52 protein-coding genes, 2 tRNA genes and 1 riboswitch (2 of these 55 running past the window's edge) are annotated in these 57,671 nt (G+C 41.4%); of the genes, 14 read left to right on the forward strand and 40 right to left on the reverse strand.

Annotated features, from left to right (window positions below; all coding sequences use genetic code 11):
• Positions 1–192 carry the final stretch of a PTS sugar transporter subunit IIC gene (locus A4G13_RS04875; protein ID WP_090654923.1) on the forward strand. 828 nt of this gene lie to the left of the window's left edge, so the window shows 192 of its 1,020 coding nt (coding positions 829–1,020); the start codon falls outside the window, past its left edge; the stop codon is at positions 190–192.
• Positions 193–315: 123 nt separating this feature from the next.
• Here the strand turns inward: A4G13_RS04875 and argG are convergent, their stop codons facing one another.
• The 20 genes from argG to tviB form a co-directional block, all read right to left on the reverse strand.
• Complete coding sequence (argG, locus tag A4G13_RS04880) at positions 316–1,650, reverse strand: argininosuccinate synthase (RefSeq protein ID WP_011200652.1); 1,335 nt, start codon at positions 1,648–1,650, stop codon at positions 316–318.
• A 117-nt stretch (positions 1,651–1,767) separates the two neighbouring features.
• A complete protein-coding gene (locus tag A4G13_RS04885; RefSeq protein ID WP_090654920.1) occupies positions 1,768–2,589 on the reverse strand; it encodes an SDR family oxidoreductase in 822 nt (273 codons plus the stop codon).
• A gap of 63 nt (positions 2,590–2,652) precedes the next feature.
• A complete protein-coding gene (locus A4G13_RS04890) occupies positions 2,653–3,513 on the reverse strand; it encodes a phosphoribosylaminoimidazolesuccinocarboxamide synthase (RefSeq protein ID WP_090654917.1) in 861 nt (286 codons plus the stop codon).
• 220 nt (positions 3,514–3,733) lie between these two features.
• Complete coding sequence (locus A4G13_RS04895) at positions 3,734–4,630, reverse strand: hypothetical protein (RefSeq protein ID WP_090654914.1); 897 nt, start codon at positions 4,628–4,630, stop codon at positions 3,734–3,736.
• Positions 4,631–4,878: 248 nt separating this feature from the next.
• Positions 4,879–6,990 (reverse strand): polysaccharide biosynthesis tyrosine autokinase, encoded by a 2,112-nt coding sequence (locus A4G13_RS04900; protein WP_090654912.1) that lies wholly within the window; start codon positions 6,988–6,990, stop codon positions 4,879–4,881.
• A 168-nt stretch (positions 6,991–7,158) separates the two neighbouring features.
• Positions 7,159–8,325: a polysaccharide export protein gene (locus A4G13_RS04905; RefSeq protein ID WP_090655044.1), complete on the reverse strand. Its 1,167-nt coding sequence runs from the start codon at positions 8,323–8,325 to the stop codon at positions 7,159–7,161.
• Between the two features lie 19 nt (positions 8,326–8,344).
• Positions 8,345–10,270, reverse strand: coding sequence for a polysaccharide biosynthesis protein (locus A4G13_RS04910; RefSeq protein ID WP_011200661.1), 1,926 nt, complete (start codon positions 10,268–10,270; stop codon positions 8,345–8,347).
• Positions 10,271–10,284: 14 nt separating this feature from the next.
• Positions 10,285–11,466 (reverse strand): DegT/DnrJ/EryC1/StrS family aminotransferase, encoded by a 1,182-nt coding sequence (locus tag A4G13_RS04915; protein ID WP_090654910.1) that lies wholly within the window; start codon positions 11,464–11,466, stop codon positions 10,285–10,287.
• A gap of 23 nt (positions 11,467–11,489) precedes the next feature.
• The gene (locus A4G13_RS04920) at positions 11,490–12,134 is read right to left on the reverse strand and encodes an HAD family hydrolase (protein ID WP_041639849.1); all 645 of its coding nucleotides are present in this window, start codon (positions 12,132–12,134) and stop codon (positions 11,490–11,492) included.
• On the reverse strand, positions 12,124–13,089 hold the full coding sequence (locus tag A4G13_RS04925; RefSeq protein WP_090654907.1) for an ATP-grasp domain-containing protein: 966 nt from the start codon (positions 13,087–13,089) through the stop codon (positions 12,124–12,126). The genes A4G13_RS04920 and A4G13_RS04925 overlap by 11 nt, the downstream gene beginning before the upstream one ends.
• Positions 13,086–13,685: a sugar transferase gene (locus A4G13_RS04930; RefSeq protein ID WP_090654904.1), complete on the reverse strand. Its 600-nt coding sequence runs from the start codon at positions 13,683–13,685 to the stop codon at positions 13,086–13,088. The genes A4G13_RS04925 and A4G13_RS04930 overlap by 4 nt, the downstream gene beginning before the upstream one ends.
• Entirely contained in the window at positions 13,682–14,608 is a 927-nt protein-coding gene (locus tag A4G13_RS04935; RefSeq protein ID WP_243739747.1) for an O-antigen ligase family protein, read from the reverse strand. The genes A4G13_RS04930 and A4G13_RS04935 overlap by 4 nt, the downstream gene beginning before the upstream one ends.
• Positions 14,609–14,969: 361 nt before the next feature.
• Complete coding sequence (locus A4G13_RS04940; protein WP_090654899.1) at positions 14,970–16,151, reverse strand: glycosyltransferase; 1,182 nt, start codon at positions 16,149–16,151, stop codon at positions 14,970–14,972.
• Entirely contained in the window at positions 16,141–17,448 is a 1,308-nt protein-coding gene (locus A4G13_RS04945) for an oligosaccharide flippase family protein (RefSeq protein ID WP_090654896.1), read from the reverse strand. Before A4G13_RS04945 ends, A4G13_RS04940 begins: the two co-directional genes overlap by 11 nt.
• A gap of 4 nt (positions 17,449–17,452) precedes the next feature.
• On the reverse strand, positions 17,453–18,610 hold the full coding sequence (locus tag A4G13_RS04950) for a glycosyltransferase (RefSeq protein WP_090654894.1): 1,158 nt from the start codon (positions 18,608–18,610) through the stop codon (positions 17,453–17,455).
• On the reverse strand, positions 18,610–19,713 hold the full coding sequence (locus tag A4G13_RS04955; RefSeq protein ID WP_090654891.1) for a glycosyltransferase: 1,104 nt from the start codon (positions 19,711–19,713) through the stop codon (positions 18,610–18,612). Before A4G13_RS04955 ends, A4G13_RS04950 begins: the two co-directional genes overlap by 1 nt.
• Before the next feature lie 13 nt (positions 19,714–19,726).
• Positions 19,727–20,803 (reverse strand): DegT/DnrJ/EryC1/StrS family aminotransferase, encoded by a 1,077-nt coding sequence (locus A4G13_RS04960; RefSeq protein ID WP_090654888.1) that lies wholly within the window; start codon positions 20,801–20,803, stop codon positions 19,727–19,729.
• Between the two features lie 13 nt (positions 20,804–20,816).
• Positions 20,817–21,392: an acyltransferase gene (locus A4G13_RS04965; RefSeq protein WP_090654885.1), complete on the reverse strand. Its 576-nt coding sequence runs from the start codon at positions 21,390–21,392 to the stop codon at positions 20,817–20,819.
• A gap of 191 nt (positions 21,393–21,583) precedes the next feature.
• Positions 21,584–22,534 (reverse strand): Gfo/Idh/MocA family oxidoreductase, encoded by a 951-nt coding sequence (locus A4G13_RS04970; RefSeq protein ID WP_011200673.1) that lies wholly within the window; start codon positions 22,532–22,534, stop codon positions 21,584–21,586.
• Positions 22,535–22,553: 19 nt separating this feature from the next.
• Positions 22,554–23,849, reverse strand: coding sequence for a Vi polysaccharide biosynthesis UDP-N-acetylglucosamine C-6 dehydrogenase TviB (gene tviB, locus A4G13_RS04975; RefSeq protein WP_090654882.1), 1,296 nt, complete (start codon positions 23,847–23,849; stop codon positions 22,554–22,556).
• Positions 23,850–24,435: 586 nt separating this feature from the next.
• On the opposite strand from tviB, the gene prfC reads away from it, so the two are divergent.
• Both prfC and arcA read left to right on the forward strand, forming a co-directional pair.
• Complete coding sequence (gene prfC / locus A4G13_RS04980) at positions 24,436–26,025, forward strand: peptide chain release factor 3 (RefSeq protein ID WP_090654880.1); 1,590 nt, start codon at positions 24,436–24,438, stop codon at positions 26,023–26,025.
• Between the two features lie 248 nt (positions 26,026–26,273).
• Positions 26,274–26,984 carry a two-component system response regulator ArcA gene (gene arcA / locus A4G13_RS04985; protein ID WP_011200677.1) on the forward strand — a complete coding sequence of 237 codons (711 nt, stop codon included), beginning with the start codon at positions 26,274–26,276 and terminating at the stop codon, positions 26,982–26,984.
• An 84-nt stretch (positions 26,985–27,068) separates the two neighbouring features.
• Here the strand turns inward: arcA and smpB are convergent, their stop codons facing one another.
• The 7 genes from smpB to rsgA form a co-directional block, all read right to left on the reverse strand.
• Positions 27,069–27,551 (reverse strand): SsrA-binding protein SmpB, encoded by a 483-nt coding sequence (gene smpB, locus A4G13_RS04990; protein WP_041639856.1) that lies wholly within the window; start codon positions 27,549–27,551, stop codon positions 27,069–27,071.
• A 121-nt stretch (positions 27,552–27,672) separates the two neighbouring features.
• Positions 27,673–28,275, reverse strand: a complete 603-nt coding sequence (recR, locus tag A4G13_RS04995) for a recombination mediator RecR (protein WP_011200679.1) — start codon at positions 28,273–28,275, stop codon at positions 27,673–27,675.
• A 68-nt stretch (positions 28,276–28,343) separates the two neighbouring features.
• Positions 28,344–28,673, reverse strand: a complete 330-nt coding sequence (locus tag A4G13_RS05000; protein WP_090654877.1) for a YbaB/EbfC family nucleoid-associated protein — start codon at positions 28,671–28,673, stop codon at positions 28,344–28,346.
• A gap of 106 nt (positions 28,674–28,779) precedes the next feature.
• On the reverse strand, positions 28,780–29,280 hold the full coding sequence (crr, locus tag A4G13_RS05005) for a PTS glucose transporter subunit IIA (RefSeq protein ID WP_011200681.1): 501 nt from the start codon (positions 29,278–29,280) through the stop codon (positions 28,780–28,782).
• A gap of 59 nt (positions 29,281–29,339) precedes the next feature.
• Entirely contained in the window at positions 29,340–31,067 is a 1,728-nt protein-coding gene (gene ptsI / locus A4G13_RS05010) for a phosphoenolpyruvate-protein phosphotransferase PtsI (protein ID WP_090654874.1), read from the reverse strand.
• Between the two features lie 116 nt (positions 31,068–31,183).
• Complete coding sequence (ptsH, locus tag A4G13_RS05015) at positions 31,184–31,441, reverse strand: phosphocarrier protein Hpr (protein WP_011200683.1); 258 nt, start codon at positions 31,439–31,441, stop codon at positions 31,184–31,186.
• 280 nt (positions 31,442–31,721) lie between these two features.
• Positions 31,722–32,780: a small ribosomal subunit biogenesis GTPase RsgA gene (gene rsgA, locus A4G13_RS05020; protein WP_090654871.1), complete on the reverse strand. Its 1,059-nt coding sequence runs from the start codon at positions 32,778–32,780 to the stop codon at positions 31,722–31,724.
• Between the two features lie 91 nt (positions 32,781–32,871).
• Between rsgA and orn the strand changes: the two genes are divergently transcribed.
• From orn to mutL, 6 genes are all read left to right on the forward strand, one after another.
• Positions 32,872–33,432, forward strand: coding sequence for an oligoribonuclease (gene orn / locus A4G13_RS05025; protein ID WP_011200685.1), 561 nt, complete (start codon positions 32,872–32,874; stop codon positions 33,430–33,432).
• Positions 33,433–33,567: 135 nt separating this feature from the next.
• Positions 33,568–33,643, forward strand: a tRNA-Gly gene (locus tag A4G13_RS05030).
• Between the two features lie 111 nt (positions 33,644–33,754).
• A tRNA-Gly gene (locus tag A4G13_RS05035) sits at positions 33,755–33,830 on the forward strand.
• 211 nt (positions 33,831–34,041) lie between these two features.
• A complete protein-coding gene (gene tsaE, locus A4G13_RS05040) occupies positions 34,042–34,530 on the forward strand; it encodes a tRNA (adenosine(37)-N6)-threonylcarbamoyltransferase complex ATPase subunit type 1 TsaE (RefSeq protein ID WP_090654869.1) in 489 nt (162 codons plus the stop codon).
• A gap of 17 nt (positions 34,531–34,547) precedes the next feature.
• The gene (locus tag A4G13_RS05045) at positions 34,548–36,392 is read left to right on the forward strand and encodes a LysM peptidoglycan-binding domain-containing protein (protein ID WP_090654866.1); all 1,845 of its coding nucleotides are present in this window, start codon (positions 34,548–34,550) and stop codon (positions 36,390–36,392) included.
• 32 nt (positions 36,393–36,424) lie between these two features.
• Positions 36,425–38,320, forward strand: a complete 1,896-nt coding sequence (gene mutL / locus A4G13_RS05050; protein WP_090654863.1) for a DNA mismatch repair endonuclease MutL — start codon at positions 36,425–36,427, stop codon at positions 38,318–38,320.
• A 55-nt stretch (positions 38,321–38,375) separates the two neighbouring features.
• On the opposite strand, the gene A4G13_RS10550 is transcribed toward mutL, so the two are convergent.
• On the reverse strand, positions 38,376–40,574 hold the full coding sequence (locus A4G13_RS10550) for a YadA family autotransporter adhesin (protein WP_090654860.1): 2,199 nt from the start codon (positions 40,572–40,574) through the stop codon (positions 38,376–38,378).
• Positions 40,575–40,828: 254 nt separating this feature from the next.
• On the opposite strand from A4G13_RS10550, the gene miaA reads away from it, so the two are divergent.
• From miaA to hflX, 3 genes are all read left to right on the forward strand, one after another.
• Entirely contained in the window at positions 40,829–41,773 is a 945-nt protein-coding gene (miaA, locus tag A4G13_RS05060; protein ID WP_090654856.1) for a tRNA (adenosine(37)-N6)-dimethylallyltransferase MiaA, read from the forward strand.
• Positions 41,774–41,853: 80 nt separating this feature from the next.
• Positions 41,854–42,144 (forward strand): RNA chaperone Hfq, encoded by a 291-nt coding sequence (gene hfq, locus A4G13_RS05065; RefSeq protein WP_090654853.1) that lies wholly within the window; start codon positions 41,854–41,856, stop codon positions 42,142–42,144.
• Positions 42,145–42,146: 2 nt separating this feature from the next.
• Positions 42,147–43,493, forward strand: coding sequence for a ribosome rescue GTPase HflX (hflX, locus tag A4G13_RS05070; protein ID WP_090654850.1), 1,347 nt, complete (start codon positions 42,147–42,149; stop codon positions 43,491–43,493).
• A gap of 73 nt (positions 43,494–43,566) precedes the next feature.
• Here hflX and metC read toward each other — a convergent pair whose 3' ends face one another.
• The gene (gene metC / locus A4G13_RS05075; protein WP_011200693.1) at positions 43,567–44,757 is read right to left on the reverse strand and encodes a cystathionine beta-lyase; all 1,191 of its coding nucleotides are present in this window, start codon (positions 44,755–44,757) and stop codon (positions 43,567–43,569) included.
• Positions 44,758–44,920: 163 nt separating this feature from the next.
• On the opposite strand from metC, the gene A4G13_RS05080 reads away from it, so the two are divergent.
• A complete protein-coding gene (locus A4G13_RS05080; protein ID WP_011200694.1) occupies positions 44,921–45,523 on the forward strand; it encodes a peroxiredoxin C in 603 nt (200 codons plus the stop codon).
• A gap of 588 nt (positions 45,524–46,111) precedes the next feature.
• Here the strand turns inward: A4G13_RS05080 and A4G13_RS05085 are convergent.
• The 11 genes from A4G13_RS05085 to A4G13_RS05135 all read right to left on the reverse strand — a co-directional run bounded on the left by A4G13_RS05085 (position 46,112) and on the right by A4G13_RS05135 (position 57,551).
• A complete protein-coding gene (locus A4G13_RS05085) occupies positions 46,112–46,480 on the reverse strand; it encodes a DUF488 domain-containing protein (protein WP_090654846.1) in 369 nt (122 codons plus the stop codon).
• 21 nt (positions 46,481–46,501) lie between these two features.
• The gene (gene bioB, locus A4G13_RS05090; RefSeq protein WP_090654842.1) at positions 46,502–47,512 is read right to left on the reverse strand and encodes a biotin synthase BioB; all 1,011 of its coding nucleotides are present in this window, start codon (positions 47,510–47,512) and stop codon (positions 46,502–46,504) included.
• Positions 47,513–47,598: 86 nt separating this feature from the next.
• The gene (gene thiQ, locus A4G13_RS05095) at positions 47,599–48,246 is read right to left on the reverse strand and encodes a thiamine ABC transporter ATP-binding protein (RefSeq protein WP_090654838.1); all 648 of its coding nucleotides are present in this window, start codon (positions 48,244–48,246) and stop codon (positions 47,599–47,601) included.
• Positions 48,233–49,867 carry a thiamine/thiamine pyrophosphate ABC transporter permease ThiP gene (gene thiP / locus A4G13_RS05100; RefSeq protein WP_090654835.1) on the reverse strand — a complete coding sequence of 545 codons (1,635 nt, stop codon included), beginning with the start codon at positions 49,865–49,867 and terminating at the stop codon, positions 48,233–48,235. Before thiP ends, thiQ begins: the two co-directional genes overlap by 14 nt.
• Positions 49,868–49,871: 4 nt before the next feature.
• Positions 49,872–50,873 (reverse strand): thiamine ABC transporter substrate binding subunit, encoded by a 1,002-nt coding sequence (thiB, locus tag A4G13_RS05105; protein ID WP_165898022.1) that lies wholly within the window; start codon positions 50,871–50,873, stop codon positions 49,872–49,874.
• 59 nt (positions 50,874–50,932) lie between these two features.
• Positions 50,933–51,026, reverse strand: a riboswitch (TPP riboswitch).
• Between the two features lie 238 nt (positions 51,027–51,264).
• Positions 51,265–52,179 (reverse strand): N-acetylglucosamine kinase, encoded by a 915-nt coding sequence (gene nagK, locus A4G13_RS05110; RefSeq protein ID WP_011200700.1) that lies wholly within the window; start codon positions 52,177–52,179, stop codon positions 51,265–51,267.
• A 75-nt stretch (positions 52,180–52,254) separates the two neighbouring features.
• A complete protein-coding gene (locus A4G13_RS05115; RefSeq protein ID WP_090654828.1) occupies positions 52,255–53,406 on the reverse strand; it encodes a Gfo/Idh/MocA family protein in 1,152 nt (383 codons plus the stop codon).
• Positions 53,407–53,417: 11 nt separating this feature from the next.
• Positions 53,418–54,473, reverse strand: a complete 1,056-nt coding sequence (locus A4G13_RS05120; protein WP_090654825.1) for a sugar phosphate isomerase/epimerase family protein — start codon at positions 54,471–54,473, stop codon at positions 53,418–53,420.
• A 1-nt stretch (position 54,474) separates the two neighbouring features.
• Positions 54,475–55,698 (reverse strand): MFS transporter, encoded by a 1,224-nt coding sequence (locus tag A4G13_RS05125; protein ID WP_011200703.1) that lies wholly within the window; start codon positions 55,696–55,698, stop codon positions 54,475–54,477.
• A 109-nt stretch (positions 55,699–55,807) separates the two neighbouring features.
• Positions 55,808–56,791 carry a LacI family DNA-binding transcriptional regulator gene (locus A4G13_RS05130; RefSeq protein WP_090654822.1) on the reverse strand — a complete coding sequence of 328 codons (984 nt, stop codon included), beginning with the start codon at positions 56,789–56,791 and terminating at the stop codon, positions 55,808–55,810.
• Positions 56,792–56,825: 34 nt separating this feature from the next.
• Positions 56,826–57,551, reverse strand: a complete 726-nt coding sequence (locus tag A4G13_RS05135; protein WP_041639864.1) for a phosphatase PAP2 family protein — start codon at positions 57,549–57,551, stop codon at positions 56,826–56,828.
• Positions 57,552–57,635: 84 nt separating this feature from the next.
• Here A4G13_RS05135 and ribA point away from each other — a divergent pair, with 84 nt between their 5' ends.
• Positions 57,636–57,671 carry the 5' end (the start) of a GTP cyclohydrolase II gene (gene ribA, locus A4G13_RS05140; RefSeq protein ID WP_011200706.1) on the forward strand. It continues 624 nt past the right edge of the window, so the window shows 36 of its 660 coding nt (coding positions 1–36); it begins with the start codon at positions 57,636–57,638; its stop codon lies off the right edge, out of view.

Here is a 57,671-nt window from a genome sequence, read left to right on the forward strand (position 1 = left end):
GGCGCCGGTATGGGAACAAGCGGTTTAGTGGGACAAATCGGAACGATAAATGCAATGGGTAACTCGCCTTATATTTGGCTTGTCATTTTAGTGTTACATTTTATTCTTCCGGCAATTTTAAGCCTGCTTATAGCCTATCTAATGCGCAGAAAAGGCTGGATTAAACCCGGTGATTTAAAACTTGCCGTTTAAAAAATGCAAAAAAATGACCGCACTTTTATTCATTTGATATCGTCAAATTTATATTTATTTGATAAATACTCGAAAAAATAGCCACACAAAATGTATGGCTATTTATTTTAATTAATTAGCAAACTATTTACTACCTAATTGCGGTACGACGGCATCTTTACCGGCGGTGAGAAGGCCTGCTTCCGAATAGATACCGAGCTTATTACGCGTATCCGTAACGTCTAAGTTACGCATAGTTAACTGACCGATACGGTCGATCGGGTCAAACGGCGCATCTTCCACTTTCTCCATACTTAGGCGTTCCGCCTCGTAAGTTAAGTTCGGCGATACGGTATCTAAAATGGAATAGTCGTTACCGCGGCGCAATTCAAGTTTCACTTCGCCGGTAATCGCTTTGGCTACCCAGCGTTGCGAACTTTCGCGCAACATTAACGCTTGCGGGTCAAACCAACGGCCTTGGTATAATAAGCGGCCTAAACGCAAACCGTTGATACGGTATTGTTCGATGGTATCTTCGTTGTGAATACCGGTAACCAAACGTTCGTAAGCGATATGGAACAATGCCATTCCCGGCGCTTCATAGATACCGCGGGATTTTGCTTCGATAATACGGTTTTCAATTTGGTCTGACATTCCTAAACCGTGACGACCGCCGATTCGGTTGGCTTCCATAAACAACTCGACCACATCGTCAAAACGTTTACCGTTTAATTCTACCGGCACGCCTTCTTCGAAACGGACAGTAACCACTTCAGGTTTGATTTCAACGCTTTCGTCCCAGAACGCAACGCCCATAATAGGTTTGACGATTTTAATGCCGGTGCTTAAATCTTCCAAGTCTTTCGCTTCGTGTGTTGCACCCAACATATTGGAGTCTGTCGAATAGGCTTTTTCCACCGACATTTTGTAGTCGAAACCGTTGGCAATTAAGAATTGCGACATTTCGAAACGGCCGCCCAATTCATCAATAAATTGATCGTCTAACCAAGGTTTGTAGATTTTAAGATTCGGGTTGGTCAATAAACCGTAACGATAGAAACGCTCGATATCGTTACCTTTGAATGTTGAACCGTCACCCCAGATATTTACGTCATCTTCTTTCATGGCGGCAACCAGCATGGTACCGGTTACGGCACGGCCAAGCGGGGTAGTATTAAAATAAGTAACGCCGCCGGTTGAAATATGGAATGCACCGCATTGGATGGCCGCGATACCTTCTTGCGCCAATTGTTTACGGCAATCGATTAAACGGGCGTTTTCCGCACCGTAAGCCATGGCTTTTTTAGGAATGGCATTATAATCGTCTTCGTCCGGTTGGCCTAAGTTAGCCGTATAAGCATAAGGCACCGCACCTTTTTGACGCATCCATAATAAGGCTGCAGAGGTATCCAAACCGCCGGAGAATGCGATCCCCACTTTTTGACCTAGAGGTAGGTTTTGTAGAATTGTGTTTGACATAGTTATTCCTACTTATTGACGTTTATGTAATCCTGTGTTCCGATATAAAATCGGTCTATTATCAGTGAAAATTATGAATTTTTCAACCGCACTTTTAACAGTTCCGAGTCATTCACTTTAGATAAATTCATCCGGATCCGGGTATTGATAAACAAAATCCAACTCTCGGCAAATCTTATCCGCTTTAATAATGCGTTGAGGGTCTTTTTCGTCACACAAAAACTGCGGTGGATTTAGCCCTAATTTTGTCGCCATTTTTGTGTAATACTCCACTTTTGAGGGATGCTTTGGCGCCGCCAAATGATATAGCCGCTGATAGCCCGGCATTTCCAGCAATAATTGAATAGCTCTGGCGCAATCATCAAAATGAACTAAGTTAATCGGCGTATTACCACCTGAAATTGCGCTTTCTTTACGCGCCAAACTATATACCGGGTGACGATCATAACCGACCAATCCTGCAAAACGGATAATATCCACATCAATATCTTTTAATTCAAACAAACGTTGTTCGACTTCCAATAAGGCGCGGCCGATTTCGGAATCCGGCTGTGGTACGGATTCCTCATCAAAATTAGCGGAAACATTGGGAAATACCGATGTGGAACTGATAAAAACGATATGCGATATATTGCATAATAAGGCTTCATTAACTAAATTTTCGATTCCTTCCACATATAATTTAGGATCAAAAAAATATTCGCTTGGAGGAATATTGATAATTAATGTATCGACAGACAATAAATTGGTGAGATCATCCGGATCCGCATTGATTTCCGGCGTAAGTTCCAGGAAATACGTTTCAAAACGCATTAAACGCATTTGCTCTACACCTTCGTGAGTGCGCTTGCTGCCTTTAACATCCCAGCCTAAGTTTTTCAAATGTCTTGCCAGCGATAATCCCAACCAGCCCAAACCGACGATAGAAACCGACCTCATAATTATCCTATTTTAATAATAAAATTGCGGTCAATTTTATACCAATTTTGACCGCACTTCTCATTATTTAGTTAATAAATCCAATGCTTCTTGATATTTATCAACAGTTTTTTGGATCACATCAGCGGGCACTTTCGGGGCTGGCGGTTGTTTGTTCCAACCGTTTTGTTCCAACCAATCGCGCACAAACTGCTTATCAAACGACGGCGGATTTGTACCTTCCCGATAGGTATCCACCGACCAGAAACGGCTGGAGTCCGGCGTTAATACTTCGTCCATTAAGGTTAAAGTGCCGTTTTCATCCAAGCCGAATTCAAATTTTGTATCGCAAATAATAATGCCTTTGGTCAAAGCATAAGCCGCTGCTTCCTTGTAAAGGGCAATGGCGGCATCACGCACTTGTGCCGCCAGTTCTTTGCCGATTTGACGTTCACATTCCGCATAACTGATATTAATATCGTGGTCACCTACTTCTTCTTTGCTTGACGGCGTAAAAATAGGTTCCGGTAATTTACTGGCCTCCACTAAACCTTGAGGTAATTGCAAACCGCAGATAGTGCCGGTTTGCTTGTAATCTTTTAAGCCTGAACCCGTGAGATAACCGCGCACAATAGATTCGATCTTGATTGGTTTCAGACGTTTTACCACTACCGCCCGGTTTTTAACTAAATCCGCCTCTTCTCTTGGTAATACATCATACACCGTATCGCCGGTAAAATGGTTAGGCATAATATGCGCTAATTTTTTGAACCAGAAATTTGAAATTTGGGTTAAAATTTCTCCTTTGCGAGGAATCGGGTCCTCTAAAATCACATCAAATGCCGATAAGCGGTCACTTGCTACCATGAGCATACGTTTATCGTCAATTTCGTAAAGATCACGCACTTTACCCGAATAGATTTTTTTTAGACTTAATTCTGCCATTGTGTTTGCCCTTTTAATAAGTGGAAAATGTTGTTTCGCAAATTATAGCTCAATATGCAAACGTTTGCATATTGATTTTTGTCCGCATTTTTTCAGTAAATTCACAGCAGATAAAAGTGCGGTCGAATTTTGTGTATTTTTATCGTGTTGCATAAAAAAACAGTCGTTTCTGTTATTGTAAGACAATAAAAAACGACTGTTTTATACTTGCCGGCAGACATTATTTTTTCTTTTTGCCTTCGACTTTAATATCTTTATCATGAGCCCGGATAAAGGCTTTGGTTTCCGCCATTATCGCCTGCACGCGTGGGTCTTCCCAGCGTACGATCTTATCGTTTTCATCCCGTTTATCCGACCAAATCATCACACCGTCCGTATATTTATAGGTAATTTCCAACATTTCACGCCAGGTTTTCGGATCGATAAATTGCTTGAAATATCCGCTTTTTTTAGCCGAATAATATTGCGGCCAAATATAACCGATAATTTTTTTATTCGGATAGCGTTTTTTAATTTCCTGTACGGTGTGGATAACGTCTTTTTCCCAAGTCGCTATGTCCGGATTCACAATATACAGTACGGGATTGGCATAATCCGCAATCGCGCCGGATTTGTTACGACGTTTATTGAACTCCTTCCATTTATCAAGGGAAACCTGATAAGGCACATCGCCGCGATAGAATCGGATAACGCTCAAAGTTTCCGTCGGCAAACCGTAATTGCTGATAATGGCGTTAGGATTCTCATTTTTAAAAATATTGAACATCAGCTCAAAATCACGCTTTAATTCTTCCGGCGACAATAATTGGCCGCCTTTATTACCAAACCAGGATTCAATATCCGTAGAAATGACGGTATATCCTTCCCGATGTGAACGACGGGCCAATTCTATAACTTTTTCCAGATTTAATACGCCGTGTTTTCGTTTGCCGGTCGGATCAGGCTTCACCAATTCGGATTCATAAATCAACATGGCTCGCGAAATTTTATCCGCTGTCAGATCCTGCGGTTTGCCCACGTAATCCATCATGTCATAAATAGCAAAATCTTTTGCCGACAGGGTAAACGTCGCCGACATTATGCTCAATGCTACAACCCATTTTACTAATTTTTGCATAAAATTTTCCTTTTTTCTTTTTGCCTTAAATAGTCCCGCATTTATTTGTCTGAGTTTAAAGCGAAAATCCGGATGTACTGATTTAACGGTATGTAAACGGAATAAAAACTATAATGAATAATCCTAATAAAACTGTTAAAAAGTGCGGTCGAAAATTCAAAATTTTCTAAGCGCTCAGCAAACAGGTTAAATTCTCACTTATCATGTGATAAAAATGCCGTTTGAAAAAATTCAAACGGCATTCAAAATTAAGCGTATTCGTTCTGGAAATAATCGCCCTTGTTTACGGCTCGAGGTTTGACACCGTTTAACACAAACCCTTTAATCTCCACACCGGCATTATCGAAACGTTCCCGGCTGGCTTCGATTTCACTCACCGACGTTTGCTCGAAACGTCCGATTAACAAGGTAATGTCCGCATGCTGCCCCACAATCGCGGCATCCGTAACACTGAGAATCGGCGGCGCCGTAACAAGTACCGTATCGTAATGTTGTGCCGCCCAGTCCAGTAACTGTTTACAACGCGATACGGATAATAATTCCGAAGGCGCATCGGATCGGCTTCCGCAAGTAATCAAATCAAAACGGCTATCCAAATGCCGTACACCTTGCTCAAAAGGTATATTTTGTGCCAGCAGCTCGGATAAACCCATATTATTTTCTACTCCCAGTATATGGTGTAAATGGCTATTGCGCAGATCAGCATCAATTAATAATACTTTTTTATCCGCTTTAGCCAGTAAATCGGCAAGATTGGCTGTGATGAAATGTCTGCCGACGCCGGTTGAAACGCCGGAAAGCAGCACGATCCGTTTATTAGATTCGGCTAACATAAAGTTTAGCCCGGTTCTCAAACTTCTCAGGCTTTCCAGTGAGAAATCATCGGCATAGCGATCCGACAATAACCCCTCGCCTATCCGGTTTCCGCCTTTGCTGCGGGATAAAGCCGATTGTTTCTTGGAAAACGGTACGCTTGCATAAGTCACTAATCCGGTTTCCGAAACTTCGGATACGGTGAGAATTCCGTTTTGCAAGATCGATTTCAAAATTACACCGCCGCTTCCCAGAAGAAAACCGACAATTGCCGTCAGCACCAGAATAATCAGCTTACGCGGAGCCACCGGTTTAGGCAAGGTTTGCGCTTCATCCAAAATACGCACGTTTCCGACCGCACCCGCCTTGACCACATCCAGTTCCTGAATTTTGTTGGATAATTGCGTGTAGATTTGTTGGTCAACCTCAAAATTACGGGTCAAACGAACCGTATCTTTTTGCGTTTCAGGTAAAGATTCAAGTTGTTTGGTTAAACGCGCTTTCTCATCCAGCAACACCTGACGTTGTTCCAATAAGGCCACATAATTAGGGTGACGTTTGGTGAAACGCTGGGATATTTCGCTTTCTCTGATGGTTAATGCGTTTAAATTTGAATCTAATTGCACCAACGTATCCAATACGGATTTAGCTTCCAGCTCTAAATCAACGGACGCTTTCTTTTGGCGGTATTCGTTTAACTCATTCTCGGATTTGGTTAATCTGTCACGCACTTCCGGCAGGCGTTTTTGTAAGAAAGACAAACTATTACTTGCTTCCGCCGAGTTACGCGCCGTACTGTGTTCTAAATAACTTTGCGTGATACTGTGCAAAACCTTTTGAATATATTCAGGATCTTCGCCTTTGAAAGTTAATTCAATAACACCGGTTTGTTTGCCTTTCTCATCCGCTGTAACGGCTTTTTGCAAAGCCTCCACCAATTCAAGTACATCGGATTTTTCCATTTTTTTCAGACTGAAACGTTTTTCGGATGAGCCTTTCAGTTGGCTAACAAGGATTTCAATATCCTGGTTATCATATTTTTCGCCGACTACGCCGTTTAACACGAGCTGTTTCTGCTCATCCAAAACGGAATATTCATTTTCATTGGAACCGATAACTAAAGTGTACTCTTGTGCATCTTCCCGTTTTGGCACAAAGCGGGCAACCGTAATTTCCGGTTTGTCGCCCATCAGTTTTTCCACCGCCTTACTGAAAAAAGGAATAGGATAAACCGGTGAAACTTCCGTTGTCAGATTCAAATCCTCTACGGCTTTTGACACAATCGCTCTGGATTTAATCACAGCGATCTCGGTACCCGCGGTAGATTCCTGTTCGAAAATACTGGAGAGTCCTTGTAAAGCACCACCTGTGTATTTTTCTTCTACCTGAACGGACGATGTCGCCATATAAATTGAAGGTGCCAACAATGAATAAACCAGTCCCAGCCCCGCACACAGTAAAGTAGAAAGAAGAATGATTCGTTTCTGATCCCAAAATAAACCTAACAGTTTCGTCAGGTCGATGACATCATTTTGTTTTTTACTCATTATAATAAAACCCTCAGTTCAGCTTTTAGCACTTAAAATTTGCAATACCTGAAGAAAAACCTTCATCGGATAAATAGTTTTCAATGAAGGTTCTCCCAGGAGGAGAACCTCAGATATTTTCCTTTATGACAAATAAACTTCATCAATATTTATATATTTACTTTTTTATTAAGGCCATGTTCTGATTCGTAATACGCCTTCGGTTAAATCGTTAAATCCGCTGATAGTCGGTACCACTTGTGAGATCACGCGGTTCCAGCGGGAAACCGGTGCTGTCGTAACATATACGACGTCATGCGGTTGCAAGTAGAATTCCGTACCTAAAATATATGCCGTCGGATTCGTTACGTCTAACTGATAGATATTGGCGACTTTTTCAATTTTCTCACCATTATTATCCTGAACAAACTCTTGTTTTCCGCGTTGACCGCGAATTACGAAAATACCCGTCGCATCGGATGACAATTTGTCGATACCGCCGCTGGCACTCAAGGCTTCCGTTAAGGTCATACCGTTACGCCCGATAGTAAGAAGCTGCGATTGGACCACTTCGCCCACCACAAAAATCTTCATGGTATCGTTGCGCGGTATATGCACAATATCACCGCTTTTCAGCAGTCGGTTTTGAGTCAAGTCACCGCGTTGGATTAGCGCTTCCACCGAAATCACTTCATCCCGTCCGTTTCTGGTCAGCGTCACATTATGCCAGTTAGCATTATCCGCTAATCCGCCCGCCTTATTAATTGCATCTAACAATGTCAAAGGCACATTTGTGATAAATTGTTGACCCGGCGATTTTACCTCACCCGTTACATAAGCTTTTTGTGATTGGAACGATGCTACATTTACTTCAACCTGCGGCTCCGCAATATAACTGGATAACGCTTTAGTTAAACGACCGCGGATCTGATCTACGGTTAGTCCCGCGACTTTGATATTGCCGGCATAAGGATAGAACATTGTACCGTTCGCATGAACCTGGTTCCCCGCTTCCGCCGACGAACGATAAGAACCTGCCGGTGTAGTTAATTCCGGATGATCCCATACGGTAACATTCAAAACGTCACCGACACCGACACGGTACTGATAATTTTTCAGTTCGTTATCCAAACTTAAATTAGACTGTGCCGATGCATTAACCGGAGTTAAGGTTTTTAATAATTGAGGTGTGATGAGATAAGCATCGATAGCCTTGGCTAAATCAACATTTTTCCCTACAACCTGCGCAGGTCTCTGCGAGATAGGCGATTTATGACTATCCGGCAAAAACACGGAACAGGATGATAGAGACAATCCCAGTCCGGTTAATAATAAAGATTTAATTAATTTATTCATATTTAATCTGTAATAAAAGTTAATCATCCGAATGCTGTTTAGTCCAAACAACATCCGCAAGCTCACTGACAGGGTGATAACCTGTCGGTGCATTTAATAATAAACGGCGAACCTGTTCGCAATCATTATTATCACAAGCTTCTTCAAGTTGTCTTATCAACTCTCTCAGTTTATCCGGCGGTAAGTAATCTTCTTTCGCCGTCATAATCCGTTCGTGGTATGTCTGTTCAACGTTATCATCGCCGATTAATAACTCTTCATAAAGTTTTTCTCCGGGTCTTAAGCCGGTAAAACGAATCTCAATATCACCGTTCGGATTGTCTCCGTCTTTTATGGTTAATCCCGAAAGTTTGATCAGATTTCTAGCCAAATCAACGATTTTAACGGGTTCGCCCATATCAAGAATGAACACGTCACCGCCTTTAGCCATAGCGCCCGCCTGTATCACCAGCTGAGCCGCTTCGGGTATCGTCATAAAGTAACGAATAATTCTCTTATCCGTTACGGTTATCGGTCCGCCCTGCGCAATTTGTTTTTTGAACAACGGAATAACCGAACCCGACGATCCCAATACATTACCAAAACGCACCATAGAAAATAAAGTATGATGCGCACTTCCCTGTTCTTGGGCAAGCGCTTGCAGACAAAGTTCAGCAATACGCTTGGTGGTTCCCATCACATTGGTCGGTCTTACCGCCTTATCGGTAGAAATTAAAACAAAGGAATCCACATTAGCTTCGATCGCGGCTTTCGCCGTATTGTAAGTACCGAATATATTATTCTGCACCCCTTCAACTACATTATATTCAACCATTGGTACATGCTTGTAAGCCGCCGCATGATATAACGTCTCAACATTGAACGCTTTCATGATTTCAACCAAACGCTGCTTGTTTTGTACATTACCAAGCAATGGCAGAATTTCCATTTCGACCAGAGATTCTTTACGAATAATACCTCTCAAATCCTGTTCTATGGCATAAAGCGCATATTCCGAAATTTCAAACAATAACAGAGTTTTAGGCTGGTTACGGATAATTTGTCGGCACAATTCGGAACCGATGGAACCGCCCGCGCCAGTGACCATTACAACTTTGCCCTGAATATTCTTGCTGAACAATTCCGGCACCGGATCTACAGGTTCGCGCCCCAGTAAATCCACAATATCCACTTCTTTAATATCCGAAATATTGATTTGCCCGTCTACCAGTTTAGTAAGACTCGGCAATTCCATAATCCGGCGATGAGATTGAGACAAAAATTCCACAATTTCATTTTTTCTGGCTCGGCTAATGGAAGGTAACGCAATTAAAATCTCGTCGATTTCATAACGTTCAAGAGCATCTAATGCCGCCTTTGCAGAATAGATTTTTAAGCCGCCGACCCGTCTGTTTCTCAGATTTTTATCGTCATCAATAAAAAATAACGGTAAATGTTCGTCAGATCTCAGCAAGGTTTGAACCACTTGTTGCCCGCCGATACCCGCACCATAAATAGCAATGCGTTTGCTGGTCACCCGAGGATTTAAAATATATCTTACGGTTAAGCGAATCGCACTACGGCTGAGCCAAATCCATAAAAACATCATAAACCCGAACATGATGGCAACTGATGCGGGGACAAATATATCTGTAAAATGTCCTAACAATAATAATCCAATCACCGTCATGACCGATGCAATTAATAATCTGACAATCAGCGTTTCATTAAATGTCCGGATAACAAAATGGTACACACTGCACACAAAAAGACAGGCTACCGCAAATAATGAAATCCAAAACTCACCTAAATAGAAGTTTGGCACTATTTCGGCAGAAAGATCTAATAACCGCAAGGCATAACACATCCATAACAAGACCGGAAAAACAAAGAAATCCAGCAACATAAGGCCGCAGAGTTTTATCCATCTTGATGCAATTACCAGACTTGCAATAAAAGACTTCATAATAATTCACTATCCTATTTGTTTTCCGATAAAGCATGAATAACCTGAGTTATCGCCGCACAGGTTTTAACCAGGCTGTCCTCGCTAAGGGTCGGATGAACTAAAAACATTAAACTGGTTTCACCCAGCGATTTTGCATTTTGTAACGGTTTTGCCGGACGCCAAGGCGTATTATCAAAAGCTTTTTCCAAGTAAACTTCAGAACAGGAACCGCTGTAACAAGGCACACCTTGCTCATTAATAACCTGCATAATACGGTCTCTCGACCAACCTTCTGGCAATGCCTGCGGGTTAACCTGTACATAGCATTTATATGCCGCATGTACGTAATCCTGATTTGGTCTGTACACAGAAAAATACGGGCTGCCATCAAAAGCATTCAGAATACGTTCCATATTGTTAATACGTTTTGCAGTCCAATCCGCCATGCGGGTTAACTGAATTCGTCCGATTACCGCCTGAACCTCCATCATCCGCCAGTTAGTGCCGAATGAATTATGCAGCCAGCGGAAACCCGGCGGATGTTGTTTGTTGTATACTGTGTCAAAATCTTTGCCATGGTCTTTATAGGACCACATTTTATTCCACAAATCTTTATCGTTTGTAGTGACCATGCCGCCTTCACCGCCTGTCGTCATAATCTTATCCTGACAGAATGACCAGGCCGCAATATGCCCGATGGAACCAGCCGATTTACCTTTATACATTGCGCCGTGCGCTTGTGCACAATCTTCAATCACATAGATACCTTTTTCTTTTGCTAAATCCATAATCGGATCCATATCACACATCCAACCGGCTAAATGCACACAGATAATCGCTTTGGTATTCGGCGTTAATACGGCTTCAATGGTTCGACGGGAAATTACCTGAGAATCCAATTCCACATCCGCAAATACCGGATTAGCACCGGCGGTAACTATTGAACTGGCGGATGCCAAAAAGGTGCGTGAGGTTACAATCACGTCGTCACCGGCACCGATATTTAATGCGTTTAAGGCAAGATCCAGCGCCACCGTGCCGTTGGTTAATGAAACGGCATATTTTGTCCCCACATAAGCGGCAAATTCTTTTTCGAATTCGCGGCATTCGGTCCCCGTCCAATAATTAACCCGATTTGATAAAATCACGCGGGAAACCGCATCGGCCTCTTCCTGCGTGAACGACGGCCAAGGTTCGAAAGCAGTATTTAACATAATAAACCTCTTAATATATAAAGTTAAAAATCTAAAAACGTCGGTAATTCCGACCAATCCGACATATAAAAGTGCGGTCGAAATTCTTCAAGAATTTCAAAATCCTGTCTGTGGATATTGGTGCCGCGATCCTTTAAACAAATAGTCTTCCAGCCTAATTTATTCGGCGTTACAAAATCTTTTTTAGGGTTGTCTCCTATATAAATATAATCCCGGCAGTGAAGCGCATCCTGAACCAGTCGGTAGTTATTTAAACTAGGTTTCTCACTACCTACTTCTTCCGAAATCACGATAAAATCCAGCAAGGGCTCAATTCCTAATGCTTTCACTTTATTTCGTTGCGTCACGGAGCGCCCGTCCGTAATTAAAGCAAACCGGAAATCCTCTTTAAGCCGATTCAGCTGATCCGCCACATGGGGAAAAAGCCTAATCTGCGGAACATGAAACCTGTACCAGTCCAGTAAAGTTGACAAATCAACATCATATTGCTCAACCAAGTACTGAAAAGCGTTTTCACCGCGATGATACAATTCGACCAGCCTGTTAAATAACGTTTCACTCCGTTCCGGTGCCAAACGAGACGCAATATGCTTATAGGCGGAATACAAAAAATCAATTTCCGCATAAAGCGTATCATCCAAATCTAAAACCAACGCTTTATTTTTCATAATGATGAGCCAGTACTTCCGCGTCATACCGCAACATTAATAAATCCGCTTCCCAGTCTTCGAACGCCGGAATCGGCTGATTAAACAAATATTCCTGAATCAACCAACGGGGATAATTGGCTCCCGCCAGATAACTCAACGGATAACCGCCGCCGAACCTAGGGTTAATTTCAATACCAAGAATTTCAGCGGTGGATTCCTTATAAAATACTTGGATTGTTAAGCAACCGCGCGCCCCCGGTAAACGGGACAATTTTTCCGATAATTGCGCCACGATGGCATTTTTTCTGGTCACACCTTTGTTAATTTCCCCCGCTCTGACAAAAATTCTCTTTCTCGGTACCGCACTTTTCAGTTCGGAATTTTTATCAAAATAACAATCCACGGTATATTCGTCGTATTCCGCCGGCGAAATATATTGCATAAACATTAATTCGGGATTTTCCAATTGCTCCGGTGAAATATCTTCCGGTTTCTCCGCCACAAAAATTCCTTTACTTAAACTACCGTTGTAAGGCTTCACAAAAACAGGATATTCAAATTGACCTTTTTCAAACTGCTTCGGTACCGCAATATTATGTTCAATAAACAGTTGATTGGTTAATCGTTTGTCGCGACATTTTCTGACAAACTCTGTATCACTAACGGAAATAAAAATACCTTTTTCTTTAAACCGTTGCAGATGTTCGCTTAAAATAAGCAATTCCGTATCAATAGTCGGAATAATCAATTTCACGTTATTTTCTTCACAGATTTTAAGTAAGGTCGGAATATACTCCGCATCAGTGACCCGGGGTACAGGAAAATGTCCGTCGGCCACATAACAAGCCGGCGCCAACTCGGGATTTAAATCTACGGTTAACACTTTTCCGTCACTTACTAACTGCAATAATTCCTTTTTAAACGCCTGAACGAGAGAAACACGTTGTCCGGCCGATGTAACAAGAATATTCATGATTTTTTATTCCCTTCAAATTTAGGCATGGTGGCATCATCTGCCGCATTAATATCGTCTTTTGCGATCACTTTTTGGATGGTCTTTGCGATAATTTTCAAATCCAGCCACAAGGATTGATGTTCAACATACCAGGCATCCAATTCAAATTTCTGCTCCCAACTGATGGCATTGCGACCGTTTACCTGTGCATAACCGGTAATTCCGGGTTTCACTTCATGGCGCTTAGCCTGTCTTTCGTTATACAGCGGCAAATATTCCATCAGTAGAGGACGCGGCCCCACCAGACTCATATCACCTTTTAATACATTCCAAAGTTCCGGCAACTCGTCCAGACTGGTAGCGCGCAACATTTTGCCGAAAGGTGTTAAGCGCTCCGCATCCGGCAAAATATTACCGTTTTCATCTGCGCCGTTTTTCATTGTTCTGAACTTAATCATCTCAAAGGGTTTACCATGCAATCCGGGGCGGGTTTGTTTAAATAACACCGGTGATCCCAAATTTTGTTTTACCTTATAAGCCACAAACAAATACAAGGGCGAAAACAAAATCAATGCTATCAATGCGACAACAATATCGAAAAGGCGTTTTATCATGAAAATCTCCTACGACCGACCAATTTGGGGCTGACAAAAGTGCCGTTTTTCACCAGAACCGTATAAACTAAAACCAGGAAAAGCGGATACCAGACTAACGGCAGTCTTAATATGGAAGACGGCACCCAAACGATCCAACAAAAATTAATAAAAATAAATAAAATAAATATACGTTCTTTCCACGCCAACAATTGGGTATTCATCACATAGATAATTGAATTTAATAAAAAATATATAAATGCCAAAAATGCAAAAATGCCAAATGCCAAATAAAGTTCTATAAAGAAGCTATGCGGATTAGTGTAACCCAAAGGGAAACTTAACTTTATTTGATCGAAATACTGAATGTAGTCCCGCGGTCCATAACCCAACCATAAAATTTTAAAATTATCTAAAAATGTCGTATAAATTTCCGTCCGGTAACCTACGGACTTATCATCGCCCATAGAAAATATTACCAATGAAAAACGTTCAATCGGACGCTCCAGCCAATCAATTTTGGCGAGCAGAATAAACACTTCCTGTAACCAAGAAAGATTAAATATAAATAATGCGATCACGCAGGCGAAAAACAGATATACCGCCTTAAAATAAGTAGATGCGTTTAAAAACAAGATCAGCATCAACATAATCAAATAGCTCAGTAATACCGAACGGGAGGCACTGATCACAATAGCTAACCCCATAATAAAAATAAGGGCATAGCCGATTAACTTAATTTTCCAGTTGTTTTCTCTGATGATGTAAAAAAATCCCACCACCACCGCAAGAGAAATCATAATTACGGACTGGTCATTGGTATTAAAGAAGAACCCCTTAAACGCCTTATCAGTTACGGTTAATTCTTCATTACCCGAGACCAACTGGAACCCCAATAAAGCCTCAATAAAAAAGCCCGCCAGCACAATTAATGATATTCCCAACAAAAGGTGCCTAATCCCTGCTTCTCCATCACCCCGGTTAAACGTCAAAAAAGAATAATGAAATAAAAACATCACAATTCCGAAGAAAAATAAATCAACTAATTTTTCTGTAGAAAACGCATTTAATACCGATAAAAAGCCGAAGAAAAACAACACGTACACCGGAAACTGTAATTTAAAAAAATCAGTTTCCATATCCCTTAAAAAAGGGGTTATTACCGCTAAGAAAAAGAACAAAAAACACAACGCACTATCTAACCTCGGCACTCCTATTTGTGTCGATAGTGCGGGAGAAAGTATCACCAGTCCTAAAGCAAAGAGTAATAGCAACTTAAAAATGCTGATAACATTAATATTCATATCAAATAATATTTTTGATTAATTTCTCAATTTCTTTATAAGAACGCTCACGCAGAAACTTCGCTTTTGCCAGCGATAAATTCACTTGCGACATTTTGTCTAAAACCGTTCTGTCTTCGGCCAATTTATTCAACGTCTCAGCCAACTCCCGATAATCTCCCGCCGTATATTGAATTCCACCGCCTTTCGCCAGTAGTTTTTCCACTTCAGGATGTTTCTGACAGCTTACAATCGGTAATGCGCAACAGATATAATCGGATAATTTATTGGTGATACTGCCTTCCGATGAGGCCTTAATGGCATTTAACGCTACATCGGAATCCGCCAGCATCCGCATTGCCTCACTGTAAGGGTGGACACCTAAGAATTTCACATGCCCGCCTAATTGGCGATTCAACGCCTGCAAAGAAGCCTCATGAGGCCCCGTACCAATAAACCGGATTTCCACATTCTCGCTACATAACGGTGCGGATCTGACTACCGTTTCTAAATCATAACTGCCCGCCATGGTACCTAAATAAGTAGCCGTCAATTTATCGGTAACTTTTTTATCCGTCGATTTAGTAAATAAAAAATCTCCGCCGATATAGACCGCACTTTTTAGCTCATCCGGCAAATGATTCACATCCGCTCGGTTTAAGTAGGTATCCGAAACCGCTACTAAGGCATCCGCATAGCCGTATGTTTTATTGGCGTAGCGGGTGATTGGTTTCATCAACATCTTACCTATTGAGGTAGAAAAAAACGCAATAGGTCCGGAAATCGCTTCCGGCCACACATCCTGCACATCAATAATTAATTTAAAATTCTTACTTTGCTTATACTTACCTAAAATATAATTTGTTTTAATTAAGGGATAAGCGGAATAAACCAAATCAATTTTTCTGCGGTAATTTTTTAAAAAATCTTCAAAATTACGGCAGAACCGATGATGGCTGATTAAGCGTTGAATACTGACATTTTTACGATAACCCGGCTCATCCAGCAAAACCACATTAACATTATCCAGTACCGGCGTCTGTTCGCGGTGTTTCTTTAAGAAATGGCAATATTTACTTGTCAGCAATGTTACATCAAATTCCGCCGATAATAATTTGGCTAGATAAATAAATCGGTTCATGCCCATTTCATCGGGGAAAGTAACATAAGGTGCAACAATCAAAATATGTTTTTTATCTTGCATTTCTTAATCCTTTTATAAAATTAATTACCGTGCCGAAATCCGATATTCTCGGAATAATATGTAAAAAGGCCCGGCTTTGCGTCACCTGATTGAAAGCAATTAAACGCAACACCAAATCCATACTATAAGCAATGGAGGTGGCAACAGAAGCACCGATTAATCCCCATAACGGGACAAGGCATAAACTGAGTGCCGTATTAATCCCAAATACCCAGTAAGAATTCTTCAGGTTTAATTCGGCAAAACCCCGGGCCGCAAGATCGTTGGCTAAAATTCTTGAAGGCGTCCAAGCCAAAATTCCAGGTAGTAACAACAATATTACGTATACCGCTTTATCATATTCCACGCCAAATAAAATTCTGACGACAATAGAAGACAAACAAGCAAATGCGATACCAATAATCAGTGTCACAATGAATGTTAGTCTGGCACTGTCTAGAGTAAGTTTTGCCACTTCTTTCTCATCGCCACCCTCGCCTAATTTATTGGACAAACGGGGAAGCAATACCGTACTTACCGCCTGTGAAGGAAGCCATAATTTTTCCGCCAGTTGCATCCCGACCGAATAAATACCGACAATCACCGGCGTGGTGAAATAACCCAAAATCAATAATGAAGAACGATAATTCAATAAAGTAATAATGTTACTCAAATGAGATTTCAGACCGTAACCGATAAAGTCGGAAAAAAAACGTTTTAAGGAACAAGTTTCTACTTTTATAAGCTTCAATATAATTCCGAGTAAAATAAAAAAACTGATCCAGTGGCTTAAAACATAAGCGGTTAAAATTGAGCTGACATTATCCGATAACAATATCGCCACCATTGAAACCACAAAAATTACCAGCGGTTGGGCGACACAAACGATATTGAACCATTTAAAATTCTGCACCGCCTGAATTAAAGACGGTAATACTGTAAAAAATGTCTGAGGCAATAAAGAAGCCAAGGCTAAATACAATAAATTCACCGGCATTTCATTAAAAAAATACTGCCCGAAATAATAAACCACAACGCCTAATATCAAACTGGTCAATACCGACAAGCCGGATAAAAAAATCAGGTTTGCATATAACGCTTGATTCTCATTAATCATTTTTCGTCCGATTGCATAGATATTAATGCTTTGCAGTCCGAAAGTAATAATTTGAGAAAACAATGTAGGCAGTAATATGGCTAACGTATATTGCCCCATCTGTCCGGTTCCCAAACCTCTGGCAATAACAATTAGAGTAATAACCTGCAGAATACCTACTAAAATCTGTCTGACAAAAACCGTCGATATTAATCTGACCATAATGTTACGTTTTATCTAAAATATCCTGATAAATGGCTGTCAACCTGTTTACAAACGGCTTTTCGGAATAAGTATCAATACATCGGCGCCGAATTTGTTGGTTATCAAATTTTTCCTGATTGGCAAGAAATTCTAAAATACCTTTCGCCAGTTCTTTTTCATCGCCCGTTTTGACAAACAAACCGTCACCTTCCGTTAAAATGGATTCCGGTCCGCCGCATAATGTGGATACTACCGGCGTACCTTGCGATAAAGCTTCGATAACTACCACACCAAACGTCTCAATATAACTGGAAAGCACAAAACACAGACTTTCCTTCATTAATTGACAAACTTCCTGCCGAGAAAGTGCGCCTAATAAACTGACATTATTTTCCAATTTCAGACTTTTAATTAACGCTTCCAGTTTTGCCCGTTCGGGACCGTCACCGCCAATCATGAGTTTTAATTGCGGATATTCCTCAACAACTTTGGCGAAAGCCTTAATTAATACATCAAATCCTTTTTTCGCATATAAAAACGCGACGGCGCATAACTGATATTTCCGTACCGATGAATCCACCGGACTTTCAACAAACAAATCATCCAACAGATTAGGAAAAACCGTCCATTCTTTGCCGTTTAATTTTTGCTTTAACAGATCCGCTAAGCTTTTGCTTACCGCCAATAACTTACTTGCGGAAGCTTCGGACCGTTTTAAATGATCCCATTCCCAGTCTTTAACTAATCCTCGTCCGAAAACAGAGCTATGTTCGGTGACACAATAAGGAATCCGGTATTTTCTATGAATTTCCAGCGCCAAAGGCCCCGCATGCAGCAAACTGTGTACATGCAGAATATCCGGCATACCCTGCTCTTTTACATAACTTTCGAATAATGCCAATCCGGCTTTCACCCAGCGTTTTAAATCCAGGTAAGGAACCTTAGGAAACCAAAACACACCGTGTCGGAAATAGGTATTAATATCGCCGTCCCGCCAAAATTCCTGGTCGTAACGCCCTAAAACCGCGTTTTTTCCCAACCGTAACGATCTGAACTGCGGTGCAATCACACCGACTTTAACGCCTGCGTTGGCAAGTACGTAAGCCTGTTCCCTGAAAAAAGAACCGTTCAAATCATCTTTATGTAAAGGATACCAAGACGGCAAGATTAGAACATGCATTACAATTCCTTATATAACTTCAGTAATTTTTGAGCATACCGTTTAGGATCGCATTCCCGAATGATCAGGTCGTAAGCATTATTTACATAAGATTCGGTTGTCGCTTTATTATCGATGGTCCAACAAACCGCTTCCGCCATTGCCGGAATATTTCGGGGTTCAATCAAATGCCCGGTACTACCGTTTATCACGATCTCTTCGATTCCCGCCGCTCTGAATGCACAAACCGGTACTTTCATGATCATGGCTTCTACGATGGAATTGGATAAGCCCGCACCGCTATCGCCGTCAACCACTAACGGGCTGACAAATACGTCCACCCCATCCATAAAAGTACTCACATCCGACACATTACCTACAAACTTCACCTGTTGATCAATTCCTAAATCCGCTGAGATCTTTTCTAAGGTTGCACGATGCGGACCGTCACCGCCGATAACAAATTGAAATTGACGTTCGGGATATTGGGTCAAGCAATATTTCGCTAAATCCAAAAACAGTTCGACACTGCGACCTTCCCGCAAGGCGGACAAAGTACCAATCACAAACTGCCGTTTATCCAGAGATTTCATCGGTTTAACGGTAGGTGTTAAGCGATAGGCATTGTAAATATATGAAGTTTGCGTTTCCGGATAACCGTAACGAATCAACTTTTGTTGTTCAAGCTTACAATTTCCAAGCCCTCTTACACCCATTTTGGCAAAAAACGGAACAACTTTTTGATAAGTTTCGTGATCCAATCCGCGTGAGGTCCAAAAGATTTTTACCTGCTTATTTTTAAAAAACTTCTTCGCCAACCAGATAAACAATAACGGGCGTGCCATTTGAGCATGAATCACATCAATTTGATTATCATTCACCGTTTTCACCAGTTGGCAAACATAGTTGAGTAATTTCAACGGATTTTTAGTATGACAATCCGCATTAATCTGACGAATGCCTAATTTATTGATGCGATCAAAAAGCGGCCCTGTCTTGCCGAAAACCGTCACGGACTCCGTCAACGGATTTAATTCCGTGGCGGCAATCAATGTGGCGATTTCCGTTCCGCCGATGTGTCCCATATCGCTCACCAACAATACGCGTAACTTAGCCTGACTCATTAATAAAATAATCCTATACTAAACTTTGAACGATTTTTTGCTGTTCTTCCGGCGTAAGATAGGGATGCATAGGCAAACTCATCACGCGTTCGGCAATCAAATCCCCCACCGGTAAATGAATACGGCTATCCGCCACTGCCGGCTGTTTGTTTAACGGGATTGGGTAATGAACTGCGGTCGGAATTCCTAAAGTTTTCAATTTTTCCTGTACATCGGCACGATTATCCACTTGAATGGTGTACTGAGCCCAAGCGCTTTGGTTATGCGCTTCAATAAACGGAGTCGTATTAACGCCCGCCTGATTAAACAGTCGAGTATAGTTTTCAGCTACTCTTTGGCGCGCGGCAATTTCATCATCCAGAATCGCTAATTTCGGTAACAGAATCGCCGCCTGTAAGGTATCCAATCGGCTGTTTACCCCCACCCGAATATGATGATAGCGGCGATCCTGACCGTGTCTCGCCACCTGACGAATCACATTGGCCAACTCATCATCATTAGTAAAAATTGCGCCGCCGTCGCCATAACAACCTAAAGGCTTGCTTGGAAAGAAGCTGGTACAGGAAATAGTGGTTAGATTACAACTTTTACGGTTTTTATAGCTCGCGCCGAAACTTTGCGCGGCATCTTCAATAACCGGTAAATTGTATTTTTTCGCCACGGCGTTTACCGCATCAAAATCCGCACATTGCCCGTATAAACTGACGGGAATAATAGCTTTGGTACGCGGTGTGATTGCGGCCTCTAATTTCTCCGCATCAATATTATAGGTTTTTGGATCCACATCCACATAAACGGGTTTAGCACCTAATAAAGCGACGGTTTCCGCCGTAGCGATATAAGTAAATCCCGGGGTAATCACTTCATCACCGGCACCGATACCCAATGCCATTTGCGCAATTTGCAATGCATCCGTGCCGTTGGCGCAAGTAATGCAATATTTTGCACCGACGTAAGCGGCCAGTTTTTCTTCCAATTCCGCAACTTCCGGCCCTAAAATATATTTGCCGTGTGCCAATACTTTCTGAATACCCGCGTCAATTTGCGCTTTAATTCTTTGCTGTTGAGCCTTTAAATCAATAAATTCCATCTTTCTATCCTGCTTATAATTTCTTCAACTCATGACCTTCCAGTCGGTAAATAGCACCCGTATGCGGACATTTAGTTTCCGCCTGACCGGACAAAGGCAAATCCAATTGTTCGCCGTATTCGCTCATCCAGCCGATTTGTTTGGCGGGGACCCCTACCATTAAGGCGTAATCGGGCACATCACGATTAATCACAGCACCCGCCCCCACAAAAGCATAGGCACCGACGGTAACGCCGCAAACGATAGTGGAATTGGCGCCAAGGGTCGCTCCTTTTTTGACAAGGGTATCTTTATATTCGCTTTTGCGTTCGATTAGCGAACGCGGGTTATACACATTGGTGAAAACCATGCTCGGGCCGCAAAAAACCCCTTCTTCCAGGTATACGTTATCGTACACGGAGACGTTATTCTGAACTTTGCAGTGATCACCGATACGCACTTTATTGCCGACAAACACATTCTGCCCCAAAGACACACCTTTGCCGATTTTTGCGCCGCCGCAAATATGGGCGAAATGCCAAACTCTTGAACCTTCGCCGATTTCGGCGCCTTCATCAATAATTGCCGACGGATGTTGATAATAGGTCATAATGTTGGTTTCCTGCTGTTAAGTAATCGTATGGTTTTTTACTCGATATAAATTTGCTACTAATATGCAATCCTCGAATGGGCTATGTATAAATCATTGGTCAAAAAACAAATAAAAAACTTCGTTTTTTGTGACCGCACTTTTATATAGCCCAAACTCGAATTGCAATTGAGCTTACACTCAATCCTGTTTTATTTATTTAATACTTTGGCTAAAAACGGATGCGGATTTGCCGGATTTTCAATAATCGGTGCATGGCGAATCACTTCCACCGTTTCAATGGCCGTACGGTTTTCTTCCAACCCGTAACCCTTTCCTTCCAGAATGCGTTGATAACTTTGGGTATGTAAATCGGTAAAACCACCGGAGAATTCCAGTTCTTCGTTCTCAATAGTAATACTGCGATAAGTTAATTTTTCGCCTTGTACCGCATTTTCCGGTAAGTTATTGGCATCAATAGACAAGAACCAGCGTACACGTGCGCGTTTGTATTCCAGATAACCGGAAACGGTCTTTTCATCGCGATAATGCACTTCGTTTTTCACTACATCGCCAAAAATGAAATGCAACATGTCATAAAAATGCACACCGATATTAGTAGCCACACCGCCGGATTTTTGATCTACACCCTTCCAGGATTTCAAATACCATTTACCCCGTGAGGTTAAATAAGTTAAATCCACATCAAACACTTTATCCGCAGGTGCCGCTTCCACTTTGTCACGCAATGCAATAATCGACGGATGCAGACGCAACTGTAAAATAGAATTCACCTTGGCGCCGTATTTTTGCTCGTATTCGGACAACATATTCAAATCCGTCGAATTCAGTACTAAAGGTTTTTCACAGATCACATTAATGCCGTTTTTCAAAGCGAATTTCATATGCGGCGCATGCAGATAATTCGGAGAACAGATCGCCACATAATCCAGTTTTTCGCCTTTTAATTTTTGATCTTCCACAAAGGCTTCAAACTGTTCGAACTCGGTAAAAAATTCGGCGTCCGGGAAATGACTGTCCATAATGCCGACGGAATCGTTTACATCCATTGCGACAACCAAAGTATTGCCCGTATCTTTGATTGCTCTCAAATGACGTGGAGCGATGTAGCCGCCCGCTCCGATTAGTGCAAATTTTTTCATAATTTAGTCTCTATTAATTTTATAAACGGAAAACAGTAATGCCTTGTTGAGCTAAAGCATCGCGATCAAACAGACTTTTCACATCAGCCAGTACCGGTTTTGACGTACGCAGATACGAACGCAATGTTTCGGCACTTAAGTCGCGGAATTCCTTATGTCCGACGGCAACAATCAGGGCATCGACAGGATTATTTTCATCAACTGAGGATAAATCCAAGCCATATTCATGTTTCACTTCCTGAGCGTCAGCCCAAGGATCGGCAACCACGACTTCAACGCCCCAGTTCTTCAATTCCGTGACCACATCAACAACCTTGCTGTTACGGATATCCGGGCAGTTTTCTTTAAAGGTCACGCCTAAAATACCGACTTTAGCATGTGCAACATCAATATTATTATTGAGCATAAGCTTAATAGTTTCCTGCGCGACATATTGCGACATATTGTCGTTAATACGACGACCGGCAAGAATAACCTGCGGGTTATAACCCACTTCTTCCGCCTTATGGGTTAAATAATATGGATCCACGCCGATACAGTGCCCGCCGACCAAGCCCGGACGGAACGGTAAAAAGTTCCATTTACTGCCGGCAGCCTCGAGTACGTCCAGCGTATCAATACCGACACGTTCAAAAATAATTGATAGTTCATTCACCAAAGCGATATTTAAATCACGTTGAGTATTCTCAATGACTTTCGCCGCTTCCGCCACTTTAATGCTTGAAGCTTTATGGGTACCAGCTTCAATAATACTAGCGTACATTTGATCAACAATATCCGCCACTTCAGGCGTACTACCGCTGGTGATTTTTTTAATTTTAGTCAAAGTATTGACTTTATCGCCCGGGTTAATCCGCTCCGGGCTGTAACCCGCAAAAAAATCTTGATTGAATTTCAAACCGGAAACTTTTTCCAGAACAGGAATACAGACTTCTTCGGTAGCGCCGGGATAAACCGTGGATTCATATACCACAATATCGCCTTGTTTCAGCACTTTGCCGATAGATTCACTGGCTTTTTGCAGAGGCGTTAAATCCGGACGATTCACATCGTCGATAGGTGTCGGAACGGTGACAATAAAGAAATTACATTGTTTAAGCTGTTCCAGATCAGAAGTGAAAGAAAGATGAGTCGCCGACTTAAGGGCTTCCGACGATACTTCCAAAGTACGGTCTTTGCCCTCTGACAGTTCTTTCACCCTATTCGGGCTGATATCAAAACCGACAGTAAATCGATGTTTACCGAACTCTACCGCAAGCGGTAAACCGACATAGCCAAGACCAATAACGCCAACTTTATAGCTATTTAAATTCATAAAAATATACCCCATATTTTTTTCAAAAATTAAAAAATGGTTTAAATAAAAAAATCAAATAAAAAAATTCAATTTATCAAAAATCAGTACAATCTTAAGACTTACCTCGGTTCAAAATAGTTCATATCTTTACACTTATTTGCCTACATTTGACCGACTTTTTAAATAGTCACCGTCATCAAAATACGCTATCAAGTAAACATAACATATTGATACTAAAGATATATTAAATAAAAGGCCATGAATCCATAGCCTTCCACCCGATTTATATTTAACGAATAACAGTATTTAGCGGGTATAGCAACGCAATTTGAATAACTATTCGATTCTTTACATAATCTGACAGTAAAATACAAAAAAAATGTACGAATAAGGATAATTCTCATTTTGATTTATGATAAAAATTATGCAAAAAAACGCATTTTTTATTGCTCAATATAAAAAATACTCGTCTGATTTTATGGGGACTGATCACTTTTATTCGGACGGGTTGCACAAAACGGATTTACTCTTGCGTCAAGGCTTAAAATAACCGACAATATGCGGTTTAGATTTCAATCTTATAAACAAGCAAAACAAAAGAAATATGTCTTTAAACGATTACCCACAACAAGTTAATAAACGTCGTACTTTCGCGATTATTTCCCACCCCGATGCAGGCAAAACGACCATCACGGAAAAAGTACTTTTATACGGAAATGCCATTCAAACCGCAGGTTCAGTAAAAGGCAAAGGTTCCCAAGCCCATGCCAAATCCGACTGGATGGAAATGGAAAAACAACGCGGTATATCCATCACTACCTCCGTTATGCAATTCCCTTATAACGACTGCTTGGTCAATTTGCTGGATACCCCGGGACATGAAGATTTCTCGGAAGATACTTACCGCACTTTAACCGCCGTTGACAGCTGCTTAATGGTGATCGATGCGGCGAAAGGGGTTGAAGAGCGAACCATTAAATTGATGGAAGTTACCCGCCTGCGCGACACGCCGATTCTGACCTTTATGAACAAACTTGACCGCGATATCCGTGATCCTATGGAATTATTGGATGAAGTGGAAAGCGTGTTAAAAATCCATTGCGCGCCGATCACATGGCCTATCGGTTGCGGAAAATTATTTAAAGGCGTTTACCATCTTTATAAAGACGAAACCTATTTATACCAAACCGGGCAAGGCTCAACCATTCAGGAAGTAAAAATTGTCAAAGGACTGAATAACCCGGAATTAGATAACGCCGTCGGTGACGACTTGGCGCAACAATTACGTGATGAGCTTGAATTAGTGAAGGGTGCGTCTAATGAATTTGATCATGAGCTGTTTATCGGCGGCGAGTTAACACCTGTCTTTTTCGGTACGGCATTGGGTAACTTCGGAGTGGATCATTTCTTAGACGGATTAACCGAATGGGCGCCGAAACCGCAACCGCGTCAGGCGGATACTCGAATCGTAGAAAGTTCGGAAGAAAAACTGACCGGCTTTGTATTCAAAATTCAGGCAAATATGGATCCGAAACACCGTGACCGCGTTGCCTTTATGCGTGTAGTTTCCGGCAAATATGAAAAAGGCATGAGACTTAAACATGTGCGTATCGGTAAAGATGTGGTGATTTCCGACGCCCTAACCTTTATGGCGGGTGACCGAGCTCATGCGGAAGAAGCTTATGCAGGCGATATTATCGGTTTGCATAACCACGGTACGATTCAAATCGGCGATACTTTCACGCAAGGCGAGGAGCTTAAATTCACCGGTATTCCAAACTTCGCACCGGAATTATTCCGCCGTATTCGATTAAAAGATCCGTTGAAACAAAAACAACTGCTAAAAGGCTTGCTACAACTTTCCGAAGAAGGTGCGGTGCAGGTTTTCCGCCCGATGATGAATAACGATCTGATCGTAGGCGCGGTTGGTGTGTTGCAATTTGATGTGGTGGTTTCGCGACTGAAAACCGAATACAACGTAGAAGCCATTTACGAAAACGTAAATGTGGCAACCGCTCGTTGGGTTGAATGCGCCGATTCGAAGAAGTTCGAAGAATTTAAACGCAAAAACGAGCAAAATCTTGCTTTAGACGGTGGTGATAATTTGACTTATATTGCACCGACTATGGTAAATCTGAATCTTGCCCAAGAGCGCTACCCTGATGTCACTTTCTTTAAGACAAGGGAACATTAATTAGGGGTTATAAGATAAAGTGCGGTCAAAATTTTGAAAATTTTGACCGCACTTTGCTTTTATCGGCTATACGGAAATAAATGTGAAGAAAATAATTGATAAACTATTATGATGTAGATCATAAAACACGAATCTATCTATAAAATAAATAAATTTTCTATTGTTGCAAGATTGTTGCAATTATAGAATTAGCACCGATTATTATAAAAAATACAATAACTAATTTTTATTATTTAAGGATATATATTATGCTTTCTCCACAAATTTTAATTGTTGAAGACGAAACGGTGACCAGAAATACCCTAAAAAGTATTTTTGAAGCTGAAGGGTACGAAGTATTTGAGGCTACTGACGGCAATCAAATGCATCAAATTATCGAAACGCAAGAAATCAACCTTGTGGTTATGGACATCAACCTTCCCGGCAAGAACGGTTTAATGCTTGCGCGCGAACTTCGAGAGAAGACCAATACGGCACTCATGTTCTTGACCGGTCGTGATAACGAAGTAGACAAAATTCTGGGTTTAGAAATCGGTGCCGATGACTATATTACTAAACCCTTCAACCCGCGAGAGCTGGCTATTCGTGCCCGCAATCTATTGCATCGCACAATGGCGGAAAATGAAAAAAACAGTAATACGCATGTTGATGCCTACCGTTTTAACGGCTGGACATTGGATATTAACAAAAGAGCGTTAATTGATCCGGAATCCGTTGAATACAAACTTCCGCGCAGCGAATTCCGTGCGATGCTGCATTTCTGCGAAAATCCCGGAAAAATTCAAACCCGCGAGGATTTATTGAAAAAAATGACCGGCCGGGAATTAAAACCGCAAGATCGTACGGTTGACGTCACCATTCGCCGTATCCGTAAACATTTTGAAGATCATCCGGATACACCGGAAATTATCGCCACGATCCATGGTGAGGGCTATCGTTTCTGCGGTGAAATCGAATAATATAGTTTAAGGGCGCCATATTCGGCGCCCTTATTTTTTAGCTAACACATAAGAAAGGAGGATTCATATCTTCCTTGATTAAAACTAGCCACGATTGGCATTTTTCATAATACGTTCTTTTTGCATTTTCCATTCGCGATCTTTAATATCATTACGTTTATCATGTTGTTGCTTACCTTTTGCCAAACCGATTTTAATTTTGGCCCAAGCGTTTTTCCAATAAAGCGATAATGCCACAATAGTATAACCGTCACGATTTGCCTTGCCAAACAACGAAGCCAATTCCCGCTGATTTAACAATAACTTACGAGTACGGGTCGGGTCACAAACAACATGAGTGGACGCCACCGTTAACGGCTGGATAGTGGCACCGAATAAATAAGCTTCACCGTCTCTGAAAATAATATAACTATCGCTGATATTAGCTTTACCCGCCCGCATGGATTTTACTTCCCAACCTTGTAGAGAAAGCCCTGCCTCTAATTCCTCTTCAATAAAATAATCATGTCTTGCGCGTTTATTGAGGGCAATGGTATTGGAACCCGGTTTTACTTTTTTCTTTGTCATATAAATCACTTAATGCTGAAACTAAAAAGATTGTTAAATTCTACCGAAAGTATTATAAAAGTACAAACTCGCCTCATAGCCGTTGCGTTCTCCAGACAAAAATACCGACGGATGAGATACTTTAGCCTATTGTCCGTCGCCCTAAAAAAGAATGCGTTAGCGTGGTACCGTCAACGGTTTCCAACTCGCCGCCAACCGGAATCCCATGGGCAATTCGGCTTACTTTAATATTTTGCTGATTACATAATTCGGCAATATAGTTAGCGGTAGCATCACCTTCAACCGTTGGATTTGTAGCAAGAATCACTTCATTGAATTGTTCTTGTTGTAAACGGCGTTGTAATAAATCTAAGCCGATTTCCCGCGGACCGATACCGTCCAAAGGCGACAAATGCCCCATCAATACGAAATAACGGCCGGAAAACTGCCCGGTCTGTTCTATCGCCTGAATATCCGCCGGCATTTCAACCACACATAACAATCTCGAATTCTGACGGCGCGGATTATCACAAATAGAACAAATATCTTCTTCGGTAAAAGTCCGGCAATGCTCGCAATGTCCTATTTTAGACATAGCTTCCGTAAGCGCACGGGCTAAATTCATACCGCCGCTGCGATCCCGTTGCAAAAGATGATATGCCATACGCTGTGCGGATTTCGGCCCGACACCGGGCAAACAGCGTAAACTTTCGATTAAATTTTCTAATAAAGGACTGGTTTGCATAAGACTCTAAAAATAACAAAAAACAAACCGCACTTTTAAAAGTGCGGTCTTATTTCATAAAATTTTACTTAAAACGGCATTTTAAAACCCGGAGGAATCGGCATACCAGCGGTAACTGACGCCATTTTCTCTTTTTGTAACTCATCCGCGCGGCGAGCGGCATCATTAAATGCGGCAGCGATGAGATCTTCCAACATATCCTTATCTTCTTCCATTAATGAAGGATCAATTTCCACGCGACGGCAATTATGCGCACCGTTAATTGTTACTTTAACTAACCCCGCACCGGACTCACCGGTTACTTCAAGTTGGGCAATTTCCTCCTGCATTTTTTGCATACGCTCTTGCATTTGCTGAGCTTGTTTCATTAAATTGCCTAAGCCACCTTTTCCAAACATAATTCTTCTTCCATTTTGAGCGTATAAAATATACGAATAAATTAAATAAAAAGTCCGCTCTAAACAAAGCGAACTTTCTAACAATTATAATGAGACTAATCAGCTTTTATTTTTTTAGTGATAAAACCACTGAATCGCCGGCAACAACCTGACCTACTTTTTTATCCAACGCACTAATTTCATCCATATTTGAAATTACTACCGGAGTAAGGATAGATTTCGCTTTTTGTTCTAAAAGTGGTAAATCAAACTCAATAATAGTATCACCACGTTTCACAGACTGACCCTCTTGTGCAACACGGGTAAAACCTTCACCTTTAAGTTCAACGGTATCAATACCGAAGTGAACAAATAATTCAATACCTTCTTTTGATTCCATTGAAAATGCATGATTTGTTTCAAAAATCTTGCCAATCACGCCGTCCACCGGTGCAACAATTTTGTCACCGTTCGGACGAATCGCAATACCGTCGCCAACGATTTTTTCAGAAAAAACCACATCCGGTACATCTTCAATATTAACAATTTCACCTGAAAGCGGCGCATAAATGTCCACTTCTACGGTTTTACTATTTTTTGAACCAAATAATTTATCAAATAAGCCCATTTTTTAATCTCCTGAATCGACAATTTTCCGTATTCTACATGAAAAACATGAATTTGTATCTAATTTAATGTTTTTTCAGCTAAAAAATCAGCAACTAATTTTTCAATTTCGGCAGCAGTCGGTAATTGCAGGGCTTTATCTGCTAATGCTTTTGCTTCGGCAAAATTAACACTACGAACCAATTTTTTAATACGAGGAACGGAAATAGCGCTCATGCTGAATTCGTCTAATCCCATACCTAATAATAAAATAGTGGCTTTTTCATCACCGGCTAACTCACCGCACATACCAGTCCATTTACCTTCGGTATGAGAGGCGTCAATAACCTGTTTAATTAAACTTAATACTGAAGGTGACATTGGATTATATAAATGTGAAATCATTTCATTACCACGGTCAACCGCTAAAGTATATTGAGTTAAATCATTAGTACCGATACTGAAGAAGTCCACTTCTTTTGCTAAGAATTTTGCATTTACTGCAGCTGACGGCGTTTCACACATTACACCGATTTGAATATTTTCATCAAAGGCTTTACCTTCGGTGTGTAATTCTTGTTTTAAAGTTTCGATAACGGATTTCAATTCGCGAATTTCTTCAACGGAAATAATCATCGGGAACATTACCGCTAATTTACCGAATGCGGAAGCACGTAATACCGCACGCAATTGAGCATTTAAGATTTCGCGACGATCCAATGCGATACGAACCGCACGCCAGCCTAAGAACGGATTCATTTCTTTTGGCAGATTCATATACGGTAATTCTTTATCACCACCAATATCCATGGTACGTAGTACCACCTGACGACCGTTCATCGCTTCTACCACTTCTTTATAAGCGATAAATTGTTCTTCTTCTGAAGGCAGTTGGTCACGATCCATGAACAGGAACTCGGTACGGTATAAACCGACACCTTCCGCACCGTTACGATCCGCACCCTCACAGTCACGAATCGTACCGATATTCGCCACCACTTCAACACGGTGACCGTCCAATGTTACTGCCGGTAAATCTTTTAATTTAGCTAATTCCGCTTTTTCTTCCGCTAATTTTGCTTGTTGGGCTTTTAAGCCGTCAATCACGTCTTGAGCCGGATTCACATAAACAGCGTTATTGATTGCATCAAGTACTAAATAATCACCGCTGTTAATCATTGCGGTTGCATTATTTGTACCTACAATTGCCGGTAATTCCAGCGAACGGGCCATAATAGAGGTATGTGAAGTACGACCGCCGATATCAGTAATAAAACCTAATACTTTGTCTAAATTCAATTGTGCGGTTTCTGATGGCGTTAAGTCATAAGCAACCAAGATTGACTCTTCGTTGATTTCGCCCAAATCCACAATTTTCATGCCTAAGATATTTTTAATTAAACGGTTACCGATATCGCGAATATCGCCGGCACGTTCTTTTAAGTACTCATCATCAATATCCGCAAGCATAGCAACTTGTTGATCAATGATTTTACTTGCCGCAACTCCCGCATTTACTTTGTTTGAACGCAAATAATCAATGATTTCTTCTTCCAACTCTTCATCTTCAAGAATCATTAAATGACCTTCGAAGATAGCCGCTTTTTCTTCACCGAGAGTTTTCTCTGCACGATCTCTAATGGCGCTTAATTGTTCCACTGCCGCCGTACGGCCTTCATAAAAACGAGCTACTTCAGTTTCAACTTGATCTTCAGCAATTTTTTGCATATCAAGTACAATTTTTTCCTCTTTCAGAACTAACGCTTTACCAAAAACGATACCTGGTGAGGCCGGGATTCCTGAAATCATGTGTAACCTTCCGATAATAATTTAATTAAAAAAATCTAACTATGATAAACGACATAGCCATAAAACTCTTTTATTAACAGTGATAAATCAATAAGAAAGTTTTATGGCCAGACAAATTATTCTAATGTAGGAATTAATGCAACTAAATGGTCAACAGCATTTTGCTCATCTTCGCCTTCAGCTGAAATTGTAATTACAGTTCCTTGAGTTAAGCCTAAAGTTTGTAATTTAAATAAACTTTTCGCACTTGCACTTTTACCGGCAGAAGTCACTGTTACATCAGATGCAAACGCTTTTGCTTCTTTTACAAATTGTGCAGCCGGACGAGTGTGTAAGCCGTTAGGAGCTGTAATTTCAACATCTTTTGAATACATAATTTTACCTCTAATAGTAATGTTTTTTGTTTTTAATGTGGAGCAAACAGGTAACCGGTTAACTTTTGACCTGTCTACTAAAATTTAATTATTCATAAACCACAACGGACACTCTAAACCATTTTGTCTGATAGTTCAAAATAAATCTTATTTAGTATCAAGATTATTCCTAATTAATTCAAGTTAAATCCTATAAAAACTTGAGCTAGTTCATCTTTTTGTCAACCGATAGATTAATTTTTAATAAAAATATAACAAATTAGTAATAAAAATAACCGAATTACCTTATATCCTGCTCCATAAAATGGCGTTGCGATTTATTTTCTTCCCGGCTTGAAATCAAGCGATGGTAATTATCAAATCTGACGGGGTGGATTTTCCCGAGCTCCACAGCTTCCCGTAAGGCGCAGCCCGGGTCGTCAATATGTTTACAGTCCCGGAATTTGCAGGTTCCTAAGAAATATTGGAATTCCCGATAACCGTTGGTGATTTGTGCAGGTTCCAAATGCCATAAACCGAACTCTCGAATGCCCGGCGAATCAATCAGATTTCCGCCCTGCGGTAAATGATATAAACGGGAAGACGTGGTGGTATGCTGTCCCAATCCCGAAGTTTCGCTGATTTCACCGGTTTGCGCATTAACTTCCGGTAAAATATAGTTGATTAAACTGGACTTCCCTACCCCGGATTGCCCGACGAAAATCGACGTACCATCCGCTAAAAGTGCGGTCAGTTTTTCCATATTTTTTCCACTAATCGCCGAAATCATTAATGTTTCATAGCCGATTTTTCGGTAGATTTCCAGTTGTTCTTCCGCTTCCCGCCACTGTTCGTCCGTTAATAAATCAACCTTATTCAACAAGATAACGGCAGGAATATTAGCGTTTTCACAAATAACCAAATAACGATCAATAATATTCAGGGATAACGCCGGTAGCACCGACGAGACAATAATAATGCGATCGATATTCGATGCCATGACTTTCAGTCCGTCATAATAATCCGGGCGGGCAATTTCATTTTCACGCGGTTTAATCGCTTCAATGACCCCGCTAATACCCTGTAGTTTTTCATGCCCTCGGCGCCACACTACATGATCTCCCACCACCACATTGGCTAATGTGCGACGTAAATTACAACGGAAAATCTCGCCTTGACTATTCTCCACATCCGCATGCATAGAATAACGAGTGACGACAACACCGTCTTGCGTATCGCCAAGCATTTCTTCCAGCCAATCAATCTCTTTTTTTGCTCTTCGGTGATGACGATCCAATGCTTTTACATTATTTGAATGAATTCGACGTTTTTGATTTTGAGTTAATTTACGCTTAGTCAAACAGAAGTCCTTAAAGTGCGGTAGATTTTCGTATAATATTACGGGTCAACAAATCAGTTAACATATAAATGCCTATAGGATACTCCAAATTATGCAATTAGATAACCAAAATCTAATCTGGATCGACTTAGAAATGACCGGATTAGACCCTGAAAACGAGCGCATTATTGAAATCGCCACCATTGTTACCGATAAAGATCTGAATATTTTAGCCGAAGGCCCGGTGCTTGCCGTACATCAATCCGACGAATTACTCGCCAAAATGAGTGACTGGTGTATAAAAACCCACAGCGCAAACGGTTTAGTGGATCGCGTTAAAGCCAGCAAATTAACGGAGCGTGCCGCCGAATTGCAAACTATCGATTTCCTAAAAAAATGGGTGCCTAAAGGCGCTTCCCCTATTTGCGGCAATAGTGTGGCGCAGGATAAACGCTTTTTATTTAAATACATGCCCGAACTTGCCGATTACTTCCATTACCGTCATTTAGACGTCAGCACTTTAAAGGAACTGGCTCGTCGCTGGAAGCCCGAGCTGCTGAACGGTTTTGAGAAAAAAAATACTCATCTGGCATTAGACGATATTCGCGAAAGCATTGCCGAACTGGCTTATTATCGCGATCATTTTATTAAATTGGATGGTGACCAAAAATAATTGGCGGCATATTTGTCTGCCAAAATAATAAAATCTGATATTTTTTAGGCAAAAAATCCATTTTTTTCATTTTGGGGTTGCATGGCAAATAAATATTTGTATAATACGAGCCCATCACTTCTAATGCTAGTGAACGCGGGAATAGCTCAGTTGGTAGAGCACGACCTTGCCAAGGTCGGGGTCGCGAGTTCGAGCCTCGTTTCCCGCTCCAAACTACTCTAAAACGATCGTTTTAGATGTTACCAAATCAATTAGATTTGCAATACATACCGAGATCTATATTCTCAAACATTTAGTAAGTATCGCAAATTTAACTGGTGATGCGGGAATAGCTCAGTTGGTAGAGCACGACCTTGCCAAGGTCGGGGTCGCGAGTTCGAGCCTCGTTTCCCGCTCCAATTTTCTCCTAAGTTATTTTTTTCGTAATTTACCTATTTCAGATAGATTATTTACATTTTATTTTTCCTAAAAAATAAAACGGCTGATTTTTCAGCCGTTCTTTTTATCTGTTTTTAGCGAAATTTCATATTGAATTTGACTAATTCCTACTTTATTTAAAAAAAGTGCGGTACAATTTAGCGCTTTTTTATAATTCTCAGTTTTAACGCCATGACAGAATTAACTCACTACAATCAATATATCGCCGACGAAAACGCTATGATTGCTTTTGGTCAACAATTAGTTCAAGCCATTAATAAACTTGATAACAATAAACCTGTTGTTATTTATTTAAACGGCGATTTAGGAGCGGGTAAAACAACGTTAAGTCGAGGTATGATTCAAGGTTTAGGACATCAAGGTAACGTAAAAAGCCCGACTTACACTTTGGTTGAAGAATATCATTTGCAGAATAAGCATATTTATCACTTTGATCTCTATCGCCTAAGCGATCCGGAAGAGCTTGAATTTATGGGAATCCGCGATTATTTTGGCACGGATACCATTTGCCTTATCGAATGGGCGGAAAAAGGTATCGGATTGCTTGCCGAACCGGATCTTATTGTAAATATCCGTTATGCAGATAATGCTCGCGATATTGACCTTATCGCACAAAACGCACAGGGCGAACAAATTATTACATTATTAGCAGCAAAATAATTAGAAGTACTTTCCGCATGAAACGATTTTTTTTACTTTTTTTGACCGCACTTTTCTTCGCTATTAATCCTGCATGGGCGGCAGTTTGGACTATTGCCATCGACCCCGGTCACGGCGGTAAAGACCCTGGTGCCATCAGCCGTAATTTAGGTATATATGAAAAAAATGTCACCCTGTCTATTGCTCAGGAATTAAAAGGAATTTTAGATAGAGACCCGAATTTCCGTGCGGTACTCACCCGCCGCGGTGATTATTATATTTCCGTGCCGCAGCGTTCTGAAATTGCCCGTAAAAACAAAGCGAATTATTTAGTCTCAATCCATGCGGACTCATCCGAAAACCCGGCATTAAAAGGTGCCTCGGTTTGGGTGCTTTCAAACCGTCGGGCAAACGACGAAATGGGCCAATGGCTCGAAGACCACGAAAAGCAATCCGAATTGTTAGGCGGTGCCGGCTCCGTACTGTCTAATCACGGAAGTGAAAAATACCTCAACCAAACCGTATTGGATTTACAATTCGGACACAGCCAACGTACCGGCTATGAACTTGGGCGTAGCATTTTACGCAATTTTGCAAAAATTGCCGACTTAAGCCGTACTTCTCCGCAACATGCAAGTTTAGGCGTTTTACGTTCCCCCGATATTCCGTCGGTATTAGTGGAAACGGGCTATTTATCTAATGCCACGGAAGAAGCGAAGCTCAGCTCACCAAGCTATCGCAAACGTATTGCCTATATTATTTATCAAGGCATTGTCGATTTTCGTAAACGCCATTTGGGCGGAGAAATCAATACATCCTCGAAAATAGCCGGTCAAATGCCGACAGAAAAAACGCAATCGGCTAACACGGCTAAAGCCAAAGACAACTTCAAAGACGATAAAGAAACCGTGCAGGACAGCGGCGTTCGCCATAAAGTGAAATCCGGCGAAACCATTGCGAAAATCGCCGGCAAATATAATGTAACATCCGAAGAAATCATTACATTAAACAAACTCAAACGAAAAGATCTTTATATCGACGAATTGGTGAAAATTCCGGCAGAAAAAACACAATCGGCTAACACGGCTAAAGCTAAAGACAACTTCAAAGACGATAACGAAACCGTGCAGGACAGCGGTGTCCGTCATAAAGTGAAATCCGGTGAGACGATTGCCAAATTAGCCCGTAAATATGACGTAAAATCAGAGGATATTGTTACTTTAAACAAATTTAAACGAAAAGATCTGTATATCGACGAATTGGTGAAAATCCCGGCTTCAGCAAAAAACCGACAAAAAAATGAACCCGTTACAAACACAAAAAACACCGAAAAAGCGGAAAGCAGCGCTAAAACGGCAAAATCAGAATTAGTAAACGGCAGTTATACCGTGAAAAACGGCGATACCCTGTTTAGTATTGCAAACCGTTTCGGGGTCAAACAAGAGGATATAATTGAGCTAAATAAACTGAAAAATGCCAATATTTTCGTCGGCAAAAAATTAAAAATACCGACGGGCGCCAAGTTGAAAGAAGACACAAAACAGCAAACAAAAACCAATAAAACGGCGAAAAAAGAAACCCAGGCAGAACCCAAAACCATTGAGAAAGCCACAGTTTCTTATACGGTTAAATCCGGCGACAGCATTTCCAGATTAGCTAACAAATTTGATGTCAAAGCGGCTGAAATCATCGAATTAAATAATTTGAAAAATAAAGAATTGCATATCGGCGATAAAATTAAATTGCCGGCTAATGCGAAAAATGTTGTCACGGAAAGCAAAAAAACGAGCGTAAATAAAAATACTGCTGTCAAAGGAACAAAATCCTCAACTAAAAATACAACGAATAAAAAAACTGCAAAACAGGATACAAAGAAAAAATAAACATCAACAAAAAATCAAATTAGGAAAAAATTATGCCGATTCATATTTTACCGCCACAACTTGCTAACCAAATTGCCGCCGGCGAAGTGGTTGAACGCCCGGCTTCGGTGGTGAAAGAATTGGTGGAAAACAGTCTGGATGCCGGCGCTTCCCGTATTCAAATCGATATTGAAAACGGCGGTGCTACTCTCATCCGCATTCGGGATAACGGCTTAGGTATTGCAAAAGAAGATTTAAGCCTCGCCCTTGCGCGTCACGCCACCAGTAAAATCAGTTGTTTAGATGATCTTGAGGCGATTTTAAGTTTAGGATTCCGCGGTGAAGCGCTGGCGAGTATCAGCTCCGTTTCCCGTTTAACCCTAACCTCCCGTACGGCGGAACAAAAAGAAGCATGGCAGGTTTATGCGCAGGGTCGGGATATGGAGACCACGATTAAACCCGCTTCCCACCCTGTGGGTACCACGGTTGAAGTGGCTAATTTATTTTTTAACACCCCCGCCCGCCGCAAATTTTTACGCACCGAGAAAACGGAATTCGCCCATATTGATGAAGTCGTTCGCCGTATCGCTCTTGCTAAACCGCAAATTGCTTTCACCCTTACCCATAACGGGAAAATTCTTCGACAATATAAAAGTGCGGTGGAAATCGAGCAAAAATTGAAGCGGGTTTCCGCCATCTGCGGTGAAGATTTCGTACAAAATGCGCTGCAAATTGATTGGAAACACGATAATTTGCATTTATCCGGCTGGGTTGCGGTACCAAATTTTCATCGTCCGCAAAATGATCTGAGTTATAGCTACGTAAACGGCCGCATGATTCGTGACAAAGTGATTAACCATGCTATTCGTCAGGCTTATGGTGATTATTTAACCAACGAGCAATATCCGGCATTCGTATTGTATTTGGATCTTGACCCTAATGAAGTTGATGTAAACGTGCACCCGACAAAACATGAAGTGCGTTTTCATCAGGCACGTTTGATTCATGATTTTATTTGTCAGGGAGTCGGCAATGCCTTGCAGTCCGAGCAGGCTGATTTTGCCCGATATGACACACCGGCATCCGCTGATGAAATCCAAGAACCGGCGGCAAACTGGCATTCTTCTTTGATCAAACCGAACCGCTCTGCAGCCGGCCATAATATATTTGAATCCGCTTCGGATAAAAACATATCGGGTGCAAACACGTATTCTCACGGTTCGGCGAAAATCAACCGATTTTCAACAAAATTTGCCGAAAATATACCGCACTTTTCAACGAAATCCGTCAGCAAAACAGAACAACAATTGTATGGCAACTTGCTGACAACACCGGCTGAAGCGAAAAAAAATACAGCAATTAATGCAGAGTCGGAAAATAGCTTTGAAAAAAACGTCTCAACCCCGCAACAATCAACTCAGCTTTCCGGGCAATTTTTGCACTCATTGGCGCTTGTTAAAAATCAAGCCTTATTGTTGCAACAAGGGCAGGATTTCTATTTATTGCCTTTAGCAAAATTACAAAAATTAAAATTTGAATTAACCTTGCAGCAACCGGATATTGCGCAGCAACCTTTGCTTATTCCGATTCTGTTCCGCTTAAATGAGCGGCAATTAGCGCAATGGCAAAAGCAAAAAAATTTCTTTTTACAAAGCGGATTTGAATTTGATGAAAATCCGGCACAACATCGTATAACTTTAAACAAAGTGCCAAGCTGTTTACGCCAGCAAAACCTGCAAGGTTGCGTTATCCGTTTATTGGAAGAAAATCATGAAAAAATTTCTGATTTTTTGACCGCACTTTGCAACCAACTACAACTTAATGAAATCCATGTATTAGCCGAAGCCCTGACACTTTTAACAGAAGTGGAGCTTTTGTTAAAAACACAAAACAAAATTCAGCTCGCACAATTGCTTATTTCCGTTGATTTTACTCAATATTTGCAATAAAAAAGGCAGGTAAATAAAATTCCTGCCTTAAACACTACCTATCTGCTATCATATATCAATATTGATAACCGACACCGACACCACCTGATACATCACCAACCGTATTGGCTGTCCCAGTTAATTTGATAATTACTTTACCGGTATCGGAAGATCTTGACCAACCTACAGCAAGAGCGGATTCATCTTTATAAGTTCCTACTGCAGCTGCAATCATAGATTTACCCGGAACATAAACCTGCGGTAATGCTACACCAGCTGCCACATTTGCCCCAATACCTCGCATTTCTTTACGGGTATCATGAAGTTTGCCTTCTACATTTCTTACTTTATGATCAACCGTATCTAATTGGCTCTTGTTCACGGCATCGGTCGGATTTACCCCGGCTTTAACATTAGTAATCCGTTGATTACCCGCATTTACACCTGACGAAGTCACACTAGGTCCATTTTTAACAGTCACACCGTTTGAATTGATAATCGTATTGCCGACTTTCACTTTTTCCGTGGCAGTCACGGTTTTGCTTGTTACCGAATTAACATTTACATCTTTTTTAAGTGCAACTTTATATTCTTTGCTATTCGATGAATTTGGTTGACTGGTTACTTCAATATTATCTCCTGCAACAACCGTTTCCTCTTTATTTACTACCGTTGATACGCCGGAACCACCACTAAAACTCAAATTTTGTAATGCACTATATAATTGACTACCGTTAATCGCATCAGTACTGGTAGCAGAAATTAAGCCGGCAGCAACATTTTGAATACGGCGTTCCCTACCCACATCACCAACTGAAACAACACCAACCGGGGAGCCGCCAGCAAATGAAAGGGTTCTAGTTACTGTGCCGATAGTTACAGAATCTGAAACATAAGCTCCCACACCTTTTGTAGAAGCCGACGCAGAAATTGTTTTTGCATTCGAACCTAAAGCAACGGAATTTTCAATATTGGCCTCTGCGTTATGACCAATCATCACCACATCCGCCACTTTGGTTTCCAACTCATTATCACTAGAACCTAAAATGACGTTATTTGAAACTGCAGTCACTTTATGTTTATCACCAATAACAATATTTTTCGTACTGTCCGATATCGTATTTTCCGAACCGATGATCGTCGTATTTTTCACATTCGTCGCCGTATTTTTATAACCGTTAAGCATGGTTTCAACGCTTTCATTCCCTGCTGTTCCCGTTAAAGTATTATTCACACCAAGAAGAGCCGAACGAAGCGTATAATCGGCCATATTACCGCCACCAAACGCCATGGTAGAGCCTGCGCCATTATACTCTTTAATTGTAGTCATTAAGCTGTCTTGAAACGCTTTTGCCGAGTCGCCACTTTCTGTCGGTACACTCCATAAACCAACTATTGAATTGGTAATTTCGTTACCCGCACCATACACCAATGCGCCGTTTGAATTCGCGACTTTATTGGCGATACCCGTTACACTATTGGCTATACCTGCATAATAGCCACCCGTCATTGATTCAATACTATTCAAAGAACCATAAATTGTCGCACCTAAGTTTTTACTCGGATTAGCTAACCACCCTCCATTATAGTCACTAGAAATAATATTATATACGCCCGTTGTTGTTGTAAAAGCACCATTACTATGGCTATTGGTGCCGAGTGTTGTACTATATACATTCAAATTTGTTGTACGAGTAGAATTACTATCTACTGTAGTATCACCTAACTGTCCTGCATAGTTATGAATACCAATCATCGTACTTCCTGTACGTGCAAAAGTATTCTGACCGATTGCAATACTACCTACTGCTTTTGTCGGATCCGCAGGAATTCGAGCAGAAGAAAACCAAGAGCCACTATAAGTTGTTTGGCCAAATGCAAATGATGCTTCACCACCGCCAGCCATATTTTCTATTTGGGCATTACTGCCAACAGCAATACTCCCCCCTTGGCTAGCATAGTTATTTATATTTGCGTCATCACCGACCGCAATATCACCAGTAGCATTACTAGCCCCATTGGAATATTGAATTTTTGCATTTTTACCTACAGCTACATTTTCAGCTTTAGGCGCATTACTTCCCGTACCATAAGCAACACCGCTACCAGCACCTGCTGCAGTATCTGCCGCATTGGCAAAAGTCATTGATAATATCAATGATGTAGCAATTTTTGCTACATCCGCCAAAATTTTTCCGGATTTTTTAATACATTCAGAATAAATCCGAATCTTTCGGCTAACCGGTTGCCCGTTACATTTAAAAATTTTTTTCATATACCCTCGTAATAAATATAATGTAATGCGATAAAAAAACGATAAAAGTTATTTACCTATTAACTTCTATCCAATTGAATTATATACTCAAACAATTTACATTCCACGCAATTAAGCAATGTTTTCTATTCTTTTTAAAAAAAATTTTTGCATAAAAATCACACAAATCCTAATACTAAGAAAACCAAAAAACAGAATGAAAATTTAGATATAATACGGGCTATGAAATATTCACTGAAAATAAACATTTATTTATGAACCAAAAACCAACTGCTATTTTTTTGATGGGGCCTACAGCTTCCGGTAAAACGGATTTAGCCATTCAATTACGCCAGGAACTACCCGTGGAAGTGATTAGTGTGGATTCTGCGCTGATCTACAAAGGCATGGATATCGGTACGGCGAAACCCAGTAAGGAAGAACTTGCTTTAGCGCCTCACCGCTTAATTGATATTATTGATCCTGCTGAAAGTTATTCGGCGGCCAATTTCCGCTCGGATGCCCTGCGGGAAATGGCGGATATCACCGAACAAGGAAGAATCCCCTTATTGGTCGGCGGAACTATGCTGTATTACAAAGCTTTACTTGAAGGGCTTTCGCCGCTTCCGCAAGCGGATGAAAAAGTGCGGTCGAAAATTGAAGAAAAAGCGCAAAAATTCGGTTGGGCGACATTACATAAAGAATTGTCGCTTATTGATCCTGTCTCTGCCGCTCGAATTAATCCCAATGACAGCCAACGAATAAATCGGGCGCTCGAAGTATTTTATATCAGCGGTAAATCCATGACGGAACTGACGGAACAAAAAGGCGAACAATTACCTTACCATATTCTTCAATTCACTATCGCTCCCGAAGATCGCGCTATTTTGCATCGGCGAATTGAAATGCGCTTTCATAAAATGATTGAGTCGGGTTTTAAGCAAGAGGTGGAAAGACTTTATCATCGGGGCGATTTACATATTGATTTACCGTCTATCCGTTGTGTAGGCTATCGCCAAATGTGGGAACATTTACGCGGTGATTATGATCTTGACGAGGCCGTATTCCGCGGCATTTGCGCCACTCGACAACTGGCAAAACGGCAAATTACCTGGCTGCGGGGCTGGAAGTATCCGATTCAATGGCTGGACAGTTTAAAAAATTCAGAAAATAAAGAAATCATAAAACGAGCGTTTGATTTAACTATGCAAAACGGATAAAAATTGATATATTGACGGACGGAGACAATTAAATTCTCAATTCTCTTTTTATCCACTATAAATATAAGAAGGAAAATAAAATGGCAAAAGGACAATCATTACAAGATCCTTATTTAAACGCATTACGACGCGAACGTATTCCCGTTTCTATTTATTTAGTAAACGGAATTAAATTGCAAGGTCAAATCGAATCATTCGACCAATTTGTGATTTTATTAAAAAATACCGTAAATCAGATGGTTTATAAACACGCAATTTCAACTGTTGTTCCGGCTCGTTCGGTTTCTCATCATAACAACCCTCAACAGCAACAACAGCACAGTCAACAGACAGAATCGGCCGCACTTGCCGCCGAACCTCAAGCAGAATAATATTGAATAACGACGTCAATATCTCAAAAAGTGCGGTAAATTTTACCGCACTTTCTTCTATCTCCGCTCCGCGTTCGGATCAATCCGACAACGCAATTGTGGTTCATGTATTTTTCTCGCAAGATAAAAATCCTGAAGATCTCGACGAATTTCAACAACTCGCCCAATCCGCCAACGTCAATATTCTGCAGGTGATTACCGCTGCCCGCTCAACGCCTCAGGCGAAATATTTCGTCGGTCAAGGTAAAGCGGAAGAAATCGCCCAAGCGGTTGAAACGCATAACGCCGATGTAGTATTAGTCAATCACAGCCTGACGCCGGCGCAAGCCCGTAATCTTGAAAGCCTGTGCCAATGTCGCGTTGTGGATCGCACCGGATTAATTCTTGATATTTTTGCTCAAAGAGCCCGCTCTCACGAAGGCAAATTGCAGGTGGAATTAGCTCAGTTGAAACATTTAGCCACCCGTTTAGTACGCCGAAAAACAGGCTTGGATCAACAAAAAGGTGCGGTTGGTCTGCGAGGCCCCGGAGAAACGCAATTGGAAACGGATCGGCGGTTAATCAAAGTACGCATAGCGCAGCTGCAAAACCGCCTGGCTAAGGTGGAAAAACAGCGGAATCAAAACCGCCAAACGCGCCAAAAAGCAGATATTCCGACCATTTCTTTGGTAGGTTACACCAATGCGGGCAAATCAACACTATTTAATCGGATTACCCAAGCCAACGTTTATGCAGCCGATCAGTTATTCGCTACCCTTGATCCGACGCTGCGCCGCTTACAAATTCAAGATGTGGGTACAACCATTTTAGCGGATACCGTCGGCTTTATTCGGGATTTACCGCACGACTTGGTTTCCGCCTTCAAATCCACTTTACAGGAAACCACGGAAGCCGGTTTATTGCTGCATATTATTGATGCGGCAGATCCTCGCAAGCTAGAAAATATCGCGGCGGTAAATGCCGTACTGGAAGAAATTAAGGCGGCGGACTTACCTACGCTTTTGGTCTATAACAAAATTGATACGCTGGAAAACCTTGAACCTCATATCGAATATGATGATCAACACATTCCCGTGGCGGTCTATCTTTCTGCCATCTCAGCCGAAGGCATTGATTTGTTATTCGCTGCAATCCGTGAGAAATTAAAAAACGAAATTCTTCATTTGCAGCTGAATCTTTCGCCTAACGAGGGGAAAATCCGCCATCAACTTTATCTGCTTGATTGCATTCGTCGGGAAGAAATTTCCGATCAGGGCAAATTTTTACTGGAAATTCAAATTGATAAGATACAATGGCTGAAATTAGCGAAAAAATTCCCGCAGTTGGAAAAGTGCGGTAAAAATTTCTAAAATTTTGTGCTTAACAAAAACGGGCACCGCAGCCATACAACGTCTACTTGTATAACTGCGGTATAATTTTAGACTATTTCAAACGTTCAAACCCGGCTTTTAAATCTTCAATTAATTCATTCACATCTTCAAAACCAATATGAATACGGATTAATGTGCCTGTCAGTTTACGCTTAATATTCGGGCGAATAGCGGCTATATCCGCCGGTTGATTATAAAGAATTAACGACTCAAAACCGCCCCATGAATACGCCATGCTGAATAATTTGAAATTATCCATAAAACGTTCAAGTTTTTCGCGACTCAATTGTTCTTTTAATTCAAAGGAGAATAACCCGGCGGAACCGGTGAAATCCCGTTTGAAGAATTCATGTCCCGGGCAACTCGGCAAAGCGGGATGAAAAACCGCCTTAACTTCCGGCTGTTCGGCAAGCCATTGTGCCACCTTAATACTGCTTTCGGTGTGTTGTTTGAAACGTACGGCAAGGGAACGAATACCTCGGGCGGTGGTATAAGCGGTATCCGCATCCACCATTTGCCCCATTAAATAGGAATTTTCCCGTAGTTGATCCCAACAACGGGCGTTAGATACGGCTGTGCCAATCATCACATCGGAGTGTCCTACCAAATATTTAGTACCCGCCTGAATGGAAATGTCGATGTCATGTTCCAGAGCTTTAAATAAAATGCCGCCCGCCCAAGTGTTGTCAATCATAATTACGATTTCAGGATTGATCTTACGCACCGCTTTAACGATATTCGGCACATCAGGCACTTCAAAAGTGAGCGAACTCGGGCTTTCTAAAAATAAGACTTTAGTGTTAGGCTGAACTAGTTCGGCGATTTTCTCGCCGTCCATCGGGTCATAATAGGTAGTGCTCACATTCATTTTACTCAGAATTTTGTTACAAAAATCCTGTGTCGGCTCATAGGCGGCACCCGTCATCAGAATATTATCACCGGATTGGACGAAGGCTAAAATTGCATTGGTCACCGCCGCCGCACCGCAGGGATAAAGATAACAGCCTGCGCCGCCTTCCATTTCGCACATTAAATCCTGCAAGGCAAAATGAGTTAAGGTGCCGCGACGACCGTAAAACAATGCCTGTTTAGCACGGTTAACGGTTGCTTGTCGTTTATCCGCGATACTATCGAAAACCAATGAAGATGCGCGTTGCACCACCGGATTTACACTACCCTGGCTAACGCGTTTGCTACGACCGGCGTGAACCAGCGTCGTTGCAAGTGAATACTTGTTTGACATAATACTTCCTGTTTTTTTAATGTTAGATAACGATAATTAATTTGATAGATAAAATCAACTATTCAAATTGACTTCTTTTTCTTAGAATAGCAATTGTTGATTTTGCGATGATTTACGAAAGTACGCAAAATATTCATTCGATTATTCTATTAGGAGATTAAACATGGTATTAGTTACACGTCAAGCACCGGACTTTACATCAGCAGCCGTTTTAGGCAACGGCGAAATTGTTGATAACTTCAATTTCAAACAACACATTGCTGGTAAACCGGCGGTAATTTTCTTCTATCCGTTAGACTTTACTTTCGTTTGCCCGTCTGAATTAATCGCATTTGATCATCGTTATGAAGAATTCAAAAAACGCGGTGTTGAAGTGGTTGGCGTTTCAATCGACTCTCAATTTACTCACAACGCATGGCGTAATACCGCGGTAGATCAAGGCGGTATCGGTCAAGTTCAATATGCTTTAGCGGCAGACACTAAACACGAAATCGCAAAAGCATACGGCATTGAACATCCGGAAGCCGGCGTGGCATTACGTGCCTCTTTCTTGATCGATGCAAACGGCGTAGTTCGTCACCAAGTTGTGAATGATTTACCGTTAGGCCGTAATATCGACGAAATGTTACGTATGGTTGACGCTTTACAATTCCACGAGCAACACGGTGAAGTTTGCCCTGCTCAATGGGAAAAAGGCAAAGAAGGTATGAAAGACAGCCCGGAAGGCGTTGCAAAATACTTAAAACAAAACGCTGACAAACTATAATTGCAGATTTACTTAGCTGTTTGATTATTATTAGGAACTGTTTAAGCCACACATTTGTGTGGCTTTTTTTATGAAAAATCGGCTAACGCTTTTAATAAAATAGGGATGTAGCTGTGTCGCAGGTCAGATCGGTAGGGTGGGCTTGCCAGCCCACCATTACAATCTTATTGCAAAATCTAAAGTGCGGTGGAAATTTTGAAAAATTTTACCGCACTTTTTGCTTTATAGAAATTCTACAATAGCGGCTAACGCTTTCAATAAGACCGGGACATGACTTGCCGCAGGTCAAATCGGTAGGGTGGGCTTGCCAGCCCACCACTACAATCTAATATTGCAAACAGCTACGCTTATTGCAAAATCTAAAGTGCGGTAAGAATTTTGAAAAATTTTACCGCACTTTTTGCTTTATAGAAATTCTACAATAGCGGCTAACGCTTTCAATAAGACCGGGACATGACTTGCCGCAGGTCAAATCGGTAGGGTGGGCTTGCCAGCCCACCATTACAATCTAATATTGCAAACAGCTAGGCTTATTGCAAAATCTAAAGTGCGGTGGAAATTTTGAAAAATTTTACCGCACTTTTTGCTTTATAGAAATTCTACAATGGCGGCTAACGCTTTCAATAAGACCGGGATATGGCTGTGTCGCACATCTTTAACGGCAGTCAGCAAAATAACCTGCGGATGTTCTTTCTCCAGACGTTTAAGCATCATCAATCCTTTTTGCGGCAATTCGTTACCTAATTCCAGTTGATAACGGAGCACAAATTCTCCATAATTTTCCTGCGGATTTTCATGATAAAACCGGCGTAACTCATGACTCGGGCACACATCCTTTAGCCATAGGCAATGGGCAAATTTTTCTTTATTTACGCCCCGCGGATAAAGCCGATCCACAAATACCGCGCAATCATTTTCCATCGGTTCAAAATCATAAATCCGCTGAACTTTAAACATGTTCTCTCCTATTAACAGGCTTTAACTATTTTGCGAAAGGTAACGGTTTTCAGTGGTTTCCGGTTCTAAATCCAATTTTTCCATTAGCAGTCTATCGCAATCTTCTTCCGCATTGCCGGTAACCAGTAATTTATCGCCATAAAAAATGGAGTTGGCACCCGCCATAAAACACATCGCCTGCATTTCCTCCGACATGCCTTGTCGCCCGGCAGATAAACGCACATAACTTTTTGGCATGGTTATTCTTGCAACCGCAACCGTGCGGACAAATTCGGTCCAATCCAATTCCTGCGCATCCGAAAGCGGCGTGCCTTCGACTTTAACCAATTGATTAATCGGCACGGATTCCGGTTGCGGATCTAAATTAGCCAGGCTTGCAATAAAGCCCGCCCGCTCTTTACGGCTCTCATTCATCCCGATAATACCGCCGCAACACACTTTTAACCCGGCTTTACGTACTTTCCCCAAGGTATTTAAGCGATCGTCAAAACCGCGGGTACCTATTACTTTATTATAATGTTCCGGAGAAGTATCTAAATTATGGTTGTAATAATCTAATCCCGCCTTTTTTAAATCTTCCGCCATACCGTCCGCTAACAAGCCGAAAGTTCCGCAGGTTTCTAACCCCAATGCTTTCACCGCTTTAATAATTTCGGTCATTTTGGCGATGTCTTTCGGTTTAGGTCCCCGCCAAGCGGCCCCCATACAGAAACGGCTTGCACCGCGGGACTTAGCAATTTTAGCTTTTTCAACAATATCTTCGACATTTAATAATTCCTGCTTCTGCACGCCGGTTTGATAGCGAGCGGATTGGGGACAATAACCGCAATCTTCCGGACAACCGCCGGTTTTGATTGACATTAAGGTCGAGAGTTGAATGGCTTGCGGATTAAAATTTTCACGATGAACTAAAGCCGCACGATGCACTAATTCTAAAAACGGCGTTTCGAAAAGCGCCTCCACCTTACAAACAGACCAATATTCCACCTGAGGATGAGGTGTATTCGAATAAAGTTGTAATGTTGTTTTCATCTCAAATCCTTATGTTAGTAACGCATTGCAAGGTATTTTATCTCTTGCTATTTGAAGTTTTCTAATACATAGCTACCGTTTCCGAGCTATTTTAGATCATCATTCTTTGCAAAATGCCCGTTTTCAACGGTCAAAATTCTGTCTATTCGTCCTTGTAGTTCGCTCGGTTGATGAGTGACAATCAGCAAAGTGAGTTTTTTTTCATTACAAAGTTGCGAAAGCAAATCGAGCATTTCCGCTCTTAATGCCGGATCCAATGCGGAAAAAGGTTCGTCCAGCAATAAAATCGGCTTATCGCGTAACAAACAACGCGCTAATGCCACCCGCTGCTTCTGCCCGCCAGAAAGCGCGGTGGGTTTTCTATCTAAAAATCGGCTTAAACCGACCGCACTTGCGGTTTGTCGAACCAGTGATTGTTCGGCGGCGTTAAGTTTTAAATCGGGCTTTAGCCCTAAAGCGATATTTTGTTCAACGGTTAAATGGGTAAACAAGTTATTTTCCTGAAACAACATGGATACGGGGCGTTCATAAGGTTCCGTATAAGTATGGTTTACGCCGTTCAACCAAATTTCGCCGTCATCCGCCCGTTCAAAACCGGCGATAAGATTTAATAATGTGCTTTTCCCCGCTCCGCTGGCACCGATAATCGCTACCCGCTCCTGCGGTTTAATATGAATATTAAAATTCATCGGCATAGTTTTATAATTAAAATATACCCGTTCAAGTTTTATCATTCGCGTTCTCGTTTTTATCTGAATTTTTAGCGCCTTCGACCAGTATAAAGATAAGCAGGCACATTAAAAGTAAAACCAATGCCGTAACGGCGGCTTGATCTCCTCGATAACTGCCCAACTGTTGATAGAGCAAATAAGGCAAAGAAGAAAATTGCTGGCTGCCGAATAGCGCAATCGCCGTAAAATCACCCAAAGATAAGGTACAGGCTAAGGCAAAAGCGTATTTTATCGGCTGGACGAGTTTGTGTTGCTCGATCAGGCGAAAACGTTGCCAGCCCCGAATACCCAGCGATTGACATAATTTTTCGTAATACTGCATATTGTTATTCATGGCGGGTGCAAGAATTCTGATCACAAACGGCATTGCCGAAAAAGCGTTACACATCACCATGACGGCAAATAAATGCGCGGTACCAAATTCCATTTTTTGCAACAGTAAAAATAACCCGACAGCTAAAATTAAACCGGGCACGGCTAATATCAACATACCTAAGTTCATAATAACATTGGCGATTTTCGTTAAATGCAGCCATACCAGGCGACGTGATAGCAACAACAATCCCATTGACATTAACAGCGATAAACAGGCGGAAAGCGGCGCGATGGTGAAAGAAAAGCCCATTGCCCGCCAAAGCTGTGGATCTTGCCAGGCGGAAATAAACTCTTCAGCGCTAAATGCGGCAGCAACAATATTAACCAACGGTAATAAAATAAACAAACCGACAAGAATCAACACCAAAATTTGCCAAATTTTGACCGCACTTGATTGTTTTGCAATCCATAACTCTTTGTAACTTAAATTTGTTTCGGGCGCGGCGCTGAATAACGCACTCAGCCCAAATAAAGCAAAACAAAAAACAAATTGCAATAAGGCGAAAAGCGCCGCCTTAGCTAAATCAAAATCAAAAATGATCGCCTGATAAATCGCTACTTCAAGGGTTGTGTATTTAGGACCGCCGCCCAGAGTTAACACAATTGCAAAGCTCGTAAAGCAAAGGGTAAAAATCAGCATAAAAACAGGGAGTAACTGTTGTCGCAGATAAGGCAGTTCAATTAAACGAATAAACTGCCATCCCCGCAAATTCAATTGTGCGGCAAGCTGGCGCTGCTGATTGGGAATATTGTGCAACCCTTGCAGAAACATTCTGACCGCCAACGGAATATTGAAAAATAAATGGGCGATTAAAATGCCCGATAAACCGTAAATATCAGGCCGCCACTGAATATGGACGGCTTGCAGAAGTTTAACCGCCCAACCTGAAGAACCGTAAATGCCGAGCAATCCGAAAATCGCTACCAAAGAAGGCAATACAAAGGTGAGAGAAAAAATCTTTAAGAGAAAATCCTTGCCTTTAAAGGACTGATAAAAAAAAGCCCGGGCAAAAATACCGCCGATAAAAACCGATAAAAACGCCGAAAGGCTCGCCTGCCCGAAGCTGAATAGCAAAACCCGATGTAAATAATCGTCTTGCCATAAATGCCGCCAAGGGTAAGGCTCTCCCGTATTGAACACCGCTTGCAAAGCGCCGCCGTACACACAAACCAGTAACAATAGAACCGACAATCCTGCGGCATATTGGCTTGGGCGCATAATATGCCGGCGAGGGAACCATTTATTCATAAAATTATTTACTTAACGCCCGCTGCCAGACTTCAATCCAGTGTTTTATTTGCTCTGCGCTAACCGATAAAGTATCAATAGTCTTACCCTGCATTACCGCATTTTTTAAAGCGGCATAATGCGGTTCAAGATCACCCTCTACTACCGGTAGCATAACACCTTTGATAATAATGATATTTTGAATTTCGGGCTTGAGCAAAAAGGCTAAAAATTCATCGGCACATATATTATGTTTGCCGGCAATTTTGCCTGCAAAATCAATTTGTAAGGTCTCACCTTCACTGAATTCCGTCGCCGCATAATTCTCTTTTTGATCGGTTAATAAATGATAGATTGGCGAGGTATTATTACTTAAAACCAAATCACCTTCCCCTTTCAAAAAGGTACCGTAAGTTTCGGACCAGCCCTTACCGACGGTTAAAGTATGCTTTTGTAATTGTTGCCAGGCTTTTTCCACTTGCTCCGGAGGATAAATCTTATTCATCCAAACCAGTAACCCGCGCCCGATACTGCTGGTTCTTGGATCCTGATATATCACCTTTAAATCTTCACGTTCTACCAATTCTTTCAAACTTTCGGGCGGATTTGTTAATTTGCTTTTATCATAAATAAAAGCATATTTAGAAAATTCGTAAGGTACGAATGTAGTGTTTTTCCATTCAACAGGCAAAGACAATCGACTAAAATCCACCTTTGCCGGTGCGAATAAGCCTGTTTTTTCAGCGGCTTCAAGCTGATGATTATCCATTCCCAGCACGATATCGGCTTTTGTGTTTTTCCCTTCTAAACGCAAACGGTTTAACATTGTGGTACGGCTGTCAAAAGATTGAATTGTCACTTGGCATTGAGGATAAGCCCGTTCAAACTGCGCTTTCACTTCGGGCGCCGGCCCCCAATCCGCGGCAAAATATTCTTCCGCATAAATATGAAGAGGTTGAACAGCACTTAATCCGTAATCGGATATAAAAAGTGCGGTCAAAAAAAGAAAAGTTTTCAATTTAGACATAAAAAATCCTTTAATCAAAATTAAAGGAATTTAAGTGCGGTCAAATTCTGCCGAATTTTTATTTAACCTTTCTCAAATCCCTACGCTGTAATTAATCAGATCAGGTTCTACGAGTTTCTCTCAGCCTCCGAAGAAGCACCCCGTTGAGAACAGAATTTAGTTTAATCTTTTACACAAAATAAGCAAGCCGAAATTAGCGGATTTATCGCCCGATGCAAACGCTGTTAAACACAAAAAACGCCCTTGAAAAAACGGGAATTAATAGCGGCATACTCAAATTTAAAATTCGCGAGAATTTTAGAACAAAACCGACCGCAGTTCTAATCATTAAATATAATAATGATTTATCAGGAATTATAATAATAAAGCCCGTATTTACGGGCTTGTTTAATTATTTGGTAAGGAATAAAGCGGCTGCACCACGCACACCGCCGGAATCGCCGTATTTGGCTTTTTTAATTACCGGCACTTTCGCACTGCGCATAAGATGTTTTGGTAACGCCTTCGGCAAGGCTTCATAGAGATAATCAAAATTGGATAATCCGCCACCGAGTACTATTACATGCGGATCCAGCGCCGTAATAATATTACCTAAAGAAATCGCACAAAGCTCAATAAAAAGTCCGACAAAATCTACCGCAGTTTTATCCGCAGCATAGAACCGCTCAATAATTTCTTTGGCAGAAAGCGCTTCACCTTTTAAATCACGGTATAACATTTCGAATCCGCGACCCGATAAATAAGTATCCAAACAGGCGCGATTACCGCAACCGCAATCATAAATCGGCGCTTTATCCCAACCCAGCAATTTCAAGGCGTGGTAGTTTAACTGCAAATGGCCTAACTCCCCCGCCATTCCGATTTGACCGGAATGAACTTTGCCGTTAAAAATAAGCCCACCGCCGAAGCCTGTACCGAGAATTAAACCTAAGACAAACGGATATTGTTGGTTTTCTTCATCCCAGGCTTCGGAAAGCGCAAAACAGTTGGCATCATTTTCGGCGCGAACCTCGCGCCCTAAACGTTCGGATAAATCCTTAATAATAGGTTTATTATCCGCTACACGAATATTGGTAATTTCCGCAATACCGGTTTCATGATTAACGAACCCCGGCAAACCTAATCCGACGGAACCTTTACAAGCAAATTTTTGGTCGGCTTTTTCAACCAAATTTACAATGACATCCAGCCACTGTTCATAGCTGTCTTTCGGTGTTTCAACCCGTTCGGTATATTGTCTTTCAAGCTTATCATTAAATACGGCAAGCTCAATTTTAGTACCGCCAATATCAAATCCGTATAGCATAATCATCCTCAAAAAATAGACTATTTTTCCAAGTTATCCCGTTTTTCACGAGATAATCCGTAATAGTATATTCTTCTATTTAACAGAAATCCATTTTCCTTGTTGTGCACTTTCAATAATTGCATCCACAATATGTACAATTTGGGCGCCGTCTTTAAACATCGCAAATTTTGCCGTATCCTGCTGCGGATCTTTACCTTCAGCAATGAATGCATAAAATGCCAGCATCATGTTTTTAAAAGCATCAGGCCAACCTTCGATATGTCCGCCGGGAAAATGGTTATAAGCCCGTACCGCCGGATTAACCAGACTTGGATCGTCACATAAAATTTGGTTTGCCTGTTGACGGTAACCGATTTTCAGATATTGCGGGGTTTCCTGTTCCCAATGCAATGATTTTTCACTACCGCTTATATCAAAAGTCAAATCGTTTTTATGTCCCGCACTGACCTGAGAAACCGTAAACGACCCTTTTGAACCGTCTTCGAATCGCACTAAAACGGAAGCGTAATCTTCCGTTTCCACCGGTTTTAATTCGTATGACGAATCAGCATTTACCGTAACAAAACTTTCTACTTGCTTGCTGGCCTTACGGGTTGGATAAACGATACTCATATCGGCAAAAACTTCTTTGATTTTTTTGCCGGTGACAAATTGTACCGTATCGCACCAATGAGAACCGATATCCGCCACCGTACGGGATTTACCGCCGACTTTCGGATCCACCCGCCAGTTGTAATCGGTTTCAAGTAACATCCAATCTTGTAAATAATGCCCGTTAACGGCAAATACTCGCCCGATTTGTTGATCACGAACCATATCAGCCGCTTGCTGTACCATGGCAAAATTCCGGTAAACAAATCCCACTGCTGTGGTTACGCCTTGTTGTTCTGCTAATGATGTCAATTCATCCGCTTCCTGTGAAGTCAAACAAAGAGGTTTTTCCGAAAAAACGTGTTTGCCCGCCAGGATGACTTTTTTGTTAATCGCAAAATGAAGATGATTCGGCGTACAGTTGTGCACGACCTGAATATCCGGATTTGCCAATAATTTATCCACGCTGTCATAAGCCAACGGGATATTCAGTTCTTTGGCTTTTTGTTCTGCCAATTGCTGATTGTTTTCCGCCAGCGCAATCACATCCACAAAACCGAGACGGCGAATGGCCTCAATATGAGCCGCACCGATAAATCCGGTTCCGATGATACCTACGTTAATTTTTTTCATTCATCGCTCCCTTATTTTAATCCCAACATAATTTTTGCCTGTTCGCCATCGTCGCCCGTATCGGCGAAATTATCGAAACTCTTTTCCGCAACGGGAATAATATGTTTTTGAATAAATTCCGCGCCTTCTTTGGCACCTACGGCGGAATCTTTCATACAACATTCCCATTCCAAAACCGCCCAGCCCGCATAGTCGTACTGTGTCAGTTTCGAGAAAATAGCTTTAAAATCAATTTGTCCGTCGCCGAGGGAACGGAAATGTCCCGCCCGTTCCAACCAGTTCTGATAACCGCCGTAACAGCCAGATTTGGCGGATTTAACGAATTCCGCGTCTTTCACGTGAAAGGCTTTGATTCGTTCGTGGTAAAAATCAATAAACTGCAAATAATCCATGTTTTGTAACAACATATGGCTCGGATCATAAAGAATATTACAACGAGGATGACGATTAAGTTTGTCTAAAAAGCGTTCGAAGGTCACTCCGTCATGTAAATCTTCCCCCGGATGTAATTCATAACATAGGTCTACGCCTTGTTCGTCAAAATAATCCAAAATCGGTTTCCAACGTTTGGCCAATTCATCAAAGGCTGTTTGAATTAATTGTTCTTTGCGTGGCGGCCAGGGGTAAAAATACGGCCATGCTAACGAGCCGGAAAAAGACGCATGAGCGTTTAATCCCAGGCGTTTGGAGGCGACCGCCGCCTGTTTAATTATATTTACCGCCCACAGCTGCCGCGCTTCACTGTTACCACGCACTTGTTCCGGTGCGAATCCGTCAAAAGCCGTATCATAAGCCGGATGAACCGCAACCAGCTGTCCTTCCAAATGGGTAGATAATTCACTAACGACCAAACCGTATTGCGCTAAAATACCTTTTACTTCATCGCAATAAGTTTGACTTTGCGCCGCTAATTCCACATCAAAAATATGTTTGTGATTGCAGGGAATCTGCAAAGCTTTAAATCCTAACCCGGCAGCCCATTGCGCCAGGCTGTCCAACCGGTTAAAGGGCGCTTTATTATCAATGAACTGAGCCAAAAATAAACCGGGGCCTTTAATAGTTTTCATGTTATGCCTCCCGTTTATCTTCTTTATAGTTAAAGAAAATGAAGAAAATCACGGAAATTACTACCGCACTTATAGCAGGGATCCACCAGAATGTACTCCATGTGGAAACGTCGGTATTATCCGCAAACATATTATTGTATAAACCGCCTGAAATTTGTGAGCCAAGCAACATACCCAAACCGTAAGTGAATAACACCACCAGGCTTTGTGCTTGTCCGCGGATTTTTTCATCCGCAACTTTATCGGTGTACATAAAGCCGACCACAAAGAAGAAGTCGTAACATATACCGTGCAATAAAATACCTAAGTAAACCGCCCAGCGGATTTCTTCGCTTACCCCCAGGGCAAAGAAGGCATAACGCAGGAACCAGGCAAGCATACCTGCCAATAGCATATATTTCACGCCGAGGCGTTTAAAGAAAAACGGAATCAGCAGCATGAAAACAATTTCAGACATTTGTCCCATAGACATTAAACTGCCGATTTTTTCAAACCCTACCGCATCTAAGAACGGCGCGGCATAAGCATAATAAGTACCTAGCGGAATGGAAATTAAAGTTGCACAAATAGCAAAGACTAAGAAATGCGGAATTTTAAATAATGCAATCGCATCAGCGCACATTAAATCCCGCATAGAGAACGGTTTGCCTTTTGCCGGCGGCGGTGTATTCGGCAAAGTAAAGCTGTACAGACCTAAAATTAACGAACAAATTGCGGCTACTTGGAAAATTGCCGGGCTGGCGGAAAGGTCTGCCTGACCGATGAATAAACCGGCAACAATCCAGCCGATGGTACCGAAAACACGAATAACCGGGAAGGATTTTTCACTGTCTGCAAGGCTGTGGAAAGCAATATTATTAGTTAATGCGACGGTAGGCATATAACAAAGCATATAAGCCAATAAAGCAAAAACTAACGTACCGCCCTGTTGACCGGTGATAAATTCAGGGATGAACCATAAAATCGCTGCACCGATTAAATGCAGAACCGCCAGCACTTTTTCTGACGGGAAAAATCTATCCACCAACATACCTAAAATAAACGGTGAAATAATCGAGGCTATCGGTCCCATAGAAAAGGCATCGCCAATCAGGGTCGATAAATCATATTTGGTCATCACAATACCCAAGGTGACCGACCAGGATCCCCAAATAAAAAATTCCATGAACATCATCAAGGATAATCTAGGTACAATTAATGCGGGTTGTTTGGTTTCAGTATTCATATTACCTCCTAAAGTAATCGATTACAAAATACTACAGGCATAAAGTAATCGATTACATTTTAATTTGGAAGAATAAAATACAGAATCTGTGATCCTATTCACAAAATATTTAACTGGATTGCCGTTTTATAAACGTCCAAGGTAATAAGTGATGTACCCTCTTCACAGATGAGGTCGAATCGATTTGTTGCAACAATAAAGAAAACGCCATTTCTCCGATTTCTTTACAGGGCTGCTGAATTGTCGATAAAGAAGGGGTAGTAATTTGGCTAATGTCAATACCATCAAATCCGACTACGGCAATATCTTCGGGAATAGCGACATTTAGCTCGTTTAACCCGTTAATCACACCGGCAGCTAATACATCGGAGATTGCTAAAATAGCATCCGGACGTTGTGCATTCTTAAGTAAAGAAAGTACCGCCTCTTTACCCGAAAGATAGTCTAATTCATCGGCATAAATAATCTCGCAGTAAGCTAAACCATGGCGTTTTAAACCGTTAAGGTAACCCAATTCTCGATGTTGGGCATATTGGTAGGATAAATCATGATTAATTAAAGCAATACGTTTTTTTCCCGTTTTCACTAACTGATCAATAACGAATTCCGTTGCCGAAATATCATCAATACTTACGGAAGAGACGGATGAATCGGGATCATATTCGGCACATTGAACCCAAGGCGCATCCCCTATAATATTCTGCAATTCCGGTAATTCGGAAATAGCATCCATAGTAATAACGCCGTCTACCATCTTACCGGAAAGCAACTGTAAACATGAACGCGAGCGTTCAAGATCGGATTCGGTATTGCACAATAAAATACGATAACCGTTCTTTTCCGCTTCCCGCTCAATACCTTTTACCACTGCTGCGCAGAAAGGGTTGGCTATGTTGGAAACCATAGCTAAAATCATACCTGTTCTTGAAGTACGCAATTGCCGGGCTAACAAATTAGGCTGATAATTTAATGCTTTAATTGCAGCCAATACCTTCTCTTTATTAACAGCTTTCACAGACGGCGAATCGTTTAAAACCCGAGAAACCGTTGCAACGGACACGCCGGCTAATTTCGCTATTTTTTGAACAGACATAATTTTCTCATTTAATTAAGCATTTATTCACAGGCTAATCCCTTGGAAATAAACGTTTTTTCTCTAAAAATACAAATAATGCGCAATGTAATACCCAAGCGATAAGCGTGCTTATTAATAAATCCAACGGATAATGCATACCTAACCTTAAACGGCTAACCAGCATCAAAAAGGCCCAAAGTGCGGTCAAAATTAGCAGAATTTTGGCGCCCGAAGAAGTTTGTCCCAATAATCGGAAAAACCCCGCCGCCAGCAACAGCCAACTCACTGCAAAAATCGTATGTCCGGATGGAAATGAGTAGCTCACTTCGTTTTCACGGTGTTCTACCAGCCAACCTGGGGTTTCCGCTCTGGAGGAATAATAATCCGTAACGATCGATTGACGTTGCTCTTTCGTTTGATCATAGAAATATTCTGTTGAAATGTCTGAGTTTGCGGCTAATTCCACCACATAAGGGCGGGCTTCGGCAAAAACATGTTTTAAACCTGTTTTAAGCCCCTGAGTCACCACCATAGAAACCGCCATAATGGCAACCACTGCTACCCATTGTTTTTTTGTTTTCGCAAAAGGAAAAAATAAAAGGGCGAATACACCGCAGGTAATAATCGCATAAGGCGAACTACCGGTTTCCGTTAACCAATACAAAAAATAATCAAATTGCGTTAGTGCAGCATCACCTTGCCAATGCCAGCCAGAAATCCATACAAAAATCGGGACAAGACAAAGCAACAAAGTATATAATGACAAACGTTTTAACATAATGAAATTTTCCCTAAATATTGAAAGGGTGCATTTTAACATTAGATACATAAAAAGTAGATAGAAGAAATAAGGATTTGTTATATGTCAAAAATTCAACGTGTTGCAGAAGCCAATCTT

This window comes from Basfia succiniciproducens, assembly GCF_011455875.1.
GTDB classification, from domain to species: Bacteria; Pseudomonadota; Gammaproteobacteria; order Enterobacterales; family Pasteurellaceae; genus Basfia; species Basfia succiniciproducens.

Excerpts from the sequence above, each read along its gene's own strand:
- argG (WP_011200652.1), bottom strand. The coding sequence starts at position 1,650 with ATGTCAAACACAATTCTACAAAACCTACCTCTAGGTCAAAAAGTGGGG.
- A4G13_RS04885 (WP_090654920.1), bottom strand. The coding sequence starts at position 2,589 with ATGAGGTCGGTTTCTATCGTCGGTTTGGGCTGGTTGGGATTATCGCTG.
- A4G13_RS04890 (WP_090654917.1), bottom strand. The coding sequence starts at position 3,513 with ATGGCAGAATTAAGTCTAAAAAAAATCTATTCGGGTAAAGTGCGTGAT.
- A4G13_RS04895 (WP_090654914.1), bottom strand. The coding sequence starts at position 4,630 with ATGCAAAAATTAGTAAAATGGGTTGTAGCATTGAGCATAATGTCGGCG.
- A4G13_RS04900 (WP_090654912.1), bottom strand. The coding sequence starts at position 6,990 with ATGAGTAAAAAACAAAATGATGTCATCGACCTGACGAAACTGTTAGGT.
- A4G13_RS04905 (WP_090655044.1), bottom strand. The coding sequence starts at position 8,325 with ATGAATAAATTAATTAAATCTTTATTATTAACCGGACTGGGATTGTCT.
- A4G13_RS04910 (WP_011200661.1), bottom strand. The coding sequence starts at position 10,270 with ATGAAGTCTTTTATTGCAAGTCTGGTAATTGCATCAAGATGGATAAAA.
- A4G13_RS04915 (WP_090654910.1), bottom strand. The coding sequence starts at position 11,466 with ATGTTAAATACTGCTTTCGAACCTTGGCCGTCGTTCACGCAGGAAGAG.
- A4G13_RS04920 (WP_041639849.1), bottom strand. The coding sequence starts at position 12,134 with ATGAAAAATAAAGCGTTGGTTTTAGATTTGGATGATACGCTTTATGCG.
- A4G13_RS04925 (WP_090654907.1), bottom strand. The coding sequence starts at position 13,089 with ATGAATATTCTTGTTACATCGGCCGGACAACGTGTTTCTCTCGTTCAG.
- A4G13_RS04930 (WP_090654904.1), bottom strand. The coding sequence starts at position 13,685 with ATGATAAAACGCCTTTTCGATATTGTTGTCGCATTGATAGCATTGATT.
- A4G13_RS04940 (WP_090654899.1), bottom strand. The coding sequence starts at position 16,151 with ATGCAAGATAAAAAACATATTTTGATTGTTGCACCTTATGTTACTTTC.
- A4G13_RS04945 (WP_090654896.1), bottom strand. The coding sequence starts at position 17,448 with ATGGTCAGATTAATATCGACGGTTTTTGTCAGACAGATTTTAGTAGGT.
- A4G13_RS04950 (WP_090654894.1), bottom strand. The coding sequence starts at position 18,610 with ATGCATGTTCTAATCTTGCCGTCTTGGTATCCTTTACATAAAGATGAT.
- A4G13_RS04955 (WP_090654891.1), bottom strand. The coding sequence starts at position 19,713 with ATGAGTCAGGCTAAGTTACGCGTATTGTTGGTGAGCGATATGGGACAC.
- A4G13_RS04960 (WP_090654888.1), bottom strand. The coding sequence starts at position 20,803 with ATGGAATTTATTGATTTAAAGGCTCAACAGCAAAGAATTAAAGCGCAA.
- A4G13_RS04965 (WP_090654885.1), bottom strand. The coding sequence starts at position 21,392 with ATGACCTATTATCAACATCCGTCGGCAATTATTGATGAAGGCGCCGAA.
- A4G13_RS04970 (WP_011200673.1), bottom strand. The coding sequence starts at position 22,534 with ATGAAAAAATTTGCACTAATCGGAGCGGGCGGCTACATCGCTCCACGT.
- tviB (WP_090654882.1), bottom strand. The coding sequence starts at position 23,849 with ATGAATTTAAATAGCTATAAAGTTGGCGTTATTGGTCTTGGCTATGTC.
- prfC (WP_090654880.1), top strand. The coding sequence starts at position 24,436 with ATGTCTTTAAACGATTACCCACAACAAGTTAATAAACGTCGTACTTTC.
- arcA (WP_011200677.1), top strand. The coding sequence starts at position 26,274 with ATGCTTTCTCCACAAATTTTAATTGTTGAAGACGAAACGGTGACCAGA.
- smpB (WP_041639856.1), bottom strand. The coding sequence starts at position 27,551 with ATGACAAAGAAAAAAGTAAAACCGGGTTCCAATACCATTGCCCTCAAT.
- recR (WP_011200679.1), bottom strand. The coding sequence starts at position 28,275 with ATGCAAACCAGTCCTTTATTAGAAAATTTAATCGAAAGTTTACGCTGT.
- A4G13_RS05000 (WP_090654877.1), bottom strand. The coding sequence starts at position 28,673 with ATGTTTGGAAAAGGTGGCTTAGGCAATTTAATGAAACAAGCTCAGCAA.
- crr (WP_011200681.1), bottom strand. The coding sequence starts at position 29,280 with ATGGGCTTATTTGATAAATTATTTGGTTCAAAAAATAGTAAAACCGTA.
- ptsI (WP_090654874.1), bottom strand. The coding sequence starts at position 31,067 with ATGATTTCAGGAATCCCGGCCTCACCAGGTATCGTTTTTGGTAAAGCG.
- ptsH (WP_011200683.1), bottom strand. The coding sequence starts at position 31,441 with ATGTATTCAAAAGATGTTGAAATTACAGCTCCTAACGGCTTACACACT.
- orn (WP_011200685.1), top strand. The coding sequence starts at position 32,872 with ATGCAATTAGATAACCAAAATCTAATCTGGATCGACTTAGAAATGACC.
- tsaE (WP_090654869.1), top strand. The coding sequence starts at position 34,042 with ATGACAGAATTAACTCACTACAATCAATATATCGCCGACGAAAACGCT.
- A4G13_RS05045 (WP_090654866.1), top strand. The coding sequence starts at position 34,548 with ATGAAACGATTTTTTTTACTTTTTTTGACCGCACTTTTCTTCGCTATT.
- mutL (WP_090654863.1), top strand. The coding sequence starts at position 36,425 with ATGCCGATTCATATTTTACCGCCACAACTTGCTAACCAAATTGCCGCC.
- A4G13_RS10550 (WP_090654860.1), bottom strand. The coding sequence starts at position 40,574 with ATGAAAAAAATTTTTAAATGTAACGGGCAACCGGTTAGCCGAAAGATT.
- miaA (WP_090654856.1), top strand. The coding sequence starts at position 40,829 with ATGAACCAAAAACCAACTGCTATTTTTTTGATGGGGCCTACAGCTTCC.
- hfq (WP_090654853.1), top strand. The coding sequence starts at position 41,854 with ATGGCAAAAGGACAATCATTACAAGATCCTTATTTAAACGCATTACGA.
- metC (WP_011200693.1), bottom strand. The coding sequence starts at position 44,757 with ATGTCAAACAAGTATTCACTTGCAACGACGCTGGTTCACGCCGGTCGT.
- A4G13_RS05080 (WP_011200694.1), top strand. The coding sequence starts at position 44,921 with ATGGTATTAGTTACACGTCAAGCACCGGACTTTACATCAGCAGCCGTT.
- A4G13_RS05085 (WP_090654846.1), bottom strand. The coding sequence starts at position 46,480 with ATGTTTAAAGTTCAGCGGATTTATGATTTTGAACCGATGGAAAATGAT.
- bioB (WP_090654842.1), bottom strand. The coding sequence starts at position 47,512 with ATGAAAACAACATTACAACTTTATTCGAATACACCTCATCCTCAGGTG.
- thiQ (WP_090654838.1), bottom strand. The coding sequence starts at position 48,246 with ATGATAAAACTTGAACGGGTATATTTTAATTATAAAACTATGCCGATG.
- thiP (WP_090654835.1), bottom strand. The coding sequence starts at position 49,867 with ATGAATAAATGGTTCCCTCGCCGGCATATTATGCGCCCAAGCCAATAT.
- thiB (WP_165898022.1), bottom strand. The coding sequence starts at position 50,873 with ATGTCTAAATTGAAAACTTTTCTTTTTTTGACCGCACTTTTTATATCC.
- nagK (WP_011200700.1), bottom strand. The coding sequence starts at position 52,179 with ATGCTATACGGATTTGATATTGGCGGTACTAAAATTGAGCTTGCCGTA.
- A4G13_RS05115 (WP_090654828.1), bottom strand. The coding sequence starts at position 53,406 with ATGAAAAAAATTAACGTAGGTATCATCGGAACCGGATTTATCGGTGCG.
- A4G13_RS05120 (WP_090654825.1), bottom strand. The coding sequence starts at position 54,473 with ATGAAAACTATTAAAGGCCCCGGTTTATTTTTGGCTCAGTTCATTGAT.
- A4G13_RS05125 (WP_011200703.1), bottom strand. The coding sequence starts at position 55,698 with ATGAATACTGAAACCAAACAACCCGCATTAATTGTACCTAGATTATCC.
- A4G13_RS05130 (WP_090654822.1), bottom strand. The coding sequence starts at position 56,791 with ATGTCTGTTCAAAAAATAGCGAAATTAGCCGGCGTGTCCGTTGCAACG.
- A4G13_RS05135 (WP_041639864.1), bottom strand. The coding sequence starts at position 57,551 with ATGTTAAAACGTTTGTCATTATATACTTTGTTGCTTTGTCTTGTCCCG.